Annotated in this window: 47 protein-coding genes, 1 other RNA gene and 1 pseudogene (2 of these 49 cut by a window edge); 29 read left to right on the forward strand and 20 right to left on the reverse strand. The window is 66.9% G+C overall.

What is annotated here, in order from left to right; translation table 11 throughout:
* The 7 genes from aceE to AB0M74_RS20400 all read left to right on the forward strand — a co-directional run.
* Positions 1-2609 carry the 3' portion of a pyruvate dehydrogenase (acetyl-transferring), homodimeric type gene (aceE, locus tag AB0M74_RS20370; protein WP_366527920.1) on the forward strand. The gene continues 190 nt to the left of window position 1, outside the view, so the window shows 2609 of its 2799 coding nt (coding positions 191-2799); its start codon lies beyond the left edge, outside the window; its stop codon occupies positions 2607-2609.
* Between the two features lie 11 nt (positions 2610-2620).
* The gene (locus AB0M74_RS20375; RefSeq protein WP_366527831.1) at positions 2621-3955 is read left to right on the forward strand and encodes a helix-turn-helix domain-containing protein; all 1335 of its coding nucleotides are present in this window, start codon (positions 2621-2623) and stop codon (positions 3953-3955) included.
* 128 nt (positions 3956-4083) lie between these two features.
* The gene (locus AB0M74_RS20380) at positions 4084-4998 is read left to right on the forward strand and encodes an ACP S-malonyltransferase (RefSeq protein ID WP_366527832.1); all 915 of its coding nucleotides are present in this window, start codon (positions 4084-4086) and stop codon (positions 4996-4998) included.
* A gap of 123 nt (positions 4999-5121) precedes the next feature.
* Positions 5122-5424 (forward strand): meromycolate extension acyl carrier protein AcpM, encoded by a 303-nt coding sequence (gene acpM / locus AB0M74_RS20385; RefSeq protein ID WP_327114205.1) that lies wholly within the window; start codon positions 5122-5124, stop codon positions 5422-5424.
* 10 nt (positions 5425-5434) lie between these two features.
* The gene (locus AB0M74_RS20390; RefSeq protein ID WP_366527833.1) at positions 5435-6685 is read left to right on the forward strand and encodes a KasA/KasB family beta-ketoacyl-ACP synthase; all 1251 of its coding nucleotides are present in this window, start codon (positions 5435-5437) and stop codon (positions 6683-6685) included.
* A 123-nt stretch (positions 6686-6808) separates the two neighbouring features.
* Entirely contained in the window at positions 6809-8242 is a 1434-nt protein-coding gene (locus AB0M74_RS20395) for a carboxyl transferase domain-containing protein (RefSeq protein ID WP_366527834.1), read from the forward strand.
* 202 nt (positions 8243-8444) lie between these two features.
* Positions 8445-8930 (forward strand): helix-turn-helix domain-containing protein, encoded by a 486-nt coding sequence (locus tag AB0M74_RS20400; RefSeq protein ID WP_366527835.1) that lies wholly within the window; start codon positions 8445-8447, stop codon positions 8928-8930.
* A gap of 214 nt (positions 8931-9144) precedes the next feature.
* Here AB0M74_RS20400 and AB0M74_RS20405 read toward each other — a convergent pair whose 3' ends face one another.
* Complete coding sequence (locus AB0M74_RS20405) at positions 9145-9834, reverse strand: nitroreductase (protein WP_366527836.1); 690 nt, start codon at positions 9832-9834, stop codon at positions 9145-9147.
* 157 nt (positions 9835-9991) lie between these two features.
* On the opposite strand from AB0M74_RS20405, the gene AB0M74_RS20410 reads away from it, so the two are divergent.
* A complete protein-coding gene (locus AB0M74_RS20410; RefSeq protein ID WP_366527837.1) occupies positions 9992-12115 on the forward strand; it encodes an N-6 DNA methylase in 2124 nt (707 codons plus the stop codon).
* On the opposite strand, the pseudogene AB0M74_RS20415 reads toward AB0M74_RS20410, so the two are convergent.
* From AB0M74_RS20415 to AB0M74_RS20430, 4 genes and pseudogenes are all read right to left on the reverse strand, one after another.
* Positions 12083-12556, reverse strand: a pseudogene (locus AB0M74_RS20415) (helix-turn-helix domain-containing protein); the annotation flags it as partial. The gene AB0M74_RS20410 and the pseudogene AB0M74_RS20415 sit on opposite strands and share 33 nt — an antisense overlap.
* Positions 12557-13142: 586 nt before the next feature.
* A complete protein-coding gene (locus AB0M74_RS20420) occupies positions 13143-13328 on the reverse strand; it encodes a hypothetical protein (protein ID WP_366527838.1) in 186 nt (61 codons plus the stop codon).
* A gap of 166 nt (positions 13329-13494) precedes the next feature.
* Complete coding sequence (locus AB0M74_RS20425; RefSeq protein WP_366527839.1) at positions 13495-14010, reverse strand: gamma carbonic anhydrase family protein; 516 nt, start codon at positions 14008-14010, stop codon at positions 13495-13497.
* Positions 14011-14250: 240 nt separating this feature from the next.
* Positions 14251-15246 carry a helix-turn-helix domain-containing protein gene (locus AB0M74_RS20430; protein ID WP_366527840.1) on the reverse strand — a complete coding sequence of 332 codons (996 nt, stop codon included), beginning with the start codon at positions 15244-15246 and terminating at the stop codon, positions 14251-14253.
* A 71-nt stretch (positions 15247-15317) separates the two neighbouring features.
* Here AB0M74_RS20430 and AB0M74_RS20435 point away from each other — a divergent pair, with 71 nt between their 5' ends.
* Both AB0M74_RS20435 and ald read left to right on the forward strand, forming a co-directional pair.
* Positions 15318-16085, forward strand: a complete 768-nt coding sequence (locus AB0M74_RS20435; protein WP_366527841.1) for an MBL fold metallo-hydrolase — start codon at positions 15318-15320, stop codon at positions 16083-16085.
* 355 nt (positions 16086-16440) lie between these two features.
* The gene (ald, locus tag AB0M74_RS20440; RefSeq protein WP_366527842.1) at positions 16441-17556 is read left to right on the forward strand and encodes an alanine dehydrogenase; all 1116 of its coding nucleotides are present in this window, start codon (positions 16441-16443) and stop codon (positions 17554-17556) included.
* A 161-nt stretch (positions 17557-17717) separates the two neighbouring features.
* Here ald and sigJ read toward each other — a convergent pair whose 3' ends face one another.
* Positions 17718-18695: an RNA polymerase sigma factor SigJ gene (sigJ, locus tag AB0M74_RS20445; protein ID WP_366527843.1), complete on the reverse strand. Its 978-nt coding sequence runs from the start codon at positions 18693-18695 to the stop codon at positions 17718-17720.
* A 448-nt stretch (positions 18696-19143) separates the two neighbouring features.
* Between sigJ and AB0M74_RS20450 the strand changes: the two genes are divergently transcribed.
* Positions 19144-20067, forward strand: a complete 924-nt coding sequence (locus AB0M74_RS20450; RefSeq protein ID WP_366527844.1) for a cobalamin biosynthesis protein — start codon at positions 19144-19146, stop codon at positions 20065-20067.
* Positions 20068-20337: 270 nt separating this feature from the next.
* Here the strand turns inward: AB0M74_RS20450 and AB0M74_RS20455 are convergent, their stop codons facing one another.
* Positions 20338-21195, reverse strand: coding sequence for an SURF1 family protein (locus tag AB0M74_RS20455; RefSeq protein WP_366527845.1), 858 nt, complete (start codon positions 21193-21195; stop codon positions 20338-20340).
* Positions 21192-21734 (reverse strand): low molecular weight protein-tyrosine-phosphatase, encoded by a 543-nt coding sequence (locus AB0M74_RS20460; protein ID WP_366527846.1) that lies wholly within the window; start codon positions 21732-21734, stop codon positions 21192-21194. Before AB0M74_RS20460 ends, AB0M74_RS20455 begins: the two co-directional genes overlap by 4 nt.
* Positions 21735-21778: 44 nt before the next feature.
* On the opposite strand from AB0M74_RS20460, the gene cobC reads away from it, so the two are divergent.
* Both cobC and AB0M74_RS20470 read left to right on the forward strand, forming a co-directional pair.
* On the forward strand, positions 21779-22816 hold the full coding sequence (cobC, locus tag AB0M74_RS20465) for an Rv2231c family pyridoxal phosphate-dependent protein CobC (RefSeq protein ID WP_366527847.1): 1038 nt from the start codon (positions 21779-21781) through the stop codon (positions 22814-22816).
* Positions 22817-22938: 122 nt separating this feature from the next.
* Complete coding sequence (locus AB0M74_RS20470; protein ID WP_366527848.1) at positions 22939-24063, forward strand: Nif3-like dinuclear metal center hexameric protein; 1125 nt, start codon at positions 22939-22941, stop codon at positions 24061-24063.
* Positions 24064-24160: 97 nt separating this feature from the next.
* Here AB0M74_RS20470 and AB0M74_RS20475 read toward each other — a convergent pair whose 3' ends face one another.
* On the reverse strand, positions 24161-24736 hold the full coding sequence (locus AB0M74_RS20475) for a hypothetical protein (RefSeq protein WP_366527849.1): 576 nt from the start codon (positions 24734-24736) through the stop codon (positions 24161-24163).
* A gap of 319 nt (positions 24737-25055) precedes the next feature.
* Between AB0M74_RS20475 and AB0M74_RS20480 the strand changes: the two genes are divergently transcribed.
* The 6 genes from AB0M74_RS20480 (at position 25056) to AB0M74_RS20505 (ending at position 39522) form a co-directional block, all read left to right on the forward strand.
* Positions 25056-25700: a hypothetical protein gene (locus AB0M74_RS20480; RefSeq protein ID WP_366527850.1), complete on the forward strand. Its 645-nt coding sequence runs from the start codon at positions 25056-25058 to the stop codon at positions 25698-25700.
* Positions 25701-26181: 481 nt separating this feature from the next.
* Positions 26182-26919 (forward strand): C4-type zinc ribbon domain-containing protein, encoded by a 738-nt coding sequence (locus AB0M74_RS20485; RefSeq protein WP_366527851.1) that lies wholly within the window; start codon positions 26182-26184, stop codon positions 26917-26919.
* A 70-nt stretch (positions 26920-26989) separates the two neighbouring features.
* The gene (locus tag AB0M74_RS20490) at positions 26990-28288 is read left to right on the forward strand and encodes a bifunctional RNase H/acid phosphatase (RefSeq protein WP_366527921.1); all 1299 of its coding nucleotides are present in this window, start codon (positions 26990-26992) and stop codon (positions 28286-28288) included.
* Between the two features lie 312 nt (positions 28289-28600).
* Positions 28601-31078 (forward strand): FAD-dependent monooxygenase, encoded by a 2478-nt coding sequence (locus AB0M74_RS20495; protein ID WP_366527852.1) that lies wholly within the window; start codon positions 28601-28603, stop codon positions 31076-31078.
* 148 nt (positions 31079-31226) lie between these two features.
* Entirely contained in the window at positions 31227-38462 is a 7236-nt protein-coding gene (locus AB0M74_RS20500) for an amino acid adenylation domain-containing protein (RefSeq protein ID WP_366527853.1), read from the forward strand.
* 358 nt (positions 38463-38820) lie between these two features.
* Positions 38821-39522, forward strand: a complete 702-nt coding sequence (locus AB0M74_RS20505; protein WP_366527854.1) for a hypothetical protein — start codon at positions 38821-38823, stop codon at positions 39520-39522.
* Here AB0M74_RS20505 and AB0M74_RS20510 read toward each other — a convergent pair.
* Entirely contained in the window at positions 39436-40341 is a 906-nt protein-coding gene (locus AB0M74_RS20510; RefSeq protein ID WP_366527922.1) for a helix-turn-helix transcriptional regulator, read from the reverse strand. The two genes, AB0M74_RS20505 and AB0M74_RS20510, sit on opposite strands and share 87 nt — an antisense overlap.
* 160 nt (positions 40342-40501) lie before the next feature.
* On the opposite strand from AB0M74_RS20510, the gene AB0M74_RS20515 reads away from it, so the two are divergent.
* The gene (locus AB0M74_RS20515) at positions 40502-40921 is read left to right on the forward strand and encodes a hypothetical protein (protein ID WP_366527855.1); all 420 of its coding nucleotides are present in this window, start codon (positions 40502-40504) and stop codon (positions 40919-40921) included.
* Between the two features lie 123 nt (positions 40922-41044).
* Here AB0M74_RS20515 and AB0M74_RS20520 read toward each other — a convergent pair whose 3' ends face one another.
* Positions 41045-41623 (reverse strand): NUDIX domain-containing protein, encoded by a 579-nt coding sequence (locus AB0M74_RS20520; RefSeq protein WP_366527856.1) that lies wholly within the window; start codon positions 41621-41623, stop codon positions 41045-41047.
* 186 nt (positions 41624-41809) lie between these two features.
* A complete protein-coding gene (locus AB0M74_RS20525; RefSeq protein ID WP_366527857.1) occupies positions 41810-42145 on the reverse strand; it encodes a helix-turn-helix domain-containing protein in 336 nt (111 codons plus the stop codon).
* 118 nt (positions 42146-42263) lie between these two features.
* Between AB0M74_RS20525 and AB0M74_RS20530 the strand changes: the two genes are divergently transcribed.
* Entirely contained in the window at positions 42264-43196 is a 933-nt protein-coding gene (locus tag AB0M74_RS20530; RefSeq protein WP_366527858.1) for an alpha/beta hydrolase, read from the forward strand.
* 36 nt (positions 43197-43232) lie between these two features.
* A complete protein-coding gene (locus tag AB0M74_RS20535; protein ID WP_366527859.1) occupies positions 43233-44687 on the forward strand; it encodes an MFS transporter in 1455 nt (484 codons plus the stop codon).
* Between the two features lie 136 nt (positions 44688-44823).
* Here AB0M74_RS20535 and AB0M74_RS20540 read toward each other — a convergent pair whose 3' ends face one another.
* The gene (locus AB0M74_RS20540; protein WP_366527860.1) at positions 44824-45342 is read right to left on the reverse strand and encodes a TrmH family RNA methyltransferase; all 519 of its coding nucleotides are present in this window, start codon (positions 45340-45342) and stop codon (positions 44824-44826) included.
* 174 nt (positions 45343-45516) lie between these two features.
* The gene (locus AB0M74_RS20545) at positions 45517-46404 is read right to left on the reverse strand and encodes an alpha/beta fold hydrolase (protein WP_366527861.1); all 888 of its coding nucleotides are present in this window, start codon (positions 46402-46404) and stop codon (positions 45517-45519) included.
* A gap of 76 nt (positions 46405-46480) precedes the next feature.
* Here AB0M74_RS20545 and rnpB point away from each other — a divergent pair.
* Together rnpB and AB0M74_RS20555 are read left to right on the forward strand one after the other, a co-directional pair.
* Positions 46481-46889: RNase P RNA component class A (gene rnpB, locus AB0M74_RS20550), an RNA gene on the forward strand.
* A 78-nt stretch (positions 46890-46967) separates the two neighbouring features.
* Positions 46968-47786 (forward strand): slipin family protein, encoded by an 819-nt coding sequence (locus AB0M74_RS20555; protein ID WP_366527862.1) that lies wholly within the window; start codon positions 46968-46970, stop codon positions 47784-47786.
* 188 nt (positions 47787-47974) lie between these two features.
* Here AB0M74_RS20555 and AB0M74_RS20560 read toward each other — a convergent pair whose 3' ends face one another.
* Positions 47975-48367: a hypothetical protein gene (locus AB0M74_RS20560; RefSeq protein WP_366527863.1), complete on the reverse strand. Its 393-nt coding sequence runs from the start codon at positions 48365-48367 to the stop codon at positions 47975-47977.
* A 291-nt stretch (positions 48368-48658) separates the two neighbouring features.
* Between AB0M74_RS20560 and AB0M74_RS20565 the strand changes: the two genes are divergently transcribed.
* Both AB0M74_RS20565 and AB0M74_RS20570 read left to right on the forward strand, forming a co-directional pair.
* Positions 48659-49126, forward strand: a complete 468-nt coding sequence (locus AB0M74_RS20565) for a hypothetical protein (RefSeq protein WP_366527864.1) — start codon at positions 48659-48661, stop codon at positions 49124-49126.
* A gap of 15 nt (positions 49127-49141) precedes the next feature.
* A complete protein-coding gene (locus AB0M74_RS20570; RefSeq protein ID WP_366527865.1) occupies positions 49142-50734 on the forward strand; it encodes an RNB domain-containing ribonuclease in 1593 nt (530 codons plus the stop codon).
* 259 nt (positions 50735-50993) lie between these two features.
* On the opposite strand, the gene AB0M74_RS20575 is transcribed toward AB0M74_RS20570, so the two are convergent.
* Genes AB0M74_RS20575 through AB0M74_RS20585 form a run of 3 tightly spaced genes read right to left on the reverse strand, consistent with a single transcriptional unit; the run spans position 50994 to position 53142 of the window.
* A complete protein-coding gene (locus AB0M74_RS20575) occupies positions 50994-51947 on the reverse strand; it encodes a CHAD domain-containing protein (RefSeq protein ID WP_366527866.1) in 954 nt (317 codons plus the stop codon).
* A gap of 2 nt (positions 51948-51949) precedes the next feature.
* Entirely contained in the window at positions 51950-52912 is a 963-nt protein-coding gene (gene pip, locus AB0M74_RS20580; protein ID WP_366527867.1) for a prolyl aminopeptidase, read from the reverse strand.
* Positions 52912-53142 carry a hypothetical protein gene (locus tag AB0M74_RS20585; protein WP_366527868.1) on the reverse strand — a complete coding sequence of 77 codons (231 nt, stop codon included), beginning with the start codon at positions 53140-53142 and terminating at the stop codon, positions 52912-52914. Before AB0M74_RS20585 ends, pip begins: the two co-directional genes overlap by 1 nt.
* Here AB0M74_RS20585 and AB0M74_RS20590 point away from each other — a divergent pair.
* Positions 53141-53461: a hypothetical protein gene (locus AB0M74_RS20590; RefSeq protein WP_366527869.1), complete on the forward strand. Its 321-nt coding sequence runs from the start codon at positions 53141-53143 to the stop codon at positions 53459-53461. The genes AB0M74_RS20585 and AB0M74_RS20590 overlap by 2 nt on opposite strands.
* A gap of 10 nt (positions 53462-53471) precedes the next feature.
* On the opposite strand, the gene AB0M74_RS20595 is transcribed toward AB0M74_RS20590, so the two are convergent.
* Positions 53472-54332, reverse strand: a complete 861-nt coding sequence (locus AB0M74_RS20595) for a phosphotransferase (protein ID WP_366527870.1) — start codon at positions 54330-54332, stop codon at positions 53472-53474.
* Between the two features lie 14 nt (positions 54333-54346).
* A complete protein-coding gene (panB, locus tag AB0M74_RS20600) occupies positions 54347-55204 on the reverse strand; it encodes a 3-methyl-2-oxobutanoate hydroxymethyltransferase (protein WP_366527871.1) in 858 nt (285 codons plus the stop codon).
* Between the two features lie 235 nt (positions 55205-55439).
* Here panB and AB0M74_RS20605 point away from each other — a divergent pair, with 235 nt between their 5' ends.
* Entirely contained in the window at positions 55440-56924 is a 1485-nt protein-coding gene (locus tag AB0M74_RS20605; RefSeq protein ID WP_366527923.1) for an alpha/beta hydrolase, read from the forward strand.
* A 145-nt stretch (positions 56925-57069) separates the two neighbouring features.
* Positions 57070-57671 carry the start of a type I glutamate--ammonia ligase gene (gene glnA, locus AB0M74_RS20610; protein ID WP_366527872.1) on the forward strand. The gene runs 736 nt beyond the window's last position, so only the first 602 of its 1338 coding nucleotides appear in the window; the start codon lies at positions 57070-57072; the stop codon falls past the right edge of the window.

The following is a 57671-nucleotide window of genomic DNA, read 5'->3' on the forward strand; positions in this document are numbered from 1 at the left end:
TCAACACGATTCCCACCGAGAACGAGCCGTGGTTCCCCGGCGACGAGGAGGTGGAGCGGCGCTACCGTGCCTGGATCCGCTGGAATGCGGCGATCATGGTGCATCGCGCACAACGCCCGGGAATCGGTGTCGGCGGCCATATTTCGACCTACGCGTCCTCCGCGGCGCTCTACGAGGTCGGCTTCAACCACTTCTTCCGCGGCAAGGACCATCCCGGCGGCGGCGACTCGATCTTCATCCAGGGTCACGCGTCCCCGGGCATCTACGCCCGCGCCTTCCTCGAGGGCAGGCTCAGCACCGATCGGATGGACGGCTTCCGGCAGGAGTACAGCCACGGCGGACCGGGTCACGGTCTGCCGTCCTACCCGCATCCCCGACTGCTGAACGACTTCTGGGAGTTCCCGACGGTGTCCATGGGTCTCGGCCCGATGAACGCCATCTACCAGGCGCGATTCAACCACTACCTGCACGATCGCGGCATCAAGGACACCTCCGATCAGCATGTGTGGGCGTTCCTCGGCGACGGCGAGATGGACGAGCCGGAGTCGCGTGGCCTCGCGCACGTCGCGGCGATGGAGGGCCTGGACAATCTGACCTTCGTCGTCAACTGCAACCTGCAGCGCCTCGACGGGCCGGTGCGTGGCAACGGCAAGATCATTCAGGAGCTCGAGTCGTTCTTCCGCGGCGCGGGCTGGAACGTCATCAAGGTGGTCTGGGGCCGTGAGTGGGACGCGCTGCTCGGCGCCGACCGCGACGGCGCGCTGGTGAACCTGATGAACACCACACCCGACGGCGATTTCCAGACCTACAAGGCCAACGACGGCGCCTACGTCCGCGATCACTTCTTCGGCCGCGACCCGCGGACGAAGGCGCTGGTCCAGGACATGTCCGACGAAAGCATCTGGAACCTCAAGCGCGGCGGTCACGACTACCGCAAGGTGTATGCCGCCTATGCCGCCGCGATGGCGCACAAGGGTCAGCCGACGGTGATCCTGGCCAAGACCATCAAGGGTTACACCCTCGGCAAGCACTTCGAAGGCCGCAACGCCACCCACCAGATGAAGAAGCTGACCCTCCAGGACCTCAAGGATTTCCGTGACCTCCAGCGGATTCCGATCAGCGATGCCGAGCTGGAGAAGGATCCGTACCTGCCCCCGTACTACCACCCGGGCATGGAGGCGCGCGAGATCCAGTACATGCTGGACCGGCGCAAGGCGCTCGGCGGCTTCCTGCCCGAGCGGCGCACCGCGGCAAAGCCTCTGCAACTTCCCGGCGACGAGGCATACAAGTCGGTCCGCAAGGGTTCTGGCAAGCAGAACGTGGCCACCACCATGGCGCTGGTTCGGCTCATGAAGGAGCTGCTGCGGGACAAGGAGATCGGCAAGCGAATCGTGCCGATCATCCCCGACGAGGCCCGCACCTTCGGTATGGACTCGTGGTTCCCTTCGTTGAAGATCTACAACCGCAACGGCCAGCTATATACATCGGTCGACGCGGAATTGATGCTTGCCTACAAAGAGAGCTCTATCGGGCAGATCTTGCACGAGGGCATCAACGAGGCCGGATCGACCGCGTCGTTCACCGCGGCGGGCACCTCGTACGCGACCCACGGCGAGCCGATGATCCCGCTGTACATCTTCTACTCGATGTTCGGCTTCCAGCGCACCGGTGATGGTCTGTGGGCGGCGGCGGACCAATTGGCGCGCGGATTCGTGCTCGGAGCAACCGCCGGGCGAACCACATTGACCGGTGAGGGCCTGCAGCACAACGACGGCCACTCGCTGTTGCTGGCCTCGACCAATCCGGCCGTTGTCACCTACGATCCCGCGTTCTCGTTCGAGCTCGCGCATATCGTGCGCGATGGCCTGCGCCGGATGTACGGCGGCGGGACGCCGGAGGCCGGGCCTGGCGCGGTACCGGGCGCCGTTTCGCATGGCGGGCAGCCCAACGGCGGCTTCGGTGGCGAAGACATCTTCTACTACATCACCCTGTACAACGAGCCCTACCAGCAGCCGGCGGAACCCGACGACCTCGATATCCAGGGTCTGCTCAAGGGTATTTACCTGTACAAGCGTGGTGCCGCGGGCGATGTGCGCGCCCAGATCCTCGTCTCCGGCGTCACCGTGCCGGACGGTTTGCGTGCACAGGCGCTGCTTGCCGAGGAGTGGGGTGTGCAGGCCGACGTCTGGTCGGTGACGTCGTGGGGCGAACTCCGCAAGGAGGCGCTCGGCAAGGAAATCGCGAAGCTGCGCAGCCCGGGTATCGATGTCGGCGTCCCGTACGTCACGCAGGCGCTCGCTGCGGTCGAGGGTCCGATCATCGCCGCGACGGACTGGATGCGTGCGGTGCCGGATCAGGTCCGGCAGTGGGTGCCCGGTGACTTCACCACCCTCGGCACCGATGGTTTCGGGTTCTCCGACACCAGGCCCGCCGCGCGTCGCGTGTTCAATGTGGACGCGCAGTCCATCGTGGTCGCGGCGCTGGCCGGACTCGTCCGGGCGGGGAAGATCGATGCCGCCAGACTGACCGAAGCGGCCGCGAAATACCGCATCGATGATGTGGACGCCGCGCCGAAGTCGGTGGCAAGCGGCGACGGCGACGGCGAGTAGCGGACGATTGGATGGTGGACCGTAAACCGCCGCGGCCGAGACGGATCTCCGAAGGCTCTTCCGAGCACGAGGTGTATCTGCCGACGGGCGCGCTCTCCCCGAACCGGCAAACCAGGGACCCGCTGCCCGACACGTTGCTCAAACGTGTGAAGCAGTTCTCCGGTCGACTCTCCACCGAGGCGGTGGGGTCGATGCAGGATCGGTTGCCGTTCTTCGCCGATCTGGATGCCGCGCAGCGCGCCGGTGTCCAGATGCTGGTGCAGACCGCGGTGGTGAACTTCCTGGAGTGGCTGCAGGATCCCGACAGCGACATCAGGTTCAGTCTGGATGCCTTCCAAGTGATTCCACAGGATCTGGCGCGGCGGCTGACGCTGCGCCAGACCGTGGACATGGTCCGCGTGGCCATGGAGTTCTTCGAACAGTGGCTGCCCGCGCTCGCGCGCAATGATCGGCAGCTCGTCGCGCTCACCGAGGCGGTGTTGCGGTACGGGCGTGAGCTCGGGTTCGCCGCCGCCTCGGTGTACGCGAGCGCCGCGGAATCCCGCGGCGCCTGGGACACCCGCCTCGAGGCGCTGGTCGTCGACGCCGTCGTGCGCGGCGATACCGGCCCGGACATGCTGTCGAGGGCCGCGACGTTGAACTGGGACGCCACCGCACCCGCGACTGTGCTGGTCGGGACCCCGCCGGGGGATCAGGGCGTCGGCATGGTCGGTTCGGTGCACACCATCGCCGCCCGGCATGGTCGTGCGGCGCTGGCCGTTGTCCAGGGTTCGCGGTTGGTGATGGTGGTCAGCGGCCATCTCGGTGACAGCTCCTATATATCGCCGTTCCTCGCGGACCTGCTCGCCGAGGTGTTCTCCGATGGGCCGGTGGTGATCGGGCCGACCACCCGGACCCTCGGTGCGGCGCATGCGAGCGCGGTCGAAGCTCTGGCGGGCATGGAGGCCGTCGTGGGCTGGCGGGGTTCGCCTCGACCCGTGCACGCGACGGAATTGTTGCCCGAACGCGCACTGCTCGGTGATCGAGGTGCGATAGACGCGCTGAACGAGTATGTTGTCCTACCGTTGGCCGCGGCGGGTTCGTCGCTGGCGGACACTCTCGATGCTTATCTGGATTGCGGTGGCGCTGTCGAGACGTGTGCCCGTCAGCTGTACGTTCATCCAAATACCGTCCGCTACCGCCTCAAACGGATTGCCGAAGTCACCGGACGAGATCCGATGAATCCGCGGGACGCTTATGTACTCCGGATCGCATCCACAGTGGGTCGTTTGACACGAACCCGTAACGAATCGTCAACACCTACCCCAGAGGCAACTCACCTCGTATCGGGTAACGAGGGCCTGTAACGGATCGCGCGACGTGTTCGATCGGCACAACCCACGTGGCCTTTTGTGGGAGTCCCACAAAAGGTCACCGCAAGCTTCATTCGCGTCGACATCTCCTGCGGCCTGCCTCACAGTGTTTTCTTAGAGATGTGATCGCGTTGTTCGCCCCTGGACAGGGGTCCCAGACACCTGGCATGCTCGCGCCTTGGCTCGACCTTCCCGGCGCGACAGATCGACTCGCCCTCTGGTCCAAGGCCGCAGGCCTGGATCTGATCCGTCTCGGTACCACCGCGACGGCCGAGGAGATCACCGACACTGCCATTACCCAACCGCTCGTCGTCGCCGCCGCGCTGCTCGCCTTCGCGGAAATCGACCCGAGTTCACTTCCGGCGGATACGATCGTCGCCGGACACTCGGTCGGCGAACTTGCCGCAGCCGCCGTCGCCGGGGTCATCACCCCGGACGAGGCGGTCACCCTGGCCGCCATCCGTGGTGCGGAGATGGCCAAGGCGTGCGCGCTGGAGCCGACCGGTATGTCCGCGGTGCTCGGCGGCGATGAGGCTGCCGTGCTCGCACGGCTCGCGGAGCTCGACCTTGTTCCGGCCAACCGGAACGCGGTCGGTCAGATCGTGGCCGCGGGTCGACTGGACGCCCTGGCGGAACTCGCCGCAAACCCACCGGAGAAGGCTCGGGTGCGTGCGTTGCCCGTCGCGGGGGCTTTCCACACCGCTTTCATGGGCCCGGCCCAGGATGCTGTGACGGAGGCCATAAGTCAGATCACCCCGAACGAGCCGACCCGGACCCTACTGTCGAACTTCGACGGCAAGCCGGTCGCCTCGGGAGCGGACGCCATCGCTAAGCTCGCGGCGCAGGTCACGCGGCCTGTCCGTTGGGATCTGTGCACCGAAACGACCAGGCAAGCCGGTGTTTCGGCAGTGGCGGAGTTGCCGCCGGCGGGCACCCTCGTCGGCATTGCCAAACGGGAACTGAAGGGCACGCCAACGCTGGCCCTGAAGACCCCCGAAGACCTCCCCGCGTTGGCCGGGCTCACCACCTCCGGCTAGCTTTCCCCCCGCGGCCGTGCAATAAAAACGCACGATCGTGACCGAGCAGACGGTAACCATCGGCTGTCTCGAACCGAAAAAAACAGTGAAGCCCTACAAAGAGATCAAGAAGGGAGCCACGAAGTGGCCGCTCTGACCCAGGAACAAATCGTCGAGGAACTCGGCAAGATCATCGAAGAGGTAACGGGTATCGAACCCTCTGAGGTGACGATCGAGAAGTCCTTCGTCGATGACCTGGACATCGACTCGCTGTCCATGGTCGAGATCGCAGTGCAGACCGAGGACAAGTACGGCGTCAAGATCCCCGATGAGGATCTGGCCAGCCTGAAGACGGTCGGCGACGCAGTCGCCTACATCCAGAAGCTCGAGGCGGAGAACTCGGATGCCGCCGCGGAGCTCAAGGCCAAGTTCGACAACGCCGAGTAGGGCCGACACTGTGACCACTCCTTCCACCTTGAACGGGAACTTCCCCAACGTCGTCGTCACGAGTATGGCGGCGACCACGTCGATCGCTGGTGACGTCGATGCGACGTGGAAGGGACTCCTCAACGGCGAGAGCGGTATCGACGTTCTCGAGGATTCCTTCGTCGAGGAATACGACCTTCCGGTCCGCATCGGCGGTCACCTGAAGGTCCGGCCCGAGACCCTGCTGACCCGAGTCGAATGTCGGCGCATGGCCTACGTCGAGCAGCTCGCGACCGTTCTCGGTCGCGAAGTCTGGCGTAACGCGGGCAGCCCGGAAGTCGACCCGGAACGCCTGGGTGTGGCCATCGGTACCGGCATGGGTGGCGGTGACGCCCTCATCGATTCGGTCGACAAGCTGAAGAACGGTGGCTACCGCAAGATTTCGCCGCTAGCGGTTCAGATGGTCATGCCGAATGGTCCGTCGGCTGTTGTTGGTCTCGAATTGAAGGCCAGGGCAGGAGTGGTCACTCCGGTCTCGGCATGCTCGTCAGGCTCCGAGGCTATTGCCAACGCGTGGCGCATGATCGTGATGGGTGACGCCGATATCGTCGTCACCGGCGGCGTCGAGGGATACATCGATGCGGTGCCGATCGCGGCGTTCACGATGATGCGCGCGATGAGTACGCGTAACGAGGATCCGAAGGGCGCGTCGCGTCCGTTCGACAAGGATCGGGACGGGTTCGTCTTCGGTGAGGCCGGTGCGCTGATGGTCGTGGAGACCGAGGAGCACGCCAAGGCGCGTGGTGCGACGATCCATGCTCGTCTGCTGGGTGCCGGTATCACCTCCGATGGCTATCACCTTGTTGCGCCTGCCCCCGATGGCAGTGGCGCGGCGCGGGCGATGAGTCGGGCGATGCAGACAGCCGGTTTGTCGAAGCAGGACATCACGCACGTCAACGCGCATGCCACTGCTACTCCGATCGGCGATACCGCCGAGGCGCGGGCGATCAATCTGGCGGTGGGTAACCACGCGTCGGTGTATGCGCCGAAATCGGCACTCGGTCACTCGATCGGCGCCGTGGGCGCGCTCGAGTCGGTGCTCACCGTGCTCAGCATCCGGGACGGGATCGTTCCGCCGACGCTGAACTTGGAGAACCAGGATCCGGAGATCGATCTGGATGTGGTTCATGGCGAGGCTCGCCGCCAGGAGATCGAATACGCGATCAACAACTCGTTCGGTTTCGGTGGGCACAATGTCGCGCTCGCCTTCGGTCGGGCTTAGCCGCCCGCATCGACTGCACAACGATCCCGGTGGGGTCGGCCAACTGAATTTGGCCGACCCCATCGTGGTTCGACAACGCAGCCGCGGCAGCGGCGCACTGCACAGAGGTGAGGAGTAAACGCGATGACGATCATTGCCCCCGCGTTTCAGCCCGATACAGCGGCCGATCCGCGCGACCCGCTGGGTCGACTGCAGCGTTTCTTCGACCCGGGTACGGTCCTTCCGCTACATCCGCGAGACAAGTCCGGTGTGCTCGCGGCCATCGGTGAGGTCGACGGCGTTCGCACCGTCGCCTACTGCTCGGACGCCACCGTCATGGGTGGCGCGATGGGCGTGGAAGGGTGTAAGCACATCGTCGACGCGATCGACACCGCCATAGATTCCGCCATTCCGATCGTCGGCATCTGGCACTCCGGCGGCGCTCGGCTCGCCGAGGGTGTCGAGGCACTGCACGCCGTCGGCCTGGTCTTCGAAGCGATGGTCCGGGCGTCCGGTCTGGTTCCGCAGATCTCGGTGGTCCTCGGCTTCGCGGCCGGCGGCGCCGCCTACGGTCCCGCGCTGACCGACATCGTGATCATGGCACCCGAGGGGCGAGTCTTCGTGACCGGTCCCGACGTGGTCCGCAGTGTCACCGGTGAGCAGGTCGACATGGCCACTCTCGGTGGCCCGGAGACCCACGGCAAGAAGTCCGGCGTCACCCATATCGTCGCCAACGACGAGGCCGATGCGCTGCACCGGGGTCGCAGGCTGGTGTCGATGTTCGCCGAGCAGGGCGAATTCGACCTGGTCGCCGCCGAACACGGTGACGTCGACCTGAAGGCGATGATGCCGGAATCGGCGAAGCGTGCCTATGACGTCAAGCCGATCGTTCACGAGCTGCTCGACAACGTCGACGGTGAGTCGTCGTTCGAGGAGCTGCAGGGTGGCTACGCCCGCAGCATTGTGACCGGTCTCGGCCGCCTTGCCGGTCGCACGGTTGGTGTGCTTGCCAACAACCCGATTCGGCTCGGTGGCTGCCTGAACTCCGAAAGCGCCGAGAAGGCAGCGCGTTTCGTGCGACTGTGCGATGCCTTCGGTATCCCGCTGGTCGTGGTCACCGACGTCCCCGGCTACCTGCCCGGCGTCAGCATGGAGTGGGAAGGCGTGGTGCGCCGTGGCGCGAAGCTGCTGCACGCGTTCGCCGAGGCTCGGGTGCCGCGCGTCACGCTGGTCACCAGGAAGATCTACGGTGGCGCCTACATCGCGATGAACGCCCGCTCGCTCGGCGCGACCGCGGTGTACGCATGGCCCGGTTCCGAGGTCGCTGTGATGGGCGCCAAGGCCGCAGTCGGCATTCTGCACAAGAAGGCGCTGGCAGCGGCGCCGGAAGATGAGCGCGAGGCATTGCACGAGCGTCTCACCGTCGAACACGAGCAGATTGCCGGTGGCGTCGAGCGTGCTATCGCGATCGGTGTCGTCGACCAGGTGATCGATCCGGCGAAGACGCGCAGCATCATCGCCGCCGCGCTGGCCGCGGTGCCGGCTCGCAAGAGTCATCACAAGAACATTCCGCTGTGAGGTGAGGTGTTGATCGAGAATGGGCTCCGGGATTTCCCGGAGCCCATTCTTTGTTCTCAGCAGCAACATTGGCGACCTGGTCGCGATACGGAGAGTTCGTGCGTTGCCGCCCGGGACCGTCACGACCGCCCCTGCCGCTGGACCGTTGACGGAAGCGATGGATGCCGATCCTGAGGCCGGATTCGCTGAGTAGCATCGAGGGGTGCGTTACGAGGAACTTGCCGAGGTGCCGTGTTCGATCACGCGCCCGCTGGTGATCTTCGGTGACCGCTGGACCCTGCTGATCCTGAAGTATGCGTTCTCGGGCATCCGGCGGTTCAATGCCTTTCAGAGCACCCTCGGTATCTCCCGCAGTCGATTGCAGGATCGGCTCGATCGGCTGATCGAGCACGGGATCCTGGTGAAACAGAAGGCGGCCGAGGGGGCTCATGAGGAGTACCGCCTCACGCCGAAGGGGCATGATATCTATCCGATCCTCATGGCGATCCGGGATTGGGGTGACACCCATATGGCGCCCGACGGTCCGCCGGTGGAGTATCGGCATCACGAGTGCACCGGCGAGGCGCATGTGAAGCTCGAATGCGATGTGTGTGGGAACCAACTCACCGCTCGCGATGTGACGCCATTGCCGGGGCCGGGTCTCGGGGTTACCGAAGCGTCGGCCGGGGCGCACAGTTCGGCTCGATAGTTCGGGCCGCGCCCGTGTCGCGGGCCCCTCATCGCTGGATGCACGCCTTCCTGGTGTGGGAATCCAGTCGGCGTACCGTGGTGCCGCGCTCGTGCTGCGCTCGGGGTCACCGATGGCGGACTGAGAAAGTCACCGCCACCGGTGCCGCACAGGGTCACCGATTTGTCGGCGGTGGTATCGCGGGACGAATGTGCGATACGGCACCGTGACTTTCTCAGTCCGCCCAGATCGCAACCTGTCGATGGTTTTCGCGCGTTGTGCGGAAGGAGTTGATCGGGTGGTCTTTGTCGGGGTAGCCGAACGAAATGCCCGCGACTACTCGCCGACTGTCCGGGATGCCGAAGTATTCGCGCAAGAACGGTGCATAGGACGCGAGCGCGGCCTGCGGTGCGGCGCCGAGTCCGAGGCTGTGCGCACCGAGGAGGAAGTTGCCGATGTAGAGGCCACAGTCGACGGCGCCGTAGACACCGAGATCGGCATCGGAAGTGATGATCGCGACGTGCGGTGCGTCGAAGAGTTCGAAGTTGCGCAGCGCCTGCCGCATCGTCGCCTCGTGGTCGCCCTTGGTGATCCCGACACTGTTGTAGAGCTGCGTGCCGCATTCGCGTCTGCGCTCCCGATAGACGCCGGTGTACTGCGCGGGAAATGCGAAATCTGGCTCGGGCGTCGACTTTTCGATATGCGCGAGCAGTTCTTTGCGGAACCGATCGGTGCCGGCTCCCGCGGTTACCGCGACCTGCCATGGCTGGGTGTTGCACCACGAGGGGGTGCGCTGTGCCAGCCGCAGCAGCGATTCGATCGTCTCCCGTGCGACCGGTTGGGGCTGGAAGTGCCTACAGGTCCACCGTTCGTCGAGTATTCGGGACAGCACGGCGAACTGGTCGGGGTAGTCGGTCGGCGCCATGGGCTTGCACCTCATTTTCATTCAGTCTCATTTTGAGACTGAACGCTAGCATTCGAAGTCTCGTTTCGGAACCGCTGTGTCGCACCAGTTCGGCGCGGTGCGTCGCATTGCTCGCGTTGTCATGATTGTCACGGCTCGACCGGGCACAATCCCTGACATGGGTTCCGAGACCGCCGCCGCGCGGGATCGCAAACGGCACGGCAGGCACTACACGCCGCCTGCGTTGGCACGATTTCTGGCGCAGCGGTTACTCGAACATATGCCGCGACCACGGACTTCTGGCGTACTCCGAGTGCTAGACCCCGCCTGTGGGGACGGCGAGCTGCTGCTGGCGTTGCAGCGGGAGGCCACTGTCCGGCTGCCGCAGGTGCGGGTGGAGTTGGTCGGCTACGACCTGGACGGCGAGGCGCTGACGGTGGCGCGCGAGCGGGCATGCACCGCGGGGGTTGTCGTCGACTGGCACGTCGGCGACTTTCTCGCGGTGTCGGAGGGTATTGCCGATGCCTGCTTCGACGCCATCATCACCAACCCCCCGTATGTGCGCACCCAGCAGCTCGGCGGTGTGACAGCGCGGCTGCTCAGCAAGCAGTTCGGGTTGCGGGGCCGAATCGATCTCACCCACCCGTTCGTCGCGATCACGCCGCGCTTGCTGTGCTCGGGCGGGGTACTCGGATTGTTGTGCGCCAACCGCTTTCTCACCACCAAGGCAGGTGCCAACATTCGAGGATTGCTGCTGTCGGAGTTGGCTCCGATCGAACTGTACGACCTCGGCGATACCAAGCTGTTCGAGGCCGCCGTGCTGCCCGCCGTCACGATCGCCACGCGCACTTCTCGACGCGAAACCTGCCGCTATGTATCGGCCTATCAGGTTCCCGCGTGCGAAACAATCAGCGGGACAGGGCTATTCGAAGCATTAATCGAGGATCGGGGCCGTCTCGTCGCACATAACGGTCGCACCTTCGCGGTAACAGTAGGCACGCTGGCGACTGATGAGCTCGGCTCCGATGACCGGGGCGTCGCCGCCACGCTATCGGTCGAAACCGGCGCGGAGGCGAGCGATGCTGCCCGGGCCACCGCTGCAACGGACGCTCGGACCGGTGCCGAGGACGGCGCGGGCATTATCGGCGACGGTGGTGCTGATGGCGGAGAAGTAGTCAGCGGCGGTGCGAATGGTGCCGGGCATTCGGTGCCGCGGGACTCGGATGTTGCCGGGGTGGTGGCGGTGTGCGGGGTTGACGGGCAACTCTCCGGTCGTGAGTGGCGTGCGGCGCGGTCCGCCGTGGCGGGACGGGCATGGCGGATGTCGCGGCCGGGAGTCGACGATTGGTTGGGCCGAGTGGGGGCCGGGACCTGGCGGCGATTCGGGGAGGTGGCGCGGATCCGGGTGGGGATCAAGACGACGGCGGATCGGGTGTTCATTTCGGATCGGTGGGGGGAGATGGAGCCGTGTCCGGAGTCGGAGTTGTTGTTCGACTTGATCACTCATCATCAGCTCGCGCCATGGCGGGTCTTCGATGATCATGGCACGCGTGTGTTGTATCCCTATGACACGACTCGGTCACGCCGCATCCCGGTCGATCTGAGCGAATTTCCCAGTGCCGCAGCATATTTGCGGACGCACGAGGAAATATTGTCAGGTCGGAAATATGTGACGGCCGGTGGGCGTGAGTGGTTCGAGATCTGGGTGCCGCAGCGCCCGCATTTGTGGCGAGTGCCGAAGGTGGTGTTTCCCGATATCAGCGAGCGGCCACGGTTTGCTCTTGATCGGTCCGGGGCGGTGGTGAATGGGGATTGTTACTGGATGTCGCTGGCGGACATCGGAATGCACGGGGACGCGGAACGGCTGGCCTATCTGCTGATGGGCGTGGCGAATTCGGCGCTCGGCCTGCATTTCTACGATGCGGTATGTGGGAATCGGCTGTATTCGGGTCGGCGGCGGTGGATAACCCAGTATGTGTCGCGGCTGCCGTTGCCGGACCCGGTGCGCTCGGGCGGGGTCGTCGAATTGGTCACCGAATTCATCGACGACGGGCGGGTGCCCGACGCCGAGTCGGAGCGTGAGTTGAACGAGCGGGTGGCCGCGGCGTTCGGGCTGCGGTCAGGCTGTGGTGCGGACCCCGACCATCGGCAGCAGGATGCGGCGGGCGAAGTCACGGCCGGCTTCGACATCGTCGAGCGGAATGAGCCCGTCGGGGGTCAGTGCCAGCGAGAGGGCGAGCCGGGCCATGATCTCGGCGACCAGGTCGGCGTCGAAATCGTCGGAGCCGTCGTCGGTCCGTAATTCCCGCAGCTTCACGGCGAGGTAGGTGCGGCCGACGGCAATGATCGGTGCGGCTTCGGTGGTGAGCCGCGGCAGGATGAGGTCCGGTTCGGTGCGCAGCAGCCTGCGCAGCAGTTCGTTGCTCGCGATAGCGCTGATGAACGCGGCGAAGATCTCCACCAGTTGGTTGTCGCTGCCTGCGACGGTGCGCACCCGCTCGTCGATCTCGGTGACAAAGCGCTGCGCCTCTCGCACGCTCACCGCTTCCACCAGTTCGTTCTTCGATTCGAAGCGCCGATAGAGGGTTGCCGGGCTGATGCCGGCGCGGCGGGCGATCTCGCCCATGCTGGTGCGCTTGATCCCGAAGTCCAGGAATGCCGACAGCGCGCTCTCCAGTAGCTTCTCGCCGTCCTTGACCGGGTTGTCGAGGATGCGCTGGAGCATGGGCGGGACGGTGGGCATCGGGTCTCCAGTCGATTCGGCGCGGACGCCGAAGAGTGCGCGGCGCCGCGACGGTGCGGATATTGGACGTTCATTATTTCACCGGGTTGCGGCGGATTGGCCGAGGATTCGCGAAAGCGTGAGTGAAACGCGTATGAATCATCTCACTGAGTCGTGATCGGTGTTGTCGAAGCTCTGTCGTGCTGTCCATCGAGCGGAGTGCGCGACCGCCGGCGGATGGTGCGGACTGTGCCCGGCTTCGCAGGTGGTGGGGGCCGTGCGCACAACGCCGCCTACCAGCGGGCGAAGATTCCGTATTCCGTCGGTGACGCGATCTATGCGCGGGCGCCGGCAAACCCGGAATCGGCGCCGACACCCGGGCGGAACCGGCCGGTGCGCCACCGATCCGAAAGTGGGCAGGGGAGGTGATCGGACTTTTGACAGCAGGGAAGTCCTTGTCGGACTTCGTCTCGCAACGACGAGGCGGTCCAGTGTGTATCGATATGTTGTGAACTGTTGCCGGACTTGGTAATTCATCCCTCGGGCACGGACAATGCAAGCGGGATGACCACTGCCGCATCGCCAGCGACGAGGCGGCGGTCAGGCATCACTGGTGCGGTAGGTCCAGCGCCGCCATCTCTTGTTCGATCGCATTGGCCGCGAAATCGACGCCACTGGAACGCAATTCGTGAACTCGACGCTGTAGCGCCTCGATTCCGCCCGGTTGGGCCGCGATATCGGCTACGCTGAGCCGCCCCTTCGGCCGATGCATACCCGTCTGTCCGTACGCCACCGTGGTACCTCCTGCCTGCACACTGCGCGCCGGCCGTCCCGATGGGATCGACTCTGCGCTTACAGGCCGCACGTCGGCTGTGTCGGCAGCGGATCCCGGGATGCCGGGCACGCTGGAAAAATGTTATCAGCCATTCCTGCTGGGCATTTGGCGACTGTGCGCTGTCTCACAGGATCTTCGCGTCGCGGTGGTCGACCGTGTTGCGAAGGTACACAGCGGCACCGAGCCGCAGGCCATCCTGCTCAGCCGCGCTGAGTTCGCGACGGACCTTGCCCGGCACACCTGCCACCAGCGAGCCCGGCGGAATGTGGGCGCCCTCGGGAATGAGCGCGTTGGCGGCGATCAGGCTGCCCGCGCCGATCACCGCGCCGTTGAGAACGGTCGCACCCATGCCGACCAGCGCATCGTCACCGATCGTGCAGCCGTGCAGAATCGCGTTGTGCCCCACCGAAACTCCCGTGCCCACCGTCAGTGGAAAACCGGGATCGGCATGTAGCACGCAGCCGTCCTGAATATTGGTGCGGGCGCCGACGCTGATCGCCTCCAGGTCGGCGCGCACCACTGCGCTGTACCAAATGCTCACCTCGGCCGCGAGTCGCACACGCCCGATCACGGTCGCATTGGGTGCGATCCACGCACTCTCGTCGACTTCCGGCGCAAACTCGCCCACCTGAATCCTCATGCGGAGAACGTAGCCACGCCGCCGCGGTAGCTGGGCAGCGCCCCGAGTTCACGCAGGAGTGTGCCGACGATCCGGGTCGGGCGGTCGGTTCCGAACGTTCGCTCGGCTGGATCGCGGATCGCTCGAACTGGACTGCTCGCATGTCGCGTTCGCCGCGGGGTCGCGTGCGGAAGCAACGAAAACCAAGGTGTCCCACCTGTCGTGGTGAGGCGTGCTCGGGCTGATTGTGGCGTAGATCCGTCAGCCGGCCATGCTTCGAGCGAGACTCGTGCCGGAGCGTGGAATGTCCGCCGCGGCGGACTGGAACATGGCGCGGTGAGCGGCGGGACTGGTGCCCAGGATGCGATGGAAGTGGTGGCGCAAGCTGACGGCACTCCCGAACCCGGTTTCGGCGGCGATGCGATCCATCGTGTCGGCGGTGGATTCCAGTAGCAGCCGAGCGCGGTCGGCGCGCTGGTGCAGGAGCCACTGCTGCGGGCTGCTTCCGGTGCGGTCGCGGAAATGCCGGGTGAAGGTGCGCCGGGACATCAGCGCGATGGCAGCCCAGCTGTCCAGATCGATCGGATCGCCGAGATGTGTTCGAGCCCAGACCATTGCGTGTTCGATGGGATCGTCGTCGGCGGCATCGGGGACCGCGATCGGGATGTACTGGGCCTGTGAGCCACTGCGGTGTGGCGCGGTGACCAATGCTCTGGCCAGTTGGGTTGCCTCGCGGCTACCGAAATCGGTGCGAACCAGGTGCAGGCAGCAGTCGAGCGCGGCGGCGACCCCGGCGGAGGTGACGAGGTCGCCGAGATCCGACCACAGTCGGTCGGCGCGCACCAGGACCGCGGGGTAGGCGCGGGCCAGATCGGCGGCAGCCGACCAGTGTGTCGTCACCTCGCGTCCGTCGGCGAGGCCGCTCGCGGCCACCGCCCAGGAGCCGAGGCACAGGCCAACGATCCTGGCACCGCGTGTGTGCGCGCCGTGCAGTGCGGCGCGCAGGTCATCGGATATCGCGGCGCCGCGCGGCCAGCTGGGAATCACCACGGTGTCGGCGCGCTCGAAGACCTCGAGGCCGTGCTTGACGTCGATGTCGAATCCGGCAGGCGTGCACAGAGCGCCTGGGCGTTCGGCACATACGTCGACTCGATATGGTGTGCGGCCGTCCGCGCCGACGCGTCCGAACACCAGGGACGGTACCGAGAGATGGAACGGGCTGACATTCTCGAAGGCCAGAACCGCGACTGAGTGCATGGCCCGATTTTAGCGGTAGATGGCACTCGGGCCACTGGTCGTGAGGCAACGTATCGGCAAATATCGACGTCATGAGCGAAACGATCGAACGCACCACCCTCGAGGCCCTGCACATCGGCGGGCCGACCCTGCGCTTGCGGTACGCGGGTCTGACCTGGCTGACCGACCCCACCTTCGATGCGCCGGGTGATTACCAGGGCCCGATCACCTTGCACAAGCTCACCGGTCCCGCCGTGCCGCTCGAGCAGGTCGGATCCGTGGACGTGGTGCTGCTCTCGCATGACCAGCACGCCGACAATCTCGACAATTCCGGTCGTGAGTTCCTTGCCACCGTCGAGACCGTGTTGTCCACGCCGGATGCGGCCGGCCGCGTGAACGGCGTTCGGGGACTGGCGAACTGGGAGACCATGACTGTCGGGGAAGTTCGCGTGACCGCCGTTCCCGCGCTGCACGGGCCCGAGGGGTGCGAACCGTTCAGCGGCGTCGTCACCGGTTTCGTGCTGCAGGCCCAGGACCTGCCGACGGTGTACGTCTCCGGTGACAACGCGTCGGTCGCTCTCGTCGAGCAGATCGTCGGGCGCATCGGGCGCATCGACATCGCCGTCCTGAATGTGGGCGCCGCCAATGTCGGCCGTTTCGGTGACACCGACGTCACCCTCAACGCCCGGACCGCCCTCCAAGCCGCCGAACACCTCGGTGACGCGGTCATCATCCCGGTGCACGCCGAAGGGTGGGGCCATTTCACCGAATCCCTCGATCATTTGGCCCGCGTCTTCGCCTACGGCGGCCGCGCCGATCAACTCCGCATTCCGCAGCCCGGCCGAACATTCACGGTCTGAACGACCATGTCCGAACGCACGCCCTCGAGGCCACCATGGTTCTGATCGCAGGGTCGGCTCGTCGTCGAAGCCGGGAGAGCGACTTTGCTCCTGTGCTGCCTCGAGCTTGCGTCGGTTCTGATTGTCGGTCGGCTCTTCGGCGGAGCCCGGGTCGGATATCGCGATGTGAGCATCGCTGTGCCGATCCGGGGTTACCGCCGCCTGCACATCCCGTACTGCAACCTCCGGCGTAGCGGATGGTTGCCCCGGAAGGCGAGTTCGGCTCACTGTCGTATGCCGCTCGGGGTCGGAGTTCGCCGAGGTCGACCGCGCGGCGTTGGTGGCATCGGGTGGGTGTGTGGTCCACGATGGCGGTATGAGGATCGGAGTACCGCGGGAGGTCAAAGAGCAGGAGCTTCGGGTGGCGCTGACGCCGGCGGGGGCCGGGGAGTTGGTTCGGCACGGACACGAGGTATTGATCGAGGCAGGCGCGGGGGTGGGGTCGGGGTTCGCCGATTCCGCCTATGTCGCGGCCGGGGTGCGGATGGTGCCCGACGCCGACCAGCTGTGGTGGGAGGCCGAACTGGTGCTGAAGGTGAAGGAGCCGATCGCGCCGGAGTATGCCCGGATGCGGCCGGAACAGGTGCTGTTCACCTACCTGCATCTGGCCGCGTCCCGCGAATGCACCGATGCGATTCTGCACTCGGGGTGCGTCGCCATCGCCTATGAGATGGTGCGTGCGGCCGACGGCTCGTTGCCGCTGCTGGCGCCGATGAGCGAGGTCGCGGGCAAGCTCGGCAGTCAGATCGGCGCGTATCACCTGATGGCGCCGCTCGGCGGCGCCGGGCTACTACTGGGCGGCGTGCCAGGGGTGCGACCGGCGGACGTGGTGGTGCTCGGTGGTGGCGTCGCGGGCAGCAATTCGGCCGCGGTCGCCGCCGGCATGGGCGCGAAAGTGACTGTGCTCGATACCAATTTGGTGCGGCTACGCGAGCTGGACGCCCAATTCAACGGGCGCATAACTACTCTCGCGTCGAACGCGGTCGCGATCGCGCAGGCGGTGCTCGCGGCGGATCTGGTTGTCGGCTCGGTGCTGGTGCCGGGCGCGCGGACACCGAAATTGGTCTCCGATGACCTGGTCGCGGGCATGCGCCCCGGCTCGGTACTGGTGGACATAGCTATCGACCAGGGCGGCTGCTTCACCAGCTCCCGTCCGACGACGCACGCGAATCCCACTTTCCGCGTGGCCGATTCACTGTTCTACTGCGTGGCCAATATGCCGGGCGCGGTCCCGCACACCGCCACTGTCGCGCTCACCAACGCGACACTGCCCTATGTGCGCGCCATCGCCGACCACGGCTGGCGCCGGGCCTGCGCCCAACACCCCGACCTGGCGCGCGGACTGACCGCCAACGCGGGACACCTGCTCTCGGCGGAAGTCGCTACCGCACACGGATACCCGGTATTGAAGCCCGTTGGCTCGGCCGGCTGACGACCATCGACAGCTGATCGGCTGGAAGTCGTTGCCGCAGAGAGACCCCGGCTCGGCGAGGCGGCGGGTGCGGCCTCGATATCGAAGCGACGGCCGTGGAAGCCGGATTTCGGCCAGCCGAACGGGCGGCTTCCCCGGCGGGAAACCGCCCTTGGCGGTGGCTATTCGGCGCTGGAAGAACCGTCCTCTTCGGGGTTTCGACCGAGGTACCAGTCCGGGGCGCCGGTGGTCGGCAAGTCGTGTAGCTTATCCGGGTTGCGGACCACATCGATCGCGACAATGCGGCCCGCGTCGACGGTGAACGCGAAGACACCGGTGTGGTTGCCGTCGAAGACGACGAGGCCGGGCTGACCGTTGACCATGACCGCGCGGCCCCACGCGCCTGCCGCCGACGGCGCGTGGTACCAGCCGAGCAGCAGCTTCGCGACCAGCTCGGCACCGTGCACCGGCTGCCGGATCGCGGGCACCTTGCCGCCGCCATCGGCGGTGAGGCTGACCTCGGAATCCAGCACGCCGAGCAAGGCGCTGAGGTCACCGGACCGCCATGCCACCGCGAACGCCGAGACCACCTTCTCCTGCTCGTCCGGCGACGCGGGAAACCGCGGTGTCCCGTCCTCGATGCGCTTGCGTGCGCGCGAGGCGAGCTGACGAACCGCCGCCGGAGTGCGCCCGACCACCTCGGCGACCTCGGGTCCGGTCATACCGAACACATCCTGGAGAACGAACGCGGTGCGCTCGGCGGGGGACAAGGATTCGAGAACCACCAGCAGGGCCGTGGTGACCCGCTCGTCCTGGGTGATGCGGTCGGCGGGGTCGTCCCAACTCGTCACCTCGGGCTCGGGAAGCCATTCGCCGACGTATTGCTCGCGGCGCACTCGGGCGGAGCCGAGGTAGTCCAACGCCAGCCGCCCGGTCACCGTGGTCAGCCAGGCCCGCAGGTTGTCGATCTCGCCCGCCTTGCCCGACTCGTGCTGGCGCTGCAGCCGCAGCCATGCCTCCTGCACCACGTCGTCGGCGTCGGTGAGGCTGCCGAGATTGCTGTAGGCGAGCCGGCGCAGGTATGGCCGATGCTCCTCGAACTGCCTGGCCAACTCGGCCTGGTCGATGGGCTCGGATGCGGAGGGCTGATCGGAAGTCACTGGTCTCGCCGTTCGGTCGTGCGGCCCCTGTCGGGGGCGAGTCTATGGGGGAGTCATCAGGTTGACGACTCAGGGCAGAAGAGTGTGACACACGGCGACACGCCGTACGCACATATGGGTTGCGCGGAGTGCGCTGTGGTGGGTGGGCCCATCCCGCGACCTCGGTGTGTGGTCGAGACCGAGGAATGCGCGGGGTCCGGGTGGTCTGGGTGGGGTGTCGTCCAGCGGCGGCCGGGCTGCGCGGGATCCTCGTGGTGTCGCGCTGTTGGGCAAGTGACCTACCCGAGCAGCCGCTGTTGCTGAGCCGTTGAATCGAGTGGAATTCGCGGCGTTCGAGCGGTTACTGCCGATGACGTCGGGTTTGCGTGGCGTGTGCTGTGCCATGCGGAATGCTGCGGTTCGCCGGTGTGGCCGTTGACGTGTGGTCGGTACCGGCTAACCTCGCCGAGTGCACACGGGGACCTCGACCGCTGCCGGGCTGCTGCTCGGTTTCGCGCTCGACCGCGCGTTCGGTGATCCGCGGCGGTGGCATCCGGTGGCCGGGTTCGGTTCGGCGGCAAGCGCGCTCGAAGCCGTGACCTATGCCGATCGGCGGTCGGCCGGAGTGTTGCACGAGGCGCTATCGGTGGGCGCGATTGTCGCGGTCGGTGTCGGTGCTCGGCGTGGCGGGCTTGTTGCCACGGCGCTGGCCACGTGGACGGTGCTCGGCGGGCGCAGTTTGGCGCGGGCCGGAAGGCAGATGGCCGACCGCCTCGAATCCGGCGATCTGTCCGCCGCACGAGCGTTGCTGCCCTCGCTGTGCGGGCGCGATCCGGAGGTGCTCGACGCGGACGGATTGGCCCGCGCCGCAGTGGAATCCATTGCCGAGAACACTTCCGACGCGACGGTGGCACCGCTGGTGTGGGGCGCGGTCGCCGGTGTGCCCGGCCTGCTCGGCTACCGCGCGATCAACACCCTCGACGCGATGATCGGTTACCGCAACGATCGCTACGAACGATTCGGCTGGGCCGCCGCCCGCACCGACGACCTGGCAAACCTGCTGCCTGCCCGCCTCACCGGCCTGCTCACAGCGGCACTGTCCCCCTTGGTCGGCGGCCGCCCCGTCGACGCACTGCGTGCCTGGCACCACGACGCCGCCAAACACCCCAGCCCCAACGCGGGCGTCGTCGAAGCATCGATGGCGGGCGCACTCGGCATCCGCCTCGGCGGCCGCACCCAATACCGCTACGGCACCGAACTGCGCCCCACCCTCGGCGAAGGCCCACCCCCCGCGGTGGCGGATCTCCGCCGCGCCGTCCGGATGTCGGAAGCCGTCCAACTCGGCGCTGTCCTCACCACCGCCCTCTGGTCATTCCTCCGCTCTCCCCGCTGACCGATCTCCGCACCGAGCAGACATGGCTTCCGCCGACATGGATGACCAGCTCGGGATTCGGTGACGAACGGGATATGAGGGAGTTGCACTCGGCGTTCGTCGCCGCGATGTCCCGTTTGTGGGGTTTGAGCTGTGCGGACTTTCAGCGCCGTCCGCTGGGTGATGTTCGTGCTCGGCCAGTCGCTATCGGCTCAGGATTCGATGAGGAACGGGACCCGAGGGAGGAAGCTCTGAGGTCGGCCCGCAGCGATGCCCCGGCAGTCTGGTAGTTCAGCGATTGCCGCCGTAGCGGTCGGCCAGGCGTTGTTCCTTGGTGGGAGCTGTTGTGGGGGAGGGGGTTTCGGCGGAGGGTGGGGTGGTGGTCGCCTTTTCTTTGCGGCGTTCGCGGATTTCGGCGTAGATGAAGTAACCGAGGCCGAGGGGGGCCATGATGCCGAAGGCCAGCCATTGCAGGCCGTAGGAGAGATATGGGCCCGCGTCGAGTTGAGGGAGGGGAGTGGGGGTGAAGGCGCCGGGCTGGTTCTCGTCGAGTTGGAGGTAGCCGCCCCGCTCGCCGGTGGGGATGGCGGTCAGTGGTTGCTGCAGGACGGTGGTTTCCTGGGTGGTGTCGATCGAGTAGACCTGGCGGTAGCCGTCTTGGACGGACGGGTCCTTGCCGGGGGTGACGCCCTCGGACGTGCGCACCCTGGCCTCGATGTGCTGCGAGCCGGTGGGTGGGTCGGGGATCTGTGGCGGGCGGGTGCCGTCGACGGCGGCGACGAGGCCGCGGTCGACGAGCAGGATCTTGCCGTTGTCGAGCCGGAAGGTGGACAGCACGGCGTAGGCGGGAGCGCCGTCGAGGTGGCGTAGCCGGACCAACACCGTCGACTCGGGGAGATAGGTGCCGGTCGCGGTCACTCGACGCCACTCGGCGTGCGAGTCGGTGTCCTTGTTGTCGAGGACCGCGGTGATGTCGATCGGTGCGGCATCTACCGAGTCGGCGATGAGCTGATTGCGATGCGATGTGGCGGTGTTCTTGCCCAGTTGCCACGGCGCGAGCACCGTGAAGCAGAGGTAGGCGAAAGCGGCCACCAGCACGGCGAGAATCAGCCAGCTGGGGCGTAGGAGGAACGTCAGTCTGCGGATCATGAGCGTTTGTCGGTGGCCGTTTGCGCGGCGTATCGGAGGGGGGTCGGCTCGGCGGCGGCGCGGGTGTTTAGCGTCGTACGGACCCAGTCGAGCAGGCCCGGGATGGCTGCCTCGATCTGCTCGCGGACGAGCTCGAAGTCGGCGGTGCTGCCGTAGTACGGGTCGGGGACATCCGGACCGTCGGCGCCGGGGTCGAAGCTGCGCAGGAGTCGGCGTCGGTCGGTAGGCACGCCCAAGCGGGCGAGTTCGCGTTCGTGGCCGGTGTCGAGGGCGATCAGCAGGTCGGCGTCGCGGTGCTCGTCGCCGAAGACAGCCGCGACGTGACCGGTCGGGTAGCCGTGCTTGCGCAGTGTCGTGGTGGTGCGCGGATCGGCGTCGTCGCCGACATGCCATGCGGTGGTGCCCGCGCTGCTGACCCGCACCTGGTCGGCAAGACCGGCGCGGTACAGATGCCCCGCGAACATCTTCTCCGCCATCGGCGATCGGCAGATGTTTCCGGTACAGACGAACGACACGTGCAGCTCAGCCACGACAGCCATTCTGGCCGGTGCTGCCCGCGGGCCGCCACGTAGGGTGTTTTCTTGTGCCCGAGGACAGCGTCGATCACGCGAAACTGCGCCACCACGGCGACGTGGACGTGCGCCCGGGCATGCTCGATTTCGCGGTGAATGTGCAGGGCAACGCGCCGCCGGACTGGCTACGCCGCAGGCTGGCCGCACGGCTGGACGGGCTGGGACGCTATCCGAGCGCGGCCGAGGATCTCGCGGCGAGGTCCGCGGTGGCGCTGCGCCATTCTCGCCCGCCGGAGCAGGTGTTGTTGCTGGCAGGCGCGGCCGAGGGCTTCGCCATGCTGCCCCGGCTCGCGCCCGGACTCGCCGCGGTGATCCATCCCTCGTTCACCGAGCCCGAGTTGGCGTTGCGCGACGCGGGTGTTGCGGTCACTCGGGTCCTGCTCGAGCCGCCGTACCTGCTGGACCCGGCGTCGGTGCCCGAAGCGGCGGACCTGGTTGTCCTCGGCAATCCGACCAATCCGACCTCGGTGCTGCATCCCGCCGAAGTGATCAGCGCTATGCGCAGGCCCGGCCGGACCATTGTGGTCGACGAAGCCTTCGCCGACGCGGTGCCGGGGGAGACCGAATCGCTGGCGAGCCGCGCCGCACCCGATGTCCTCGTCCTGCGCAGCCTCACCAAGACCTGGGCACTGGCGGGTCTGCGTTGCGGCTACTTTCTCGGCGCACCGGAACTGCTCGCCCGGCTGAACCACGGTCGCCCGCACTGGCCGCTGGGCACCCTGCAGCTAGAGGCGGTCACCGCCACCGCCGCGCCGTTCGCGGTTGCCCAGGCGCGAGATAGGGCTCGGGCACTCGTGGTCGAACGGGATTCGATGATCGAACGGTTGACGGCAGCGGGCATCGATGTCCACACCCCCGCCGCTGGGCCGTTCCTGCTGCTGCGCGTCGCCGACGGCGAGTTGCTGCGCAAGCATCTGGCGGATCAAGGGATAGCAGTCCGCCGTGCCGACACGTTCCCCGGCCTCGGTCCGGACTATCTGCGTGTCGCAGTTCGCGGCACCGAAGAGGTGGGTCGGCTGCTCGACGGCATCCGCGCGGCGGGCTGGTGATGGCGGCCGAACCGGTGTCGAATTCTCGCCGCAGTGGATCGCGACGTCAGAGGATGAGGGTTCGCGGTCTGCTGTGCCTGGGCCGGGAGTGGTTGTGAGATGAGCGAACTGGAGGAAGGCGGATGGTGACGACGCTGGCGGACGTGATCGGAGTACTCGATTCGGCGTATCCGCCGAAGCTGGCCGAGTCGTGGGACTCGGTCGGGTTGGTGTGTGGAGACCCTGCCGAGGGGGTGTCCCGGGTGCTGTTCGCTGTCGACGCGACGGCCGCGGTCGTCGAAGAGGCGATCGAGTGGCGGGCACAGGCTTTGGTGGTGCACCATCCGTTGCTGCTGCGTGGTGTGGACACCGTTGCCGCCGACACGCCGAAAGGTGCGTTGCTGCATCGCCTGATCCGGTCCGGCTGTGGGTTGTTCAGCGCGCACACCAACGCCGACTCCGCCGACCCCGGCGTCTCCGATGCGCTGGCTTCGGCGATCGGTCTGACCGTTACCGGCCCACTGGACGCGAAACCGCGCACCGCCGTGGACAACTGGGTCGTGCAGGTGCCGCGCTCGCATACCGATGCGGTGCTGGCGGCCTTGTTCGCCGCGGGTGCGGGTGGTAACGACTCCTACCGGGACTGTGCGCTGCGAGTGCCGGCCATCGGCCAGTTCCGGCCGGTGGCGGGGGCGAATCCGGCGATCGGTTCGCTCGGTGCGTTGCAGCAGGTCGAGGAAGACCGTGTCGAGGTAATCGCGCCGCCCGCCGCCCGCGCCGCGATTCTGGCGGCACTGCGCACCGCGCATCCTTATGAGGACCCGGCCTATCACGTCAGCGAGCGTGCGACGCTGCCCTCCGGGCTCGGCATCGGCAGGGTCGGCACGCTGTCGGAGCCGGAATCATTGCGCGCCTTCACTTCTCGGGTCGCAGCCGCGCTACCTGCCACCGCCTGGGGTGTCCGCGCGGCGGGCGACCCCGAGCGCATGATCCATACGGTCGCCGTCTGCGGCGGTGCGGGCGACTCCTACCTGAACGCCGCAGCACGCCTGGGCGTAGACGCTTACCTCACCTCCGACCTGCGCCACCACCCGGTCGACGAACACCTGCGTGGGGGCGGCCCCGCCCTCGTCGACGCCGCCCACTGGGCGACCGAATTCCCCTGGTGCGCACAAGCCGAGACGGTGGTGCGTGCCGCCCTGCCAGACCTCGAGACCCGGGTATCGACGTTGCGCACCGACCCGTGGACAGTGAGCGCCACGGCCTGATCGCACCGAGGTCCGGTGGGTTGTGCGGCCGGCTCGGCTCGTCAGCGCGGCGATCTGTACATCTGGACCAGTGGTGGGAAGCGCTGGGGGCCGCGTTCTATTCCGCCGCGGTGGTCGGATGCTGGTGGTGGATGGCATTCCCGAAGTCGGGATGGGCGGTGATCACGACGTGTGATCTGTCGGGTGTCATACGCGCCTCGGCGAAGATCTCCGCGCGTTCGAATGCGCCCCTGGCCAAGAGCAGGCCCACCGGAAACCAACCGGGGAAAACAGCGAATACCAGCGGTAGGGCCAGCCCTCGTGCACCCTGCAGCAGCGCGAGAACGAGGGCGACAACGGTGATTGCCGCCGCGGCCAACAGGAATTGGCCGATCCGCACGAATCGGCCTGCCCGGCGCAGGCATGCCGGGCAGGCGGGCCAGTCGCCGTGCAGCACGATGTGCGGGTCGAAGTTGAACGGGTCTTTCGATGCGATCCGCGAGAAGATGCGGATGAGGAATCGAGCTGACGTGAGGCGCTCGGCCCCGCCCCGACGCTCCACGAAGGGGATCTGAGCGGTCCGCTGTTGCGCCGCGGGGCGGCCGTGCTCGCTGCACACGCTCGGCAGCTCATGCCGCAGGACGAGATGGAGCGGCGCGCCGTTCGACGGCATGTCCTCGCCCGGATCGGGCATGACCGGTAGCGAAATGTCTTGCCGGTGCGACCGTGATCGCATCCGGAAATGTGATACGCCAGTGCCTGAGTCGTCCATTGTCACTCGTGTCGTCCGGGTTGATTCGTGCTGTCCACGACCAGCTTCCGCGCCGAGGGCGTCCGGCTCTCCTGCGAGTGTCTCCGACATCAGGCTCCCTCATGGTGCGGTAGGGCGTTCACACCCGCTCTGGACGCCCCGAAGGCCCCCGCAGCGATCCTAAACGGGGCATATTCGGCGTGTCTGTGGAGTGTCGGCCGTTCGGGCGAATCGGTTGGGCGCGAACGGGTATAACGACCGCATGAAGTTCCCGGTGGACCTGGGGATCGTGCAGATCGGGCTGATGCTGCTGATCCTTGTCGCGTTAGCACTGTTGATATCGGCGTTGGTGATGGTGCGCAGGGTCGGATTGCGGGTTCTGCTCGGCCGGGGCGCGGCGGGTCTGTGCCTGTTACTCGTCGCGGTGGTGCTGCTGTGGGTGGCGACGCTGATCCAGACGTATCTGGGCCTGAGCGGCGAGGTCAAGGCCGCTCATGTGGTGGTGACTCCTGTTGCGGGACAGGAACATCGACTCGACGTCGAGCTCACGTTGTACGGCGACGGCGAGCATGGCGAGAAGCACGAGAAATACCAGGTCGAGGGCGACCTGTGGGTCTTGCAGGCCAATATCGTCGAGCTGGAGCCGTGGGTGAATGCGCTCGGCTTCCACTCCGGGTACAAGGTGACCCGGTTGTACGGCCAGCGTCTCGACGGCATCGCAACCAGTCAGAACCAGATCTTCGTCAACGGCGACGATCAGGACTTCTTCGCCGATATGCGGAAAGGCCGCTGGTGGACCGAACCTTTCGTCCGCTCCGCCTACGGCAACGCCGCCATCGGAACACCCGGCGAATTCGACGTCTTCATCTCCAGAGACGCCATCAAACCCCGCCCGACAGGCCATTAGCCCCCGACCCCGTGCCCTCGACACGAACAGGACTCGATCGCGGGGCCTGTCGCGGTATGTGCCGTAGCCATGTCCCGTGCGCGCGGGAGGGCTCCGGTTACCCGGGCAGGAGCACCGGTGCGGCGGAACTCCTGATGGCCCACGGGGGACCGTGGAGGTGGCCGGGCGCCCGCTGGATCGCTGCTCCTCGGGTTGTCAAGGCTCGAGACGTCCAGGTCACTGGGCTTCGGCGTCTCGGACTCGGTGTCGTCGGAAGGTCGGCTGCCGGTCGGGTCCGGCGGGGGCGGGCAGCTATTGTGCGGTGGCGTCTTGTCGGCCCCGTCGCCGGGATATGGCCCCTGCTCCCCACCCCCAACACCCGCTGACGTGGCCTCGGACCTGATCGACCGGCCATCCGAGGTACGGTTGAGCACTGGTGTTCGCCGTCGTACCGGCGCGCGGTACCTCCCATCCGTCCATAGCGTCCAGGAGTTTGTTCGCGTTGAATGTCGAACCCCCGATCCACGCCAAGCTGCTGCGACTCGCCGCTGTCGACGCCGAACTGACGCGGATTGCGCATCGGCGCACCGTGCTGCCCGAGCAGCAGGAGGTGGCGCGGCTGGAAGTGGAGCGCAATGCCCACAAGGACGCCGCGGTGGCTGTGGAGATCGTGTTGGACGATCTCGATCGCGATATCCGCAAGCTGGAGGGTGAGGTCGAGGCGGTTCGCAAGCGTGAGGAGCGCGACAGGGGGATGCTGACCGCTGGTTCGGTGGGTGCCAAGCAGCTTTCGGAGATCCAGCATGAGCTGGGCAGTTTGGAGCGGCGCCGGTCGGTGCTCGAGGACGAGCTGCTCGAGGTGATGGAGCGTCGCGAGGCGTCCGCCTCCGACCATGAGCATGCGGGTGCGCGGCTGGACAGGACCGAGCAGGAGCTGGCCGACGCGCAGCGGCTGCGGGACGAGGCGCTCGCGGATCTCGATGTGGCGCAAGGCCGTTGCGAGGGCGATCGGTCGGGTCTGGTCGGGCTGTTCCCCGCCGATCTGTTGAGCATCTACGACCGGCAGCGCACTCAGAACGGTGTCGGCGCGGCGCTGCTGCAAGCACGCCGGTGCGGGGCCTGCCGGATCGAGCTGGACCGCGGTGAGATCGCGCGCATCACGAAGGCCGCGCCCGACGCGATCGTGCGTTGCCCGGAATGCGGCGCGGTGCTGGTGCGCACCAAGGAATCGGGGCTGTGAGTTCCCGAGTCCGGGTTTCGGCGCGTGCGCGAACCGTAACCGTGGCAGGTCGAGTTCAGCGAGGGGAATGATGGCCCAGCTCGAGGTGATCGTCGAAGCCGACGGTGGTTCCCGCGGCAATCCGGGGCCTGCCGGTTACGGCGCGGTCGTTTTCGATGCCGATCATGCGAGTGTTCTCGCCGAGCGCCGTGAGTACATCGGTGTCGCGACCAACAATGTCGCCGAATACCGTGGCCTCATCGCCGGTTTGGCGGCGGCGGCCGAACTCGGTGCGCGCGTGGTCTCGGTGCGGATGGACTCCAAGCTGGTCGTCGAGCAGATGTCGGGGCGCTGGAAGGTCAAGCACGCGGCCATGATTCCGCTGGCGGACCGGGCGCGCAGGTTGGTTGCGGGTTTCGATCGGGTGAGTTTCACCTGGATTCCGCGCGCGGAGAATTCGCATGCGGATCGACTGGCCAACGAGGCGATGGATGATGCCTCGCTGGTCGGCGAGGTGCGTACCGCGCTCGACGCCGGGCACGCGCCCGCAGGGGGCGATCGCAGCGGCGGTGCGTCGGGCGGTGCGTCGGGCGGTGCGACCGATCAGGGATCTGCCCGCGGCGTCGAACGAGATCTGCCCAGCTGGGTCGACGAGGTCCGGGACGCACAGGCCACTTCGGAAACCGGCGCGAATGCGCAGGGTGTGGTGGCGGATTCCCAAGATGCGGCGTCGATCGGTGCGCAAACGACGCCCGCCCCCGGCTGGACCGGTGCCACTGGCCGCCCGACCCGCCTGCTGTTGCTGCGCCACGGGCAAACCGAACTTTCCGTCCAGCGTCGGTATTCGGGCCGCGGCAATCCGCCGCTGTCCGAACTCGGTCGCGAGCAGGCCGCGCGCGCCGCCAAGATGCTTGCCGCCAAGGGCAATATCGCTGCCGTCGTATGCTCCCCGCTCGGCCGGGCACGCGAGACCGCAGAGGCCGCGGCGACCGCGCTGAATGTTCCCGTGCATGTCCTCGACGGCCTGATCGAGACCGACTTCGGCGACTGGGAGGGCCTGACGTTCCTGGAGGCGGCGCAGCGTGATCCGCAGCTGCACGCCCGCTGGCTGGGTGACCCCTCGGTGCCTGCGCCCGGCGGGGAGAGCTTCGATCAGGTACGTGAGCGCGTGGAGGCGGCGCGGCGTGATCTGGTCGCGTTGTATCCCGGCGCGAATCTGGTGGTGGTCAGTCATGTGACCCCGATCAAGACGCTGCTGCAGCTGGCGCTCGGTGTCGGTCCCTCGCTGCTGTATCGCCTGCATTTGGACCTGGCGTCGCTGTCGATCGCCGAGTTCTATCCCGATGGTGGCTCGTCGGTGCGTCTGGTCAACGACACGTCATATCTGTGACTGTCTCGAGCATTCGACCAAGTGCGGGGCCTCGGAAAGCGTGAATTATTGCGCATTGCAACGGAATCAGCCTGTCGAACCGGGCCCTTGCGGTGAATCTCACTCGATCTCGTTTCAGACACGGCGATCGGGGTAGGCTTCGGGGCGGTCTGGCACAGGGCATCCCGCCCCGACTGCGTTTCCCGAAGACGATCCGTCATCGAACAGCGCTGCCCGAGGGGGGATGACGACCGACGAGCGATGTGGCTCGCCGGTCGGTTCGAAACAGGAGGCACCCTGCGTCATTGAATGTTCGATGAGAGTGCAGGTTCGATGAGTAGTCCGATCAAAGTTGTCGTTCTGGGAGCGGGAATCGGGGGACTCACCACTGCTGTCGCCTTGCGACATGCGGGGTTCGGGGTCGAGCTGTATGAGGCCGCGCCCGAACTGCGCGCACAAGGCTTCGGGCTCTCGGTGTCGGCCAATGGATTCAGTGCGCTGCGCACGCTCGGCCTCGGCATCGAGGACGAGCTGCTCGAACGTGGTGGCAAGGTCGAAACGTTCCGGTTCTGCTATCCCGACGGCACCGTCTTGCGTGTGCTTCCGGTCCACCGCCAGGACGCCAGACTCGGCTCTCCGAGCATTGCTCTGCATCGCAGCGACCTGCACGATGTGCTGTTGCGCGCGGTCGGTGACACACCGACTCACGTTGGCGCACAGGCAACCCACTTCATCGACGACGGCGAGCACGTACGCGTCGAATTCGCCGACGGCCGCATCGCCGAGGGCGACCTGCTGATCGGCGCCGACGGCATCCACTCCGCCGTGCGCGCCCAACTGCACGGCCGCGCTGAACCCCGCCCCGGCAACTTCGTGTGCTGGCTGGCTTGCATCCCTTTCGAGCACCCCGCGGTGCCGCGCGGCTACTCGGCCCATTACTGGGGCACGGGCATGCGTTTCGGCATTCACGATATCGGTCACGGTCGCGTCTACTGGTGGGGCACCAAGACCATGCCCGCCGCCGAGGCCGCCGACTGGCAAGGCGGCAAGCGGGAACTGCTGCGGCTCTACGCCGATTGGGCTCCCGAGGTGCGGGCCTGCCTCGAGCAGACCGACGAATCCGGGATCCTCGCGGTGCCTGCCCAGGACCGCCCGGTGCTCGAGCACTGGGGCCGGGGTCGGGTCACCCTGCTCGGTGACGCCGCCCACCCCATGCTGCCCAGCCTCGGCCAGGGTGCCAACGCGTCCATCGAGGATGCGGTGGTGCTCGCGCACACCTTGAAGACCTCGCTGGATCCCGTTGCGGGACTGCGTCGTTATGAACAGCTGCGCGCGGCAAGAACCGCCATGCTTGTCAACGGGTCGTGGAATCTCGGGAAGATCGAGCAGACAACGGACCCGAGGCTGATCACGGTGCGCGACGCCTACTTCCGGCACGCGCCCACCGAATTCTTCCTGCGCGAGACGGCGAAGCCGCTGTCGTTCCCGCCACTGGACGGGCCGACCGCGCGGCTGCCGCGCAGGCTGTCGCCGATGGAGCGGTGGCATTGGATCGCCGATCAGCTTGCCCCGCTGCACATCCTGGCCCGGGTGCGGGTGCACGGTGCCATCACGGCCGAGCAGGTCAGGACGGGCCTGGACGAAGTACAACGCCGACATCCGCTGCTCGGCGTCGCGGTCGCGGCCGAACCTGATGGCACCGCACCGCGATTCGCACCTGTGGCGAATCGGCCGATCCCGCTGCGGGTCGTCGAGTCGGACGAGCCGCAACGCTGGCTGGCCGAGGTCGACGATATCGAGTTGCGTGAGCCGTTCGATTGGCAGGAGGGACCGCTCGCGCGCGCCGTGCTGATCAGCACGCCGGACGGCCAGATCAGCGATCTGGTCGTCACCCTGCATTACGCGATCGCCGACGGCGAGAGCGCGATGTCGGTGGTCAAGCAGGTGCTACAGGTCGCCTCGGGTGAGGGCGCCGAGCTGGATCCGGCCCCGATCCGGCCCGGCCCGGAAGAGCTGTTCCCGGCCCGATTCCAGGGCGGCAGCGGTATCGGGCGAACCATCGGATCGCTACTGCGCGACCAGAAATCGCAGCTGCGCCGCCCACGGCGGCTGGAGCCGACCGAACTGGCCCCGCCCACGCGGCGACGCAGTCGCGTCGTGCATCGCAGCCTCAGCGGCGACCAGCTCGACGCGCTGAGCGCAGGCTGCGTGCGCAACGGCGTCGGCCTGCAGGCCGCATTGTCGGCGGCGCTGCTGGTCGCCGCGGCCCGCGAGGCGGGTACCACGAAGGAAGCCCGGTACACCGTAGGCAGTTCGGTGAACTTCCGCGCGCACCTCGACGGCGTCGTCGCCGACACCGAGGTCGGCACCTATCAGGGCATGATCGCGACCCCGGCCGAGTACGCGCCGTGGTCCTCGCTCTGGCAGATCGCCACCGAGATCGAGCGCGAGTACGGCACGCGGATGCGGCGCCGTGATCATCTCGCGGCGCTGAACCTGCTGAAGGTCGCGGCACCGAAATCGGTGGCGGCCAGCGCTGCCACGGTGAAGTTGATGGACACCCGAGGTCCCGGCCATCTGTGCATGACCTACCTCGGCAACTATCCCTTCCCGGACAAGATCGGATCCTGGCAGCTGTCGGGCGCCCAATTCGTCTCGGGTATGTCGGTGAGCGGGTTCATCATGGCCACCGCCAATGCCACGCACGGCGAATTGTCCTTCAACGTGGGCTATGTCGAGCCCGCGGTATCCCGTCAGCGGGCCGAGCGCCTCGCCGATGAAAGCGTACGCGCGCTGCTGGCCGTTCTCTGACCAGCGGGCGTTCGCCCCGAAACAATCGAGACGCCCGGCATCGCATCGATGCCGGTGCTTCTCGGTATCCGAAAACTGGATAACTGTGGCAATAGCCTAGGCAGATCTGCGCACGGCCGGTGCCGCGACTGTCGCGATAGGAGTGACTGTGACGTCGGAAAGCAGCGCAACCCCCGAGAGACCCGACGAGGCCTGGCCGGTCAGCGCGTATCAGCGCGATGTACTCGGTGTGGCCTTCCGGCTGGCACCGGATCCGGCCGCGCAGCAGACCTACAGCTTCCGTATGGATGAACCGCTGGAGATCGCCAGGCTGCAGGCGTGCTGGGAGCGCGCGCTGATGAGTGACGACGCGCTACGGCTGCGGTTCGCGTTCGAGGATGGCGAATTCCACCAGTGGGTGTGCGACGACATCCCCGAGGTCGAGGTGTTCGATCTCACCGATGCACCGAATCCGGTTGCCGCGGCGCAGGAGTGGCTGTGGCGTGCGGTCGCCGACCCGGAGCAGCCCGGTCGGCCCGCACGGCTCGCCGCGGTGGTGGACCGGCCGGACCGGTTCTGGATGTTCATCTCGGTGCATCACGCGCTGGCCGATGGCTATGGGCTGAATCCGCTGATCGCGCTGCTCAATGACAGCTACACCAAATCCGAAGGCGTCCCGCTCGCGGAGCTGGCGAAGCCGGAGCCGCCCACCGAGCACACCGATCGCTCGGTGGCCACCTATCGGGCCATCGCCGAGGACGACCGGGCTTACCGCGAGTCCGAGCAGTGCACGAAGGATCGCGACGCGCTGCTCACCGCGCTGGACGGGATCGAACCAGCCCTGTTCGCCGGCCGCTCGGAGCGGCCGAAAGTCGTGCGGGGGCACTACAGCACGATGATTCCCGGCGACTTCCTCGATCGCATCCGGGCGACCGGATTCACCGTCTTCGCCTATACGACTGCTGCGGTGGCGGCGTATCTGACGGCGATCCACCGCACCGACCAGGTCGTCATCGGCTGCCCGATGCTCAACCGGCACTCGGCCGAGACCTTCCGTACTCAGGGCCATCGCGCGAACGTCGTCCCGTTGCCGGTGCGCGTGGACCGGAGTGTGCCGTTGGCGCAGGTGGCCGCGGAGGTCACCCAGCAGATCCGTGGTTTGAAGAAGCATCAGCGGTTTCCCTACGGCGATCTGGCGCGTGCGTTGAACAGCGATCCGTCGGCGCCACCGCTGTATGACGTTCAGTACTCCTTCACCAAACTGCCCGACGCGGATTACGTCCACGACCTCATCTCGAAGTGGACGGTGCTCAATCCCGGCACGGTGTCGGACGCGCTCACCATCGTCGTCGCCGAGGACGGCAGAGACGGGTCGATCAACCTCCAGTTGTTCTACGACACGGATGTTTTCACCGAAACCTTCCCAGTCGAATCCGCGCTGCGCAGTGTGGGGGAGATGATCACCGCGGCGCTGGACCAGCCGGAGACGCCGGTGGGCGCGCTGCCGATGCTGTCGGAGCAGGAGGCCGCCACAATAGCCGCCTTCGAAACGGGTGCCCGCACCGATTTCCCATACACCACCATCGACCGGCTGTTCACCGAACAGGCCCTCGGCAACCCGAACCGCGTCGCACTGGTGCCTGCCGCGGGTTCCGGCGACAAGTCGCTCACCTACGCCGAATTATCCCGTCGCGTGGATAGTTTCGCTGCCAGGCTGCGTGAGCTCGGTGCCGCGGGCAACGAGTGCATCCCGGTGGTGTTGCCTCGATCGACGGACCTGCTGATCGCGGTGCTCGGCATCTTGCGTGCGGGCTGCGCCTATGTCCCGCTGGATCCGGACTATCCGCCTGCGCGCATCGAAACGGTGCTCGCGGACTGCGCGGCCAGGTTGGTGGTCGCGGGCCCCGAGCACGCCCAGGTGTACGCCGGGCTCGGTGTCGCTCGGGTATCGGTGGCCAACACGCTGCCAACGCGTCAGGCCGTCGAAAACATCTCGCACCCCGCCGATCTGAGCTACCTCATCTATACCTCGGGCTCCACCGGCGAGCCGAAGGGCGTGATGATCGAACATCGCTCGGTGGTCAACCGGCTGATCTGGATGCAGCGCCGTTACCCGTTGGCGGCAGGCGACGTCATCCTGCAGAAAACTCCCGTGACCTTCGATGTGTCGGTGTGGGAGTTGTTCTGGTGGGCCGTCGCGGGCGCGCGCGTCGCGCTACTGGAGGCGGGCGGCGAACGGGACCCGCGCCGGATCGTCGAGGCCATCGAGACGAATTCGGTGACGGTCATCCACTTCGTACCGTCCATGCTGGCCGCCTTCCTCGACGAACTGGAGGCCGATCGCACGATCCTGCCGCGCCTCGCGACGCTGCGGCGGGTGTTCTGCAGCGGTGAGGCGCTGGCGCCCGCTCTGCTGCGCCGCTTCCACGCGCTGTACGCGGCGGCGCGGACGACCCCACCGCAACTGGTGAATGTGTACGGCCCGACCGAGGCCACCGTCGACGTCTCGTATTTCGACTGCCCGCCCGATGATTCGCTCGCGATGGTGCCCATCGGACGCCCGATCGACAATATCGATCTGCTGGTGCTCGATGAGGCGGGCCGACGACTGCCCGTGGGTGTGCCCGGTGAACTGAATATCGCGGGCGTCGGTGTGGCCCGCGGCTATCGGGGCCGCCCCGAACTCACCGCGGCGGCCTTCGTCGACGACCGCGCCGTGCCGGGCCGTCGCCGTTATCGCACCGGCGACCTGGCCCGCTGGCTGCCCGACGGTACCCTCGAATACCTGGGCCGCTACGACGATCAGGTGAAGGTCCGTGGCAACCGGGTGACCCTCGGCGAGGTCGAGAACGCGATCCTCGGCTGCACCGGTGTGCGGGCGGTCGCCGTTGTCGACGAGCGGTCCGACATCAACGGTGTGCAGCTGGTCGGATACTTCGTCGGTGACGAGATCACTGGTGACGAGATCGCCGAGCTGCTCGCCGCTCGACTGCCGCGCTACATGATTCCGACGCGCCTGGTGCGGGTGGATCGTATTCCCCTGACCCGCAACGGAAAGCTGGATCGGCGCGCGTTGGTCAAAGAATCCGCCGCCGAGCTCATGGGCATCGATGATCGCGCCGCGCCGCGCACCGCCGTCGAGGCCGAGTTGGTGCGGGTCTGGTGCGCAGTGCTCGGCGTCGACTCGATCGGCGTGCACGACAACTTCTTCACGCACGGCGGTGATTCCATCCTTGCGCTGTCGGTGCGCACCGCCGCCGAACGAGCCGGGCTGTACTTCGAGGTGGACGGTTTCTATGAGAATCCGACCATTGCCGAGCTGGCGGGGATCGTCGCCGATGGCCAGGACGGCACGCGGATTCGGATCACCGCGGCTTTCGAGACGGTGCCGCTGATCGACCGGGCCGCGCTGCATCGGGCCGAGGACGCATTCCCCGCTACCGCCTTGCAACTCGGCATGCTCTTCCACAGCATCGAGCGGGCCGATTCGGTCATCTACAAGGACGTGTTCCGCTACCGGTTCGAGCTGCCGTGGGACGCGGCGCAGTTCCGGGTCGCCTTCGATCGGCTGGTGTCGCGGCAGCCTGCGCTGCGCTCCTCGTTCGACCTGAGCAGGTACTCGATCCCCCTGCAGGTGGTGCATTCCACCATCGACTACGAGCTGGAGATCGTCGATCTCACCGGCATCGACTCCCCCCTCGCCGATGAGCGGGTCGAGTCCTACCTGCAGGAGCGCAGGCACGCGCAGTACGACATCGCCTGTGCCCCACTGCATGCCGTGCGCGTTTTCCTCCGGCCCGCCGCCGACACCGTGCGGACCGTCGATCTGGTACTCAGCTTCCACCACGCGATCCTCGACGGCTGGAGCGTCGCGACCTCGGTGCTGGAACTGCTGCTGGACTACCTGCATCGCCTAGGGCTCGTCGCGTCTGCCCTCGACGACACCCCGCACTCCTCGACGGTTCTCGCCGAATACGCACAGGCCGAACGAGCTGCCATCCACGATGATTCGGCGCGCGAGTACTGGCGCACCGCCTTGGCGGACGCGGAGCCGACCGCGTTGACTGCGCTCGGCGTTCACCAGGCCGCCGTCACCGCACCACCGCAGGCGCAGGCGTTGGTGCCGCGCAGGCTGGCCGAACGGGTGACCGCGTTCGCCATCCGGAACCAGGTGCCGGAGAAGGCGGTCTATTTGGCCGCGCACTGCCTCGCACTGCGCACGGTCACCGGCCGCGGCGATGTCACCACGGGCGTCGTCAGCCACGGCCGTCCGGATCGGGCCGGGGCCGAACGCAGTGCGGGACTGTTCCTCAATACGCTGCCGATGCGGCTGGACGCCTGCGCGACCACCTGGTGGGAGGCGGTCGAGCAGGTCGTGCGCCGGGAGCGGGAGGCCTATCCGCACCGGCGCTATCCGCTGCGGTCCATCCTGGCCGACGGTGGGCCCGCCTTCGAGACGGCGTTCAACTTCGTCAACTACCACCTATTCGCGCCGATCGCAGGCATCGACGGAGTCCGGTTGCGCGACTTCGATGTTCGGGAGGAGACCAACTTCCAGCTGCTGGTGACGGTGGCGACCGATCCGCGCGACGGTCGAATGTGGGTGCGGGTCAACGGCGATCACACGCTGACCGAAGACCAGTGCGAGACTGTCGCGCTGACCCAGCTGCGGATGCTGGCAGGCATTGTCGGTGAACCGGATTCGCCGATCGATCGGGGCACAGGCCCAGCGACCGCCCGCGATGTCGGCACCCTCGTCGCCGAAGCCGCCGCGCTCCGCCCCGATGCGATCGCGCTGATCGGCGACGACCACACAGTTACCTATGCCGAGCTGATCGAGCGCTGCGATCGACTCGTGCAACGGCTCTGCGGTCTCGGGATAGCGCCCGGCAACCGGATCGGCATCATGATGGCCCGTCGCCCTGAGTTGGTGGTGCTCGTGATCGCCCTCACCAGGATCGGGGCGGCCTGCGTGCCGCTCGATATCAGCTACCCGCGGGCCCGGCTGAACCTGATGATCGACCGGGCCCGCCCGCATCGCGTGATCGCCGACGCGGAATATGCCGACATCGTCGACGACACGGCGCTGGTGCTCGATACTGTCGCGCTGTTCGACACCGACACCGACACCGACGTGGCACAGGTGGTGCCGGATTACGTGTCGCCGGATGCGGTGGCCTATGTGCTGTTCACCTCCGGCTCCACCGGGGAGCCCAAGGGTGTCGCCATGCCGCACCGTGGCCTGACCACGCTGGTGGAATGGCAAAACCGCACGCCGTCGGGGATGGGTCTGGCCAGCACCCTGCAATTGGCGCCGTTGAGTTTCGATGTCTCGTTCCAGGAAATCTTCACCACTCTGGCCGCCGGCTCGACGTTGCGGGTGAGTTCGGTGGATCTGCGGTCGAATGTCGAGGTACTGCTGAATCTTGTTGTCGAGGAGCGCATCGAGCGACTGTTTCTGCCGTATGTCGCGCTACAGGCGTTCGCGGAGGCCGCCGTTGCCAGGCGCACCTTCCCGACCAGCCTGAAGGCCCTCGTGTCCTCGGGTGAGCAGTTGCGTATCACCGACGAGATCCGCGCCCTGTGCAAGGTGGTGCCCGGCCTGCTGCTGGAAAACCAATACGGTCCCACCGAATCCCACGTGGCCACCAAGTACACCCTGCTCGGTCCTGCCGATGATTTCCCCGCACTGCCCGCGATCGGTCGTGCGGTCGACGGCGATACCGCCGAACTGCTCGACGGAGCGCTGCGATCGGTGCCCGACGGGGTGATCGGCGAAATCTATGTGGGGGGCCGTTCGATCGCCAGCGGTTACCACGGCAGGCCGGGCCTGACCGCACAGCGGTTCGTGGCCACCTACGGCGGCGCGATCCTGTACCGGACCGGCGATCTCGGCGTGCGGCTGTTCTCCGGGGATATCGTGTATCTGGGCCGCAGCGACAGTCAGGTGAAGATCCGCGGCTTCCGGGTCGAACCCGCCGAGGTCGAGCTGTGCATTCTCGGGTTCGAGGAGTTTCCCGCCATTACCGAGGCGGCCGTGGTCGCGCGCGGCTTCGGCGGCATCGACGGAGCGCTGATCGCCTTCCTGGTCGGTGCGGCCGACCAGACCGATATGGCCGCGCTGCGGCACGATCTGCGCGCGGTGCTGCCCGCCCACATGGTGCCGTCGAGGTTCATCTGGCTCGACGAACTGCCCCGAACACCGAGCGGCAAGCGCGACGACAACGCTCTGCGCGCGATCGTCGAAAATGCCCCCGATTCGGCTGCCGCCCAGCGGGAACCGGCCGACGAATACGAGCGATCCGCCGTGGAGCTGCTCGCCGAATACGCTGGACTGCGCTCGATCGGGCTCGACGACGACTTCTTCGCTTCCGGTGGTACGTCGATCGGTGCCATGCGTGTGGTGATGGGATTGTCGCGGCGCTGGGGCGTCGAGGTCCCGCTCGATACGTTCATCGGCGCACCGACCGCGGGCGAGCTGGCCGCGCTCATCCGGGCGGGGAACACCCACCGCACCTTCGACCCGGTGGTGCCGATCAGCGGCGGTAGCAAGACACCGCTGTTCCTTGTACACCCGATCGGCGGAAATGTGCTGTGCTACTTGGCACTCGCCCGCTACCTCGGCCCGGACCGTCCGGTGTACGGCTTGCAGGCGGCAGGTGCCGACTCGGGCAGCACACCCGAGACGTCCATCCCGGCGATGGCGGAGTCCTATCTGGAGGCCATCCGCCGGGTCCATCCGGAAGGCCCCTATCACCTTGCGGGTTGGTCTTTCGGCGGCAATGTCGCGCTGGAGATGGCACGGCGGCTGCCCGAACACGAAGTCGCCAGTGTGACACTGCTCGACACGCTCGCACTGCGGCAGCAAGAGCGGCGCGAGCCGGTCGCGCAGGAGCAGCTGATCCGCTGGTTCTTCCTCGAACTGCTCTGGTACGCGCGCGGAAACCAGGTCGCACTGATCGATTTCGAACCCGACACGCACGGCACCGACGAACTGTTCGACGCGGTGCTCGCCGAGACGATCAGGTCCGGGATCCTGCCCGCCGACAGTTCCCCGCAGGCCATTCGCAGGCTTTACGACGTGTTCCACGCCAATTACACGGCGCTGCTGGAATACAAGCTCGAGCTCTACGACCGCGACTTCACACTCTTGCGAGCCAGCGAGGGACTGCCGCCCGGTGTCGATGCGGCGCATCGAACAGTCGGCAGCATGTACGACAGCACGGACAACGGCTGGGGGCGGTACGCCGGACGACGATTCACCCAGGTCGCGGTACCGGGTGATCACTTGCAGATGATGGCCGAGCCGCACATCGGTGTGGTCGCCAGGCATCTGGACACGGTGCTGACGGCAGCCGAATCCGGTCTGGATCAGGAGCTCGGTGCGCAGATGCTCGACGCGTGAGCACCGATCCGGCCGCCAGGCCATGTCATGCGGGCAACGCATGACCGGGTGCCGGTGGCCGGGTCGATCGGGTGCCTTCTCGCTGATGAAAAGCACGGTAGAGGAGGATGTTTCGAGCCGACTATGGTTCACGGTGGCAGGGACCGCCGGGCCGGCTGGTGGTGCGGCGCACACCCCGTTGCGGATCGGGTCCAACCCCGTGATGCTGAGGTAGCTAACGGATAACCCGACCGTCGGTGTTCGCCTGTCAGCGATGGCCGCAGACCTGTCGGGGGCGGTACTCCATCACGTGCGGGTGGGCTGTCGCGTGGCCGATTCCGATGTCGGCCTGCGGGTTTCGAGAAGGAGAGTGCTCACGGTGAAATTCACATGGATGGCGGCCACGGCCGCGGTTGCCGTCGCGGGCGTCTGTCTCGCCGGTCCCGGCCCCGCGCAGGCCGCCGGGAACGCGGTGCTCGGCGGCAGCTCCGGCCTGGTGTTCGACAACAATTCGGCGTGCTCGCTGACCGCCATCGGCTATGACGGCGCGAACCGGCTGGTCGGCCTGACCGCCGGTCACTGCGCTTCGACGGGCGCGCGCGTGTCTGCCGAGAAGGCGCCGGATGCCGGTGTGATCGGTGTGGTGGCTTACTCGGACAATGGTGAGGGGCTGGACTTCGGAGTTCTGCAATTCGATCCGGCCCTGGTCACCCCGGTGCGCACCGTTGGCCCAACCACCATTGCCGGGCTCGGTGCGGTGCCGGGACCAGGAGCTACCGTCTGCACCAGCGGGCGAACCAGCGGATCCGGCTGCGGTGTGGTCTGGGGCGGGCTGGAGGGCTCCACCATCAATCAATCCTGCTCGAAGCCGGGCGATTCCGGTGGTCCGGTGACCGTCGGCGATCGACTGGTCGGCATGAACCAGGGCCGATTGACCGGCCTCGGCGGCATCGGCTTCGACGTGCCCTGCGTCAGCGCGGGCAACCCCGTGCACTCACCGGCTTTCTTCGCGCCGATCGATCAGATTCTGGAGGCCGTGAACGCCACCGGTGGCGTGGGGACGGGATTCCGGCCGTTCTGAACCGGATTCGGAGGGCGACGTCGCCGCCGCGAGCCCACGCAGGGCCGTGGCGGTGAATTCGTCGAGGGGATAGAACAATTCGATGGCGAGCTCCGACAGCGTGACATCGGCGGGTGCGCCGAAGGTGGCCATAGTGCTGAACATGCGCAGCTCGCCGAACGGCGTCCGGATGCGCAGTGGCACCTCGAACGGACTCGGTTGCGCCACCTCATCATTCGATTCACTCGGTGGGTCCGGCAACCGCGGGTAGGCGGCGACCTCGTCGTAGAGCGCCCGCAGTAGTGGGTCTCCGCTCGCACTCGCCTGCCGTGCCAGCCGATCCAGGAACAGCTCGCGGACCTGGGACAGGTTGGCCAGCCGAGCCGAGAGTCCGTCCGGATGCAGGACCAGGCGATAGACATTGGGTTGCGGCAGCAGCAACTCTGCTGGAATGCCGTGCATCATGACGCCCATCGCCGCGTTGCCGGTGACCACATTCCACAGCCGATCGACCACCACCGCCGGGTACGGGTCGTGCGCGGCGAGCATCGTGTCCAGCGCCGAGCGCACCGAGGCGAGCCCCGCGTCGTCGAGGCCGCTCTCCCGGTAGGCGGGTGCGTAGTCGGCGGCCAGCAACAGGATGTTGCGTTCCCGCAGCGGCACATCCAGGGCTTCGCACAACCGCAGCACCATCGCCCGGCTCGGCTTGGATCTGCCGGTCTCCACATAGGACAGATGCCGGGACGAGGTGTCGGCCGCCAAAGCCAGATCGAGCTGGCTGAGCCTGCGCCGCTGCCGCCAGTCCCGCAACAGGCCACCGATCCGCGAAGGGGTCTCCATCAGATGCTCTGCCGTCCGCGTGCCAACCACGTGACCAGGCTAATCAGCGGCCTATCGGCACGGCCATGACCTCCGAGGTTATTGAGACCTTCACCTCGGGTCCGCATGGTGGGTTCCGGGAGCCGACCGGCTCGCACAGCAATGATCACAGGAGATGGATATGAGCCGCGCTGTCACACCCGCCCGTGCCGGAACACTGACGCGCACCGACTACCTGCGCTCCGCGCTACGGGTGGATGGCTGGAGTACCGGCGCGTTCGGGGTGGTCATGCTCGCCGGAGCGGTCGCACTGCGTGATCCGCTCGGGCTGCCGACCACATGGTCGATCCCGTTCGGCATCGCCATGCTGGGTGGTGCCCTCGCGCTGCTGCTGATCGCGGGCTATCCGGAGATCTCACCCCGACATGCGTCCGGTGTCGTGGTCGTCAACGCACTATCCGCCGTTGGCATGGTGGCGCTGGCGTTCTCGGGTCTGATCGACCTGACCGGGCTCGGAATCGCCTTCATGCTCGCCGGAGCGACCGTTGTCGCGGTGTTCGCTTTCCTCGAGTACACGGGCCCGCGCCGGGTAGAGCAGTGAGAGAAGCTGGGTACCACTGGCGGCGCCCAGCTGCCCAGGGATAACACCTGACGTACACCGAACTCGAGGAAATGCGCGAAGTTCGACGATGGATCGACCCTGCGCCACGGCGATCACCGCAGATCACTTCCCAGTGCCCGCAGCGCGCAGTGTTGATTCGAGCTTGACGAGGAAACGGGGGAAGTGCGGGTCGGCGTCGGGAATGGCGGATGTGCCGATATCCCACCAGCGGCCCTCGCTGAATTCGCCTGGGTCCAAGGCGTATTCGCGGGATCGGTCACCTCGGATGAGATACCAGAGGCTGACATCCTCGTGGCCGCTGTGCGTTCCTACGGTCGTGGTCACAGTGAGGAACAGGGGTTCGATTCCGGTGACGGTGAACTCGGGCCGGATGCCCAGTTCTTCGGTGGCCTCGCGGCCTGCGGCGTCGAGCGGGTGTTCGCCGGGCGAGAGATGGCCACCGGTCGGCAACCACAGGTCCGCGAGGAGGTGGCGTCCGAGGAAGACGGCGCAGGCTCGCGGATCGACGAGGACGACATAAGAGACCAGATGACGCGGAGGTACGTCGGGCTTGGCCCGACGGAAAACATCGTCGGTCGATCCGAGCCAGGCCAGCGTCTCGGCGATGTGCTGCCGCTCGAGCTCGTCGAACGGCACTATTGTCCGCACGATGTCGGCGACAACAGCGGTCGCAGGGTTCATGGCAGGCGACTGTAGTCCGGGGGACCGACATGGGCAGTGCCCGTCGGTCAGGAGCACAGCCGAGCCTTCTCGTTGGAATCCTGCTGGTTGACGCACTCCTGATCGGTGGGTCACCACTCCGGCAACTCGCCGGGCGTAGTCATATGGCGGTCGAATTCGGCTTGGGCGACCACCATTCGACTACGTTCAATGGGCTCCCATCGGTTCCGTGGTGACGTGTCCGGACCGGTGTGTGAACGCCAGGTCCAGCAGGCCGGGGAAACGAGTATCGAGGTCGGCGCGACGCAGGGTGAGCCAGAGCTTGCGGCCCACGCGCCGCTGATGGATGACCCCGGCTTCGCGCAGCGCGCGCCAGTGATGGGTCATGCTCGATTTCGGCTCGTCGGGCAGGATCTCGCCGCAGAACCGCTCCTCGCCGGAGGCGAGGGCGTGCACGATCTCCATCCGCACCGGATGTCCGAGCGCGGCGAGTACGTCGACGAGCCGGATCTCGGCGGTCTCGGGGTGGTGCAGGTCGGCCATTCCTCAATCATACGCGGAGTTCGTATGGTGGATTTGACAACCTCTTCCGACTGTACGAATATCTCGTACTAATAACGTACGAAAAATTCGTACGGTCAAGCGATTGGAAGAGGACATCATGACCACCACCGAGACCGCCCACCTGTCCGACGCCGCGCTCGCCGCGACCCTGGACGGGAACTTCACCAGTCACGTCGCCGAGGTCAAGGGCACCCGCCTGCACTACGTGACCGGCGGCGCGGGCGCGCCGCTGGTGCTGCTGGGCGGCTGGCCCCAGACCTGGTGGCAGTGGAACAAGGTGATGCCCGCCCTCGCCGAGCGCTACACCGTGATCGCGGTCGACCTGCGCGGCATGGGCGGCTCGGACAAACCGGCCGACGGCTACGACAAGAAGACCATGGCCGCCGACCTGCGCACCCTGATCCAGCATCTGGGCTGGGAAACCGCGAGCATCGCCGGACACGACATCGGCGCGATGGTCGCCTACGCCTACGCCGCAAACTACCCCGACGCCGTCGACAAGATCGCACTGCTGGACGTGCCGCATCCCGACGCCGGCTGGTCGCAGTTCGGGCTGCTGCCCGAGACCGATCAGCACGTGGACTCGGTGATCGAGCACGGCGCGCGCTCGTATCTGTGGTGGTTCGCGTTCAACCAGGTCCAGGAGCTGCCCGAGCTGCTGCTGGGTGAAGGCCGGATGCGGTTGCTGGTCGACTGGCTCTTCGGCCGGCAGGCCAAGGATCCGTCCACCATCGACGAGCATTCGCGTCAGGTCTACGCCCACGCCTACTCCACCGCCGACGCGATACGCGCCGGCAATGGCTGGTACCGCACCTTCAACCAGGACATCGCCGACGAACGCGCCTACGGCCAGATCGCCGCGCCGATCCTCGCGCTCGGTGGCGACGACAGCAACTACGCCTACCTGCGGGATCTGATGCCCGCCAAGGGAACCGACGTCACTGTCGTCGAGGTCGCCGACTGCGGCCACTACGTCCCCGAAGAACAGCCCGACGCCGTCGTCTCCGCCCTGGTCGAGTTCCTCGGCTGACCCGCGTGCCCTCCCCCTGAGAAAGGCGCCATTCCCATGTCCACGACCCGTCTCCGCCCATGCGGCACCACCGGTCACGCCCGCGCACATGGTTGGGTGCTGGTGTTGCTCGCGCTCGCGCAACTGATCTACGCTCTCGACCTCAACCTCGTGTTCGTCGCGCTCCCACGCATCGGCGCCGACCTCGGATTCCCCGGCCAGACACAACAATTGGTCGTCAGCGCCTACGTCGTGTTCGCCGGCGGATTCCTGCTGCTGGGTGGACGAGCGGTCGACCTCCTCGGGCGGCGGCGCATGTTCGTACTCGCCCTGACCCTCTACGGCCTGGCGTCGTTGGCTTGCGGGCTGGCAACCAGTCCGGTCACCCTCATCGCTGCCCGCGCCGTGCAGGGAATCGGCGGCGCACTGCTCATGCCCTCGACCCTGGCATTGATCAACACCCTGTTTCCCGAAGGGCCCCAACGCAATCGAGCACTCTCGGTATGGGGCGGTGCCGGAGCCGGCGGCTTGACCCTCGGCGCGCTGCTGGGCGGGGTGCTGACCGAGAACTTCGGCTGGTCGGCGGTGTTCTTCGTCAACGTCCCCCTGGCCGTCGCCGTCGCTCTCGGCGCGCTGGCGATCATGCCCGCCGGCGCTCGCCCGACCGGGCGCCGCGCGTTCGACCTGCCAGGCGCGCTCACCGTCACCGCCGGCGTCACCGTGCTGGTGTTCGCGCTGGTCGAAGCCCCTGAGCTGGGCTGGACGCATCCGCTGTTGCTACTCGGATTCGCTACTGCGGCGACACTTCTGGCCGCGTTCGCGGTCATCGAACGGCGCAGCGCCGATCCGCTCATGCCGCTGCGGCTGTTTGCCAATCGCCACCTCAGCGTCGGCACCATCGTGACGTTCCTGTTCATGGGGACCTTCGGGGTGCTGCCCTACTTCCTGACCATGCTCTGGCAGAACGTCCACGGCTACAGCGCCCTGCGCACCGGGCTGGCGTTCCTGGTCCCCTCGCTGGCCATCGCCACCGGGACCATGGCCGGCGAACAACTCACCGCGCGCCTGGGCAACCGCACCGCCCTGCTCACCGGCTTCGGCCTCGGGGTGTTCGGCACCGTCGCCCTGGCCGCCGCCTTCGGTACCCACACCAGCTACGCCCTGCTCGTTCCGGGCATGATCGTCTCCGGCGTCGGCCAGGGCATCGTGTGGATCACCATGTGGATCACCGCGTCCACCGGAGCCGCCGCCCACGAACAAGGCGTCACCAACGGCATCGCCGCCACCACCCTCAACCTCGGCAACGCCATCGGCCTGGCCCTGTTCACCATGATCGCCGACCTGCTGGGCGGACATCCGACCATCCCCACCGCCGACGGGCCTCGCGCAGTCGTGTTCCTCGCTGCGATCGGCATGCTCGCCGGACTGCTGGCAACCCTGCCCCTTGCCCGGCAACACCATTCGCCTTCAAAGCACCGCTGCGCGGATCCCGAACCAATGGCAGTGCAATGAGCACTGTCACCGACCTGAGATGCCAACCGAACGCCTGGCACCAAGTTCCAGTACCCGGTGTCGGGCGTGCCTCACGCTGACGCCGATCAGATCGAATTCTTCTGGGCGATAGCGGCTACTACTGGGATCCCGGTCATCAGCACAGTCCTGCGAGCTTGTAGAGCACCAGCGAACCCGCGACCGCCACATTGAGACTGTGGCCGGTCCCGACCATCGGGATTTCGACGGCGACATCGAGGAGTTCGAGGCCCTCGGGTGGTATCCCGCTGCGTTCGTGGCCGAGCACGATGACGGTGCGCTTGCGGGCGGCGGGGAGGTCGGCCAAGCGGATGGATTCATCGGTGAGTTCGACGCCGACGATCACCGAACCTGCGGCGCGCTGGCGATCCAGCCACCGTTCCACGCGACCGTCGATCCAGTGCACACACTGTCGGTGGCGCAGGGTGTTGCCCTGCGCGAGCGCGTCCGGTATCCACGGCCGCCGCGGTACCGCCAAGCACGCGCCGACCGCATCGCAGGTACGCAGCAGCGTGCCGAGGTTGACGCCGTGCATCGGCCACAGCGGCGCGATGAGCAGATGGTTCCAGCAGCCGTGCGCCCCGGGCCTGCGTTGGCGACGGAGTTCGGGGCGGGTCCGTACCCGCGCGGCGGTCAACGAAGGACGGGAAGGTCCTTCCCTGGGAGTGCGGGGGAGACAACGAGATTCATCATGAGGATGCTTCGCGGCGCATCCGGGCCATCATTGGTGGCTGCCGACGAACCGGCCCAGCCGTACCGTTCGAGCATACCGACGTCGAGACCACCGGCAAAGCCCCGACGCCGGTCTCGGTCACGGACGCAGCACCGAGACCAGGAACTCCGTCTGGTCATAGACCGCCTGCTCGAAGTGATCGTCGAAATAGACGTCGAAATGTCCTATCGGATAACGCTTCACGACGGCGTGCTTGGTGCGTTCCGCGGCCCGCAGCGTCGGTTTGATCGGGGCGATCGAATCGTTGTCGGCGATGATGTACATGACCGGCATCTTCAGCGACTTGGCCCGGCGGCCGGGGGAGTCGAACAGCGTCGACAGCGCGACCCGGGCCGCGACTTTCGGTTCGTAGCTTTCACTTTCGTCGGCGAGCCTGCCGAAACCCTCCGGCACATCCGGCGCGCTCATCAGAGCGGCGGCGCGCTTGCGGCCCGCGAGCCGGATGCGCACCGGCTTGCCGCGCAGCGATCCGACGAGCAGGTCGGTGGCGGCGATGGTGGCCACCTTGGTCAGGCTGGTCGGACCCTTCGTCAGGGCCGAGGCCAGGCCGCTGGTGAAGGGGACTTGCGCGACTACGGCCGCGAGGTAGTCGTCGTCGGGTGCCACCGACAGCACATGGCCGCCGCCGAAAGAGGTTCCCCACAAGGCAATTCGAGTCGCATCGATTCCACGCAGCGTGCGTGCGTAGGCAATGGCCGCCCGCCAGTCTTCGCGCTGACGGGCGATGTGTAGTAGCTGGCGCGGCGAACCCTGACTGGCCCCGAAATGCCGGTAGTCGAACACCAGCACGGCCATTCCCGCGGCGGCGAATCTGCGCGCGTACCTGTCCAATCCCATTTCACGATTGGCGCCCAGACCGTGCCCCATGACCACCAGCGGGCGGGGCTTGGGGACGCCGTCGGGTGGATACAGCCAGGCGGCGCAATGCTCGCTACCCGAAGGAAAACTGACCTCGACACGTTCCATGGCACCCCACCGTACTGTTCTGCTCCGACCAGCTGCGAGGTCAGACCCGGGAACAACGTACCCTGGACGCCGCGGACGAGTTGGCCGGGCGACCGCGGCGATGGGAACGGGCACAGCTGTGCCGCCGCCCGTCGCCGAGGAAAGTCCGGACTCCACAGAGCAGGGCGGTTGCTAACGGCAACCCGGGGTGACCCGCGGGACAGTGCCACAGAAAACAGACCGCCGATGCGCGAGCGTCGGTGAGGGTGAAACGGTGCGGTAAGAGCGCACCAGCGCCCCGGGTGACCGGGGCGGCTAGGTAAACCCCGCCCGGAGCAAGGTCGAAGGTCGCACCGCGTGCGGTGCGGCTGCGCAGGTGTTCGAGGGCTGCTCGCCCGAGCCTGCGGGTGGACCGCTCGAGGCACCCGGCAACGGTGTGTCCAGATGGATGGTCGTCACCCGGTGCGAACCGGGGACAGGATCCGGCTTACAGGCCAACTCGTCCGCCCGCACGGTGCCATGATGGAAGTGAGCCGCGAGACCGAGTTCCGGCGCGGCGGACGATTCGGCTTGGCGGTGCAGCTATGGACGTTCTTGCCATGATCGGCAGCATTTTCGGTGTGGGGGCGGTGGTCGGCGGTGTCCTCACCGCCATGAGCGCGCGGATCGTCTCCCAGTACGAGAAGGGGCTGGTATTCCGATTCGGCCGGGTTGCGGGGACGCGGGACCCCGGGCTGCGCATGTTGATTCCGTTCGTCGATCGGATGCGCAAGGTCTCCACCCAGATCATCACCATGCCGGTGCCTGCGCAGGACGGCATCACCCGCGACAACGTGACGGTGCGGGTGGACGCAGTGGTGTATTTCCGGGTGATCGACCCCGTCGCCGCCGTCATCGAGGTGCAGAACTACCTGTTCGCGGTCGGCCAGGTAGCCCAGACCTCGCTGCGCTCGATCATCGGCAAGAGTGAACTCGACGATCTGCTGTCGAATCGAGAGCAACTGAACAAGGGGCTCGAGCTCATGATCGACAGCCCGGCACTGGCCTGGGGCGTGCATATCGACCGGGTGGAAATCAAGGATGTGGCGCTGCCGGATGCGCTGAAGCGCTCGATGTCGCGGCAGGCGGAGGCGGAGCGGGAACGCCGAGCCAGGGTCATTTCGGCGGAGGGGGAGTTGCAGGCCGCGCAGATGCTGGCCCTGGCGGGCGCCCAGATGTCGGAACATCCCGCGGCATTGCAACTGCGGCTGCTGGAAACGGTTGTCCAGGTCGCAGCGGAGAAGAACTCGACGCTGGTGTTGCCGTTCCCGGTGGAGCTGCTGCGCTTTCTCGAGCGCAGTAGCCCACCGGCGCAACGTCAGGACGACGCGCCCACGGCGGGTCAGGACGGAACCCACACGTAACACCGGAGGCGTATACCGATACAGGTAACGCGCGTCCCAGTGGTGTGCGGGACGATCCCCCATCGGTAGCACAACGTAAAGGACCGGACCGATGTCCGTGCTTATCCCTTTGATCGCCATCATCGTCATGATCGCGGTGGGTTACGTATTGAAGTACCTGCCGAATTATCTGCCCTGGAACAAATAGTTCAGCAGAGCAGTTTGGCCATCTGATAGATCGCCTGCGCCTCGTCCTTGCTCGCCTCGACCGATCCGGTCTTGGTGTGCTTGATGATGTTCTGCACGACGGGGTCCTCCGACTTGCCGTCCTTGACGTCTTTACAGGTTTCGACGAGGACGTCGCGAATCTTGTTGTCGTCTTTTCCGTCGGCGAGTTTGGGAAAGGCGGTGCGGAAGCTCACCACGAAGGTGCCCGCTCTGAAGTTGTCGATGGGGGCGTCGCCGCCCGCGGCCGACACCGACGATCCGGCACCCGCCGTGGTCGAAGAGGCGGCACTGCCTGCTGTGTCGTCGTTGCAGCCTGCCAGAAGCAGGGTCAAGAGGGTGGCGCTGGCCGCGATAGCGGCGGAGGTTCTTTGCACGGAGCGGGATGCTAGCGGCACTTGACGAACGTCGCCTCCCATGTGGTTAACGGGAGGCGACGAAGCCGTGCGGGAGGCGGTGAGGTCAGGCCGGCGAGATTGTGAAGACCTGCGCCCAGTACGCGGCCTGTTCCGGGCCGAGCAGTGGCATCAGGTAGTCGAAAAGCAGCGATGACATGAGTGCGTTACTCCCAATTGTCGACGTACGGATACTTCGAAATGTGCGGGAATATCGAACCCCCGCTACGCCCGGCAACCCTAGCAGTCGGCCGCGGTGGGCGGCGGCGCGGCGTGTCCGGCATGGCGATTCGTCCGGAACTGGCTAATAACGTGAGCGACGTCATAGAGTGGTCGCCGTTGGCAAGGCCCGTTGCCGGGCAGCAGCGGGCCGTTCATTCTTCGATCGCGGAAGCAGGTCTCAACTCTATGCGGGTAGTTCGTTCACTGGTCGCCGGCGCTTTGATCGCCGGGGCTGCATCGGTTTTCGCAGTATTTGGCGCCGGGTCCGCTAATGCGGTCGCGGTGACCCCGTTGGCGGGCGGGGTCCAGGTTGACCTCAGTCCCGCCGATACGGCCTGGGTGTACCAGAACCACATCGGGAGGGCGGTCGCCGGCCTTCCGCATCCGTCGGCGGCGTCGTTCGGCCAGGCGCTCGACGCGGCGGCCGGAGTGTCGTCGAGTGTTCCCAACGGTCGGGTGACCTTCACCGTGTACGGACCGCTCAATGAATTGAACGGCACCATGCTGGCGCTGCAGTAGAGCCCCACCGACAGCGTGGAACTCCACCAACGGATCGTGTCGGCGCCGGTCGATTTCGGCGCCATCCGTTCCGAATTCGGATTGGCCTCGGCGTATCCCGCCGAGGCCGCCACGGAAGCCCGCGACGCGGTCGACGCGTTCGCGGGCAACCGCGTCGATCGCACCGATATCCCCTTCGTGACGATCGACCCGCCGGGTGCGATGGATCTCGACCAGGCACTGCACCTGGAACGCACCGATTCCGGCTTCACACTGCACTACGCCATCGCCGATGTCGGCGCCGTGATCGTGCCGGGCGGTGCGCTCGACACCGAGGCCGTCGCTCGGGGCCAGACCTTCTATCTGCCGGACAGTACCGTGCCGCTGCATCCGCCGGTGCTCTCCGAGAATGCCGCGAGCCTGCTACCCGAGCAGACCAGGCCGGCCGCGCTGTGGACCATCGAACTGGACGAAGACTGCGAACCACAGCGGTATTCGGTGGTGCGCGCGCTTATTCGGTCCCGGGCCAGGCTCGACTACGCGACCGTGCAAGCCGATGCCGACGCACATCGCCTGCACCCCTCGATCGCGGCCCTGCCGGAATTCGGCACGCGGCGCATCGAGGCGGGGCTCGCCCGTGGCGCGATCGGGCTGCGTTTGCCCGCACAGAGTGTCATCAGCGACGACAAGGCCGACGGGCATTGGCGACTGGTGCTGGAGCCGCGCACCGCCGCTGACGACTGGAACGAGCAGGTGTCGCTGCTCACCGGGATGTGCGCGGCCAGGATCATGCTCGACAGGCCGACTCCGTCAGGTGAACACATCGCACTGCTGCGCACTATGCCGCCGCCCCCCGACTCGGCGATCACATCGATACGCAGGACCGCCGCGGCGTTAGGGATCGCCTGGCCTGCCGAGGAGTCGGTCGGGCGCATGCTGGCCGGACTCGACCCGAACACGCCCGCTGCCCTTGTGCTGATGTCGGAGGCCACCGGCCTGCTGCGGGGGGCCGCGTACACCGTGGTGGACGGGGCCGCCGCAGACGGATCGGGCGCTGCCGCGGCGCCGTCGAACGGCGTGCGGCCGGGCGCCGCGCCAGCGGAGGCCGAGCCCGGCGCGGCGAGCACGCGGGCCGAGCAGCCGAACAGCGGCCGGTCCAACTTCGGGTCGAGCGCCAGGCAGTCGGCCGACCAGCCGAATAACCTGCAGCACAGTGCGATCGGTGCACCGTACGCGCATGTGACCGCGCCGCTGCGCCGACTCGCCGACCGTTTCGCCACCGAGATCTGCCTCGCCCTGTGCGCGGGAACCGAAGTACCACAATGGGTTCGAGACGGCCTATCACCCACCGCCGAGTCGATGCGGCGCAGCGATGCTCTCGCGAACAAGGTGGAACGCGCGTGCATCGACCTGACCGAGGCGACGCTGCTCGCCGAGCGCAGCGGTGCGGAGTTCGACGCGGTGGTGATCCGGGAAGCCAACGGCAGTCGCCCCGCCGAGGTGTTCATCGCCGATCCGCCGGTCGCGGGACCCTGTGTCGGTTCACCGCGGGAAGGCGCGACAGTGCGCGTTCGGTTGGTTTCCGCCGACCCGGCCATGCGCAAGATCAGCTTCGCGTTCCCGGTCTGACGCAGAAGCACGAAGTCCGCTCATCGACTCCGAGCAGGCTGCCCGCGCCGACACGGGCGCTGCTGCTCATCGCCGCCGCGGCAGGCGCCGTTCGGCACGGTGCTGTGGGCGACAACAGCCTTCGGCTCGCAGCTGTCGGAGTTGCCACCCGCCGAGGATGCCGGCCAGCTGGACCGCAATGGTCGAACACCGGTCTTCCGCCATCGAGCGGGCGCAATCGACCGGGGCCAGGTGCGCGGCGCACCCGGTGGCTCCGGTGTCAGCCGGCCGAGACGAATGCGGCGGCGACAGGGTAGCGGGCGAGGGCCTTGCCTGCCTCGATTTCCTCTGCGTCGGCCAGGATTTCGTAGAGCGCGGCGACCCGACCTCGGAGGGGGGCATCGGCGGCACGGGCGAGGATCGCTTCGCGGGACTCGACGGCATCACGGTGGTCACCGAGGACGGTTTGCAGACGTTTCGCACTGCTGCCCAGATCGGCCGCGGCAGCGCCGAGCGTCTCTGCGGCGGCTTCGCACGAATATCGTAAGCGTTTGGCACTCTTGCGGATATCGTGCAGCAGCTCGACTCGTTGCGCGGGCGGTACGGCGGGTTCGGCGAATACCAGGCGGCGCAGTCGTGTGCGGTCGCGCCGCAGCACCCGTTCGAAGGCGTCGGACGCGGGCCGGGCGGCCTCGGCGCGGTCGAGCGGGGGATCGGTACGCCAGGCGGACAATTCGTCGCGCAGCTTGCGATACCGATGGCCGTCCAGCTCGGCAAGGATCTCGGCATGTGCGCGCGCATATTTCGTTTGCTCCGCGCCGACCAACTCGGTGGTGACGGCGACGATGTCGGCGGCGGTGAATTCGGCACGGTCGGGTTGCGCCGCGGCCGTCGTCGATACTGCGGAAGCAGCAGCCGAATCGCTTGCTGCCATTACTGATTCGGACCCGGCGTGCTCGGCCAACAGGGCGGTGAACCGCTCGGCGCGCACCTCGGCATCCCGCGCGACACCCAGTAACCCGGCGAGCCACTTGAGTTCGACACCCATAGCGGCGGTGGGCGCCTGCTCGAACAGGCTGCGATAGGAACGCAGCACGCTGCGTAGTCGTCGCGTTGCGACCCGCATCTGGTGCACCGAATCATGAGTGTCCGCACGGACGTCCGGTTCGGCGGCCAGCAGCCGGTCCACGTCGTCGCACAGTGCCGCGACGAGGGCGTTTCCGGCGCTGGCCATCGTCAGCTCACTTTCGCGAATCCGTCGGTTGCTTCGACGAGGTGATGAGTGATGCCAGGCTCGTTGGCAGCGTGTCCGGCATCATCCACGATGTGCAGCTGCGAGCCGGGCCAGGCGCGGTGCAGGTCCCAGGCGCTGACGGCCGGGCAGACGATGTCATGGCGGCCCTGCACGATGACGGCCGGGATGTGCGCGATCTTGTCGAGATCGCGCAGCAGCTGGCCCTCCTCGAGGAATCCGCCGTGCATGAAGTAGTGGTTCTCGATCCGGGCGAAGGCGAGCGCGAAGCGCGCTTCGGCGGTTTCGGCAACCCGATCCGGTTGGGGCAGTAGCGCACTCGTCGCGCCCTCCCAGGTCGACCAGGCGATGGCCGCGGCAAGGGCGACCTGCTCGTCGGGGGAGTGCAGCAGTCGGTGATAGACCTCGACGAGGTCGTTGCCGCGTTCGGCCTCCGGCACCGGGGCGAGGAACTTCTCCCACTCGTCCGGGTAGACGTAGCCCGCGCAGCCGTTGTAATACCAGTCGATTTCCTTGCGGCGCAGCAGGAAGATCCCGCGCAACACCAGTTCGGTCACCCGCTCCGGGTGCTGTTGGGCATAGGCCAGCGCCAACGTCGAACCCCACGAGCCGCCGAACACCTGCCAGCGTTCGATGCCGAGATGGGTTCGCAGCACCTCGATGTCGGCGATCAGGTGTGGTGTGGTGTTGGTCTCCAGGCTCGCGCCATCGGCGATATGCGGCGTGGAACGGCCGCAGCCGCGCTGGTCCACCAGCACGATGCGATAGACGGACGGATCGAAGAATTGCCGGTGATACGGCGCGGTGCCGCCACCGGGGCCGCCGTGTAGGAACACTGCCGGTTTGCCATCCGGGTTACCGCTGACCTCCCAATACACCGACTGGCCTGCTCCGACGTCGAGCATGCCGGTCTCGTACGGCTCGATCGGCGGGTACAGGGTTCGCATCAGAAGGCGAGTCCGGAAGCGAGGTCGGACAGCCCCAGCGCGTCGATCGCCTGCTGGCGCACGTCGGGGCAGGCCTTGGTGGTGGTCCGGTCGATGATGGCCTTGTCGGCCAGCACCTGGCTGTTGATGGCGCCATTGCGCAGCGCCCATTCGTGCACCAGCGCGTTGAGGCCGATCCGGCCCAGTGTCCCGCCCTGGATGCGCCAGTTCGACAGCTCTTGACGGAGCATGTCGCACAGCTGGGTCGCCGACGCATCGGAGACCGGTGGAGTGGTCGGCTTGGGAGCGGCCGTGCCGTTGGGTGCGCTGGTCGCGGATCCGGTGGTCGATGCCGAGCTGCCGGTCGGAGCCGAGTCCGTACTCGTTCCGCATGCGGTCAGCGCGGCGGCGGCGAAAACTCCGGCCACCAGGAGTGTGCTGCGTGAAATCCAACGGGGCTGCGGCATCGGTACCTCTGCTCGTGTCGACATTGTCCGCATCGAGTCTGCCATTGTTTGCGCCGTCGGGCCCGTGCGTATCGAGGGGACTGCGGCAGCACGCCGGATCTGATCCGATCGGGCTAACGGAAACCAGCCTTCAGTCCGTTCAGCAGCCGCTGGACCGTGCTGGCGAATCGCGGATGGGCGGTGTCGATGGTGCGCCACGGGTTGAGCGACACCAGTGGGGCGAGTCGTTCGGCGAGGGTGATTTCCCTATCGGAGATCGGGCCGCGGCGGCGCCAGCACTCGAAGTACTGCTCGCGGTGCGGGCCGGTCAATATCCGCTGGGACAGGAAGGGGTGGGTGATCACCGCGTCGCCCCAGTCGAAGAGCATCCCGGTTTCCGGGGCGACCCCGGCGAACACATTGCCGGGGTGCACATCGTTGTGCTCGATGCTGAGCCTGCCGAATTTCGCGAGCGCTGCGGCCGATTCCTCGATCGCGGCGCCGAGCCCCGGCAGGCGTGGCTCGTAGTGCCGGTAGACCGTGATCAGTTGCGCCGGTGGCAGATACGGTGTTCCGGTGGCACGTAGGTCCTCGATATGCGTGGTGAGCGACTGCTGCAGGTCCACGTAGCGCTCGATGAGGGCACTCCATTCGGCCTCGCTGTCGGTCGCAGTGTCGCCGCCGTCCCTGCTCAGCAACCATCCGTGATCAGGTTGCACTGCAAGGGGTTCGAGCACACTGCCAGGGCGAAGGGCCGCTAGCCGCTGCAGCAGTGGACCTTCGTGTGCGAAGGCGCGTGCGTTGGCCTTCAACCACATCGGCCCCGCGTCGGTCGGGATGCAGGCGATCAGCGACCACGCGCGTCGCCGTGTCTGCGTGGGCGGACCGGTGATTTCCACGTTGCGTGCGCTGAGTATTCCGGCCGCCCAGTCCAGCACCGGTTCCAACGGTTGGCCGAGCAGCGCCACCGGGGCGTGTACTGCTCGGCCGTTCATCGTCGATCCCCTATTCAGAAGCTGTGCTCGGGGCCGGGGAAGGTGCCGCGACGCACCTCGTCGGCGTAAGCGGCTGCGGCAGTACGCAGGTCGTCACCGACATTGCCGAAGCGCTTGACGAATTTGGCGGTCTTGCCACTGGTGTAGCCGGCCATGTCCTGCCATACCAGCACTTGTGCGTCGCAGTCGGAGCCCGCGCCGATGCCGACGGTCGGGATGGTCAGCTTGCGGGTGACCTGACCGGCGAGCTCGGCCGGCACCATCTCCATCACCACGGCGAACGCGCCGGCCTCCTGGACCGCGATGGCATCGGCGACCAGCTGCTCGGCGCCGTCGCCACGCCCCTGCACCCGGAAGCCGCCGAGGGTGTTGACACTCTGCGGCGTGAAGCCGATGTGCGCCATCACCGGGATACCCGCGGAGGTGATCAGTGCGATCTGTTCGGCCACCCGCTCGCCGCCCTCCAGCTTCACCGCGTGGGCCTGGCCCTCCTTCATGAAACGGGTCGCGGTGGCCAACGCCTGCTGCGGCGAGGACTCATAGGTGCCGAACGGCAGATCGGCGACGACGAGCGCGTGCGGTGCGCCGCGGACGACACCACGCACCAGCGGGATCAGCTCGTCGACAGTGATCGGTACGGTGGTGTCGTAGCCGTACACCACGTTCGCGGCGGAGTCGCCGACCAACAGCACCGGAATACCGGCCTCTTCGAACAGTCGCGCCGAGGAGTAGTCGTAGGCGGTGAGCATCGACCAGCGCTCACCCTCGGCCTTCATCTGCTGCAGGTGCTGCACTCGCGTCTTGCGCTTCGCCGCCGTCGTCGCGGTCGGTGCTGCGCCGTAGGCGGGGGTTTCCGAGTCGGACACGGACATCGTCGTCCCTTTCGTCGTGTCTCCTCGAGGCCCATGCGGGTCCCCGGGTTTGTCTGACGAGTCCAGTGTGCACCGACTGGACAGCCGTATTAAGGCCCATGATCGGTGCGATTTGTCACACCACCGACGCGGTGGTTTCCGGTGCGCCGCACAGGCTCGGCGACGGCCCTGCCAGGATTTCACTATGGCGTGGATGCGGAGTTGGCGTGGTGTGCTCGGTGGAGCGGTGCTGGCGATGGTGGCGGCGGGATGCGGCGCCGCCAAGGACGAGCCGACGGTGGCTTTGCCCGCGCCGCCCGCCGGGTTGGAGAAGTTCTACACGCAGGTGCCGCAGTGGGGCGATTGCGAAGGCTTCGGGGATCCCGAGGACAACCTCGCACCGCAAACGCAGTGCACCCGCATCACCGTCCCGATCGATTACGAGAAGCCGGACGGCCCGACCGCCCAGATAGCGCTGTCACGGCTGGAGGCGAGCGGCAAACGCATCGGTTCGCTGTTGCTGAACCCGGGTGGCCCGGGGGTGTCGGGCCTGTCGATGGCGAGCATCGCGGGCAAGACGCCGCTCGCCGAACGCTTCGATCGGGTCGGCTTCGACCCCAGGGGGGTCGGCTCATCGTTGCCCGCCGTCGCCTGCCTGACCCCGCAGGAGTCCGATTCCGAGCGCGCCGAGCCGCCGACGGACAACACCCCGGCAGGCATCGCCGAATCCGAGGACGAGAACCGCCGGTATGCGGGCCACTGCGTCGACCGCACCGGCGCCGAGCTGCTCGCCCACGTCGGCACCCGCGAGGTGGTGCAGGACATGGATGTGATCCGTGCTGTGCTCGGTGACCACAAGCTCACCTATCTCGGCTACTCCTATGGCACCAAGCTCGGCTCCGCCTATGCCGAGAAGTTCCCCGCCAACGTGCGGGCGCTGGTGCTCGACGGCGCGGTCGACTCCGCGGCCGATCCCGTACAAGAGTCGTTGCGGCAGGCCGCAGGGTTCCAGAAGGCATTCGACGGCTACAGCGCCGACTGTGCCAAGGAGCCGGACTGCCCACTCGGCACCGACCCGGCGCAGTCCGTCGCGCGGTTCCGGACTCTGGTGAACCCGTTGCGCGACAAGCCCGCCGCGACCACCGACCCGCGTGGGCTGAGCTACAACGATGCGATCACCGGTGTGCAGCAGGCGCTCTACACCGACGAATTCTGGCGTGTGCTGACCCTCGGCCTGTCGGAACTGCGTGACGGTCGCGGCGACACTCTGCTCCAACTCGCCGACATCTACGACGGCCGCCGCGACGACGGCACCTACAACAACACCCAGGACGCCTTCAACGCGATCCGCTGTGTCGATGATCCGCGCATCGCCGACCCCGCGATCACGGGCAAGCAGGACACCGAGTATCGCAAGGCGGCACCGTTCCTCGACGACGGCCGCGGCACCGGCGCGGCGCCGCTCGAGGTGTGCAACGCCTGGCCGGTGCCGAACACGAGTGAACCGCACAAAATCTCGGCGACCGGCCTGCCGAAGACGGTGGTGGTGTCGACGACGGAGGATCCGGCGACGCCTTACCAGGCCGGAGTCGACCTCGCCGAACAACTGGGCTCGGTACTGATCACCTTCCGCGGCACCAGGCACACCGCGGCCCTGGTCGCGGGCGACGCCTGCCTCGACGATGCGGTCATCGCCTACCTCACCGAGCTGAAGGTCCCGGAGCGAGGACTCACCTGCTGACCTCGGGTGGCGGGCGGATCCAGCCCGCCACCGGGCGCTCACCGGTGCGGCGAGCGGGCGGTGCGATCTGTTCCAACTCATCGGATTGCAATCCCTAGACGTGTATGTAACACGGATTTAACGCCAGGTGCCTACGCTCGCGTTCATGGATCGCCAGAAGGAATTCGTGCTGCGGACGCTCGAAGAACGGGATATCCGCTTCGTGCGTCTCTGGTTCACCGACGTGCTGGGTTATCTGAAGTCCGTTGCCATCGCGCCTGCCGAGCTGGAAGGCGCCTTCGAGGAGGGCATCGGCTTCGACGGCTCCGCCATCGAAGGCTTCGCGCGCGTCTCGGAAGCGGACATGGTCGCCCGCCCGGATCCGTCCACCTTCCAGGTTCTACCGTGGTCGACCAGCAAGGGCCACCAGCATTCGGCACGCATGTTCTGCGACATCACCATGCCGGACGGTTCGCCGTCCTGGGCCGACCCGCGCCATGTGCTGCGTCGTCAGCTCAACAAGGCCGGTGACGTCGGCTTCAGCTGCTACGTGCACCCGGAGATCGAGTTCTTCCTGCTGGAGAACGGCCCGCAGGGCGCGGATCCCCGCCCCGCCGATACCGGCGGCTTCTTCGACCAGGCCGTACACGATTCGGCGCCGAACTTCCGCAGGCATGCGATCGATGCGCTCGAGTCGATGGGCATCTCGGTCGAGTTCAGCCATCACGAGGGCGCACCGGGTCAGCAGGAGATCGACCTGCGCTACGC

The sequence above is a fragment of the Nocardia sp. NPDC051463 genome (assembly GCF_040681975.1).
Classification (GTDB): domain Bacteria; phylum Actinomycetota; class Actinomycetes; order Mycobacteriales; family Mycobacteriaceae; genus Nocardia.

Coding starts and splice junctions, on each gene's coding strand:
- AB0M74_RS20375 (WP_366527831.1), top strand. CDS start 2,621: ATGGTGGACCGTAAACCGCCGCGGCCGAGACGGATCTCCGAAGGCTCT.
- AB0M74_RS20395 (WP_366527834.1), top strand. CDS start 6,809: ATGACGATCATTGCCCCCGCGTTTCAGCCCGATACAGCGGCCGATCCG.
- AB0M74_RS20405 (WP_366527836.1), bottom strand. CDS start 9,834: ATGGCGCCGACCGACTACCCCGACCAGTTCGCCGTGCTGTCCCGAATA.
- AB0M74_RS20410 (WP_366527837.1), top strand. CDS start 9,992: ATGGGTTCCGAGACCGCCGCCGCGCGGGATCGCAAACGGCACGGCAGG.
- AB0M74_RS20425 (WP_366527839.1), bottom strand. CDS start 14,010: ATGAGGATTCAGGTGGGCGAGTTTGCGCCGGAAGTCGACGAGAGTGCG.
- AB0M74_RS20430 (WP_366527840.1), bottom strand. CDS start 15,246: ATGCACTCAGTCGCGGTTCTGGCCTTCGAGAATGTCAGCCCGTTCCAT.
- AB0M74_RS20435 (WP_366527841.1), top strand. CDS start 15,318: ATGAGCGAAACGATCGAACGCACCACCCTCGAGGCCCTGCACATCGGC.
- ald (WP_366527842.1), top strand. CDS start 16,441: ATGAGGATCGGAGTACCGCGGGAGGTCAAAGAGCAGGAGCTTCGGGTG.
- AB0M74_RS20455 (WP_366527845.1), bottom strand. CDS start 21,195: ATGATCCGCAGACTGACGTTCCTCCTACGCCCCAGCTGGCTGATTCTC.
- AB0M74_RS20460 (WP_366527846.1), bottom strand. CDS start 21,734: ATGGCTGTCGTGGCTGAGCTGCACGTGTCGTTCGTCTGTACCGGAAAC.
- AB0M74_RS20470 (WP_366527848.1), top strand. CDS start 22,939: ATGGTGACGACGCTGGCGGACGTGATCGGAGTACTCGATTCGGCGTAT.
- AB0M74_RS20475 (WP_366527849.1), bottom strand. CDS start 24,736: ATGCCCGATCCGGGCGAGGACATGCCGTCGAACGGCGCGCCGCTCCAT.
- AB0M74_RS20480 (WP_366527850.1), top strand. CDS start 25,056: ATGAAGTTCCCGGTGGACCTGGGGATCGTGCAGATCGGGCTGATGCTG.
- AB0M74_RS20490 (WP_366527921.1), top strand. CDS start 26,990: ATGGCCCAGCTCGAGGTGATCGTCGAAGCCGACGGTGGTTCCCGCGGC.
- AB0M74_RS20495 (WP_366527852.1), top strand. CDS start 28,601: ATGAGTAGTCCGATCAAAGTTGTCGTTCTGGGAGCGGGAATCGGGGGA.
- AB0M74_RS20510 (WP_366527922.1), bottom strand. CDS start 40,341: ATGGAGACCCCTTCGCGGATCGGTGGCCTGTTGCGGGACTGGCGGCAG.
- AB0M74_RS20515 (WP_366527855.1), top strand. CDS start 40,502: ATGAGCCGCGCTGTCACACCCGCCCGTGCCGGAACACTGACGCGCACC.
- AB0M74_RS20520 (WP_366527856.1), bottom strand. CDS start 41,623: ATGAACCCTGCGACCGCTGTTGTCGCCGACATCGTGCGGACAATAGTG.
- AB0M74_RS20525 (WP_366527857.1), bottom strand. CDS start 42,145: ATGGCCGACCTGCACCACCCCGAGACCGCCGAGATCCGGCTCGTCGAC.
- AB0M74_RS20530 (WP_366527858.1), top strand. CDS start 42,264: ATGACCACCACCGAGACCGCCCACCTGTCCGACGCCGCGCTCGCCGCG.
- AB0M74_RS20535 (WP_366527859.1), top strand. CDS start 43,233: ATGTCCACGACCCGTCTCCGCCCATGCGGCACCACCGGTCACGCCCGC.
- AB0M74_RS20545 (WP_366527861.1), bottom strand. CDS start 46,404: ATGGAACGTGTCGAGGTCAGTTTTCCTTCGGGTAGCGAGCATTGCGCC.
- AB0M74_RS20555 (WP_366527862.1), top strand. CDS start 46,968: ATGGACGTTCTTGCCATGATCGGCAGCATTTTCGGTGTGGGGGCGGTG.
- AB0M74_RS20575 (WP_366527866.1), bottom strand. CDS start 51,947: ATGGCCAGCGCCGGAAACGCCCTCGTCGCGGCACTGTGCGACGACGTG.
- pip (WP_366527867.1), bottom strand. CDS start 52,912: ATGCGAACCCTGTACCCGCCGATCGAGCCGTACGAGACCGGCATGCTC.
- AB0M74_RS20590 (WP_366527869.1), top strand. CDS start 53,141: ATGTCGCACAGCTGGGTCGCCGACGCATCGGAGACCGGTGGAGTGGTC.
- AB0M74_RS20585 (WP_366527868.1), bottom strand. CDS start 53,142: ATGCTCCGTCAAGAGCTGTCGAACTGGCGCATCCAGGGCGGGACACTG.
- AB0M74_RS20595 (WP_366527870.1), bottom strand. CDS start 54,332: ATGAACGGCCGAGCAGTACACGCCCCGGTGGCGCTGCTCGGCCAACCG.
- panB (WP_366527871.1), bottom strand. CDS start 55,204: ATGTCCGTGTCCGACTCGGAAACCCCCGCCTACGGCGCAGCACCGACC.
- AB0M74_RS20605 (WP_366527923.1), top strand. CDS start 55,440: ATGGTGGCGGCGGGATGCGGCGCCGCCAAGGACGAGCCGACGGTGGCT.